This window comes from Streptomyces sp. NPDC045701, from assembly GCF_056432045.1.
This window is the reverse complement of record NZ_JBWKJV010000036.1, coordinates 1-53,100: the sequence shown is the minus strand read 5'-3', so window position 1 is coordinate 53,100 and position 53,100 is coordinate 1. Positions and strand designations below refer to the sequence as shown.

Annotated in this window: 54 protein-coding genes, 5 tRNA genes, 1 other RNA gene and 2 pseudogenes; 23 read left to right on the top strand and 39 right to left on the bottom strand. The window is 72.5% G+C overall.

Annotation, left to right across the window (positions count from 1 at the left end; all coding sequences use genetic code 11):
* Window positions 1-96: 96 nt before the first annotated feature.
* From AC07DW_RS27275 to AC07DW_RS27245, 7 genes and pseudogenes are all read right to left on the bottom strand, one after another.
* Window positions 97-1,032 (bottom strand): annotated as a pseudogene (locus AC07DW_RS27275) (replication initiator); the annotation flags it as partial.
* Window positions 1,033-1,037: 5 nt separating this feature from the next.
* Complete coding sequence (locus AC07DW_RS27270) at window positions 1,038-1,220, bottom strand: hypothetical protein (protein ID WP_478860328.1); 183 nt, start codon at window positions 1,218-1,220, stop codon at window positions 1,038-1,040.
* An 89-nt stretch (window positions 1,221-1,309) separates the two neighbouring features.
* Window positions 1,310-1,591 (bottom strand): hypothetical protein, encoded by a 282-nt coding sequence (locus tag AC07DW_RS27265; RefSeq protein WP_478860327.1) that lies wholly within the window; start codon window positions 1,589-1,591, stop codon window positions 1,310-1,312.
* A gap of 14 nt (window positions 1,592-1,605) precedes the next feature.
* Window positions 1,606-1,791 carry a mobile element transfer protein gene (locus AC07DW_RS27260; RefSeq protein WP_478860326.1) on the bottom strand — a complete coding sequence of 62 codons (186 nt, stop codon included), beginning with the start codon at window positions 1,789-1,791 and terminating at the stop codon, window positions 1,606-1,608.
* A gap of 19 nt (window positions 1,792-1,810) precedes the next feature.
* Window positions 1,811-2,488 (bottom strand): DUF2637 domain-containing protein, encoded by a 678-nt coding sequence (locus AC07DW_RS27255; RefSeq protein WP_478860325.1) that lies wholly within the window; start codon window positions 2,486-2,488, stop codon window positions 1,811-1,813.
* 78 nt (window positions 2,489-2,566) lie between these two features.
* Window positions 2,567-3,913 (bottom strand): FtsK/SpoIIIE domain-containing protein, encoded by a 1,347-nt coding sequence (locus tag AC07DW_RS27250; RefSeq protein ID WP_478860324.1) that lies wholly within the window; start codon window positions 3,911-3,913, stop codon window positions 2,567-2,569.
* A 2-nt stretch (window positions 3,914-3,915) separates the two neighbouring features.
* Window positions 3,916-4,248 (bottom strand): SCO3933 family regulatory protein, encoded by a 333-nt coding sequence (locus AC07DW_RS27245; protein WP_478860323.1) that lies wholly within the window; start codon window positions 4,246-4,248, stop codon window positions 3,916-3,918.
* A 151-nt stretch (window positions 4,249-4,399) separates the two neighbouring features.
* Between AC07DW_RS27245 and AC07DW_RS27240 the strand changes: the two genes are divergently transcribed.
* The 3 genes from AC07DW_RS27240 (at window position 4,400) to AC07DW_RS27230 (ending at window position 7,041) form a co-directional block, all read left to right on the top strand.
* The gene (locus AC07DW_RS27240; RefSeq protein WP_478860322.1) at window positions 4,400-5,266 is read left to right on the top strand and encodes a GntR family transcriptional regulator; all 867 of its coding nucleotides are present in this window, start codon (window positions 4,400-4,402) and stop codon (window positions 5,264-5,266) included.
* Window positions 5,253-5,945, top strand: coding sequence for an HAD family hydrolase (locus AC07DW_RS27235; RefSeq protein WP_478860321.1), 693 nt, complete (start codon window positions 5,253-5,255; stop codon window positions 5,943-5,945). The genes AC07DW_RS27240 and AC07DW_RS27235 overlap by 14 nt, the downstream gene beginning before the upstream one ends.
* A 511-nt stretch (window positions 5,946-6,456) precedes the next feature.
* Window positions 6,457-7,041, top strand: coding sequence for a hypothetical protein (locus AC07DW_RS27230; RefSeq protein ID WP_478860320.1), 585 nt, complete (start codon window positions 6,457-6,459; stop codon window positions 7,039-7,041).
* Between the two features lie 306 nt (window positions 7,042-7,347).
* Here AC07DW_RS27230 and AC07DW_RS27225 read toward each other — a convergent pair.
* Window positions 7,348-7,604: pseudogene (locus AC07DW_RS27225) on the bottom strand (GNAT family N-acetyltransferase); the annotation flags it as partial.
* A gap of 305 nt (window positions 7,605-7,909) precedes the next feature.
* Between AC07DW_RS27225 and AC07DW_RS27220 the strand changes: the two are divergent.
* From AC07DW_RS27220 to AC07DW_RS27185, 8 genes are read left to right on the top strand one after another with little or no spacing between them, the layout of a single operon-like run.
* The gene (locus AC07DW_RS27220; protein WP_478860334.1) at window positions 7,910-8,776 is read left to right on the top strand and encodes a DUF2797 domain-containing protein; all 867 of its coding nucleotides are present in this window, start codon (window positions 7,910-7,912) and stop codon (window positions 8,774-8,776) included.
* Window positions 8,777-8,832: 56 nt separating this feature from the next.
* Complete coding sequence (locus AC07DW_RS27215) at window positions 8,833-9,168, top strand: antibiotic biosynthesis monooxygenase family protein (protein WP_478860319.1); 336 nt, start codon at window positions 8,833-8,835, stop codon at window positions 9,166-9,168.
* A complete protein-coding gene (locus AC07DW_RS27210) occupies window positions 9,155-10,087 on the top strand; it encodes an amidohydrolase family protein (RefSeq protein ID WP_478860318.1) in 933 nt (310 codons plus the stop codon). Before AC07DW_RS27215 ends, AC07DW_RS27210 begins: the two co-directional genes overlap by 14 nt.
* Before the next feature lie 10 nt (window positions 10,088-10,097).
* Window positions 10,098-10,835, top strand: coding sequence for a response regulator transcription factor (locus AC07DW_RS27205; protein ID WP_478860317.1), 738 nt, complete (start codon window positions 10,098-10,100; stop codon window positions 10,833-10,835).
* Window positions 10,832-11,464 (top strand): hypothetical protein, encoded by a 633-nt coding sequence (locus AC07DW_RS27200; RefSeq protein WP_478860316.1) that lies wholly within the window; start codon window positions 10,832-10,834, stop codon window positions 11,462-11,464. Before AC07DW_RS27205 ends, AC07DW_RS27200 begins: the two co-directional genes overlap by 4 nt.
* Window positions 11,434-11,805 carry a mannosyltransferase YkcB-related protein gene (locus AC07DW_RS27195; protein ID WP_478860315.1) on the top strand — a complete coding sequence of 124 codons (372 nt, stop codon included), beginning with the start codon at window positions 11,434-11,436 and terminating at the stop codon, window positions 11,803-11,805. Before AC07DW_RS27200 ends, AC07DW_RS27195 begins: the two co-directional genes overlap by 31 nt.
* Before the next feature lie 60 nt (window positions 11,806-11,865).
* Entirely contained in the window at window positions 11,866-13,386 is a 1,521-nt protein-coding gene (locus AC07DW_RS27190; RefSeq protein WP_478860314.1) for an MFS transporter, read from the top strand.
* A 29-nt stretch (window positions 13,387-13,415) separates the two neighbouring features.
* On the top strand, window positions 13,416-14,162 hold the full coding sequence (locus AC07DW_RS27185) for a TetR/AcrR family transcriptional regulator (protein ID WP_478860313.1): 747 nt from the start codon (window positions 13,416-13,418) through the stop codon (window positions 14,160-14,162).
* A 74-nt stretch (window positions 14,163-14,236) separates the two neighbouring features.
* Here AC07DW_RS27185 and AC07DW_RS27180 read toward each other — a convergent pair whose 3' ends face one another.
* The 3 genes from AC07DW_RS27180 to AC07DW_RS27170 form a co-directional block, all read right to left on the bottom strand.
* Window positions 14,237-15,055, bottom strand: coding sequence for a YceI family protein (locus AC07DW_RS27180; RefSeq protein WP_478860312.1), 819 nt, complete (start codon window positions 15,053-15,055; stop codon window positions 14,237-14,239).
* 109 nt (window positions 15,056-15,164) lie between these two features.
* Entirely contained in the window at window positions 15,165-17,567 is a 2,403-nt protein-coding gene (locus AC07DW_RS27175) for an MFS transporter (protein WP_478860333.1), read from the bottom strand.
* 95 nt (window positions 17,568-17,662) lie between these two features.
* A complete protein-coding gene (locus AC07DW_RS27170) occupies window positions 17,663-18,118 on the bottom strand; it encodes a MarR family winged helix-turn-helix transcriptional regulator (protein ID WP_478860311.1) in 456 nt (151 codons plus the stop codon).
* Window positions 18,119-18,264: 146 nt separating this feature from the next.
* On the opposite strand from AC07DW_RS27170, the gene AC07DW_RS27165 reads away from it, so the two are divergent.
* Complete coding sequence (locus AC07DW_RS27165) at window positions 18,265-18,465, top strand: hypothetical protein (RefSeq protein ID WP_478860310.1); 201 nt, start codon at window positions 18,265-18,267, stop codon at window positions 18,463-18,465.
* A gap of 280 nt (window positions 18,466-18,745) precedes the next feature.
* On the opposite strand, the gene AC07DW_RS27160 is transcribed toward AC07DW_RS27165, so the two are convergent.
* The 8 genes from AC07DW_RS27160 to AC07DW_RS27125 all read right to left on the bottom strand — a co-directional run bounded on the left by AC07DW_RS27160 (window position 18,746) and on the right by AC07DW_RS27125 (window position 23,185).
* Window positions 18,746-19,669, bottom strand: coding sequence for an RNA polymerase sigma factor SigF (locus AC07DW_RS27160; protein WP_478860309.1), 924 nt, complete (start codon window positions 19,667-19,669; stop codon window positions 18,746-18,748).
* Window positions 19,670-19,902: 233 nt separating this feature from the next.
* Window positions 19,903-20,742: an RNA polymerase sigma factor SigF gene (locus tag AC07DW_RS27155; RefSeq protein WP_199831293.1), complete on the bottom strand. Its 840-nt coding sequence runs from the start codon at window positions 20,740-20,742 to the stop codon at window positions 19,903-19,905.
* A 193-nt stretch (window positions 20,743-20,935) separates the two neighbouring features.
* On the bottom strand, window positions 20,936-21,229 hold the full coding sequence (locus AC07DW_RS27150) for a Dabb family protein (RefSeq protein ID WP_478860308.1): 294 nt from the start codon (window positions 21,227-21,229) through the stop codon (window positions 20,936-20,938).
* Window positions 21,230-21,238: 9 nt separating this feature from the next.
* The gene (locus AC07DW_RS27145; protein ID WP_478860307.1) at window positions 21,239-21,403 is read right to left on the bottom strand and encodes a hypothetical protein; all 165 of its coding nucleotides are present in this window, start codon (window positions 21,401-21,403) and stop codon (window positions 21,239-21,241) included.
* A 214-nt stretch (window positions 21,404-21,617) separates the two neighbouring features.
* Window positions 21,618-21,702, bottom strand: a tRNA-Ser gene (locus AC07DW_RS27140).
* 45 nt (window positions 21,703-21,747) lie between these two features.
* Window positions 21,748-22,176, bottom strand: coding sequence for a tRNA adenosine(34) deaminase TadA (tadA, locus tag AC07DW_RS27135; RefSeq protein ID WP_478860306.1), 429 nt, complete (start codon window positions 22,174-22,176; stop codon window positions 21,748-21,750).
* 65 nt (window positions 22,177-22,241) lie between these two features.
* Window positions 22,242-22,775 carry a tRNA adenosine deaminase-associated protein gene (locus AC07DW_RS27130; protein WP_478860305.1) on the bottom strand — a complete coding sequence of 178 codons (534 nt, stop codon included), beginning with the start codon at window positions 22,773-22,775 and terminating at the stop codon, window positions 22,242-22,244.
* A gap of 206 nt (window positions 22,776-22,981) precedes the next feature.
* Window positions 22,982-23,185, bottom strand: a complete 204-nt coding sequence (locus tag AC07DW_RS27125) for a hypothetical protein (protein ID WP_478860332.1) — start codon at window positions 23,183-23,185, stop codon at window positions 22,982-22,984.
* A gap of 83 nt (window positions 23,186-23,268) precedes the next feature.
* Between AC07DW_RS27125 and upp the strand changes: the two genes are divergently transcribed.
* On the top strand, window positions 23,269-23,904 hold the full coding sequence (upp, locus tag AC07DW_RS27120; protein WP_351824145.1) for a uracil phosphoribosyltransferase: 636 nt from the start codon (window positions 23,269-23,271) through the stop codon (window positions 23,902-23,904).
* A gap of 16 nt (window positions 23,905-23,920) precedes the next feature.
* Here upp and AC07DW_RS27115 read toward each other — a convergent pair whose 3' ends face one another.
* From AC07DW_RS27115 to AC07DW_RS27095, 5 genes are all read right to left on the bottom strand, one after another.
* Window positions 23,921-24,550, bottom strand: coding sequence for a LytR C-terminal domain-containing protein (locus AC07DW_RS27115; protein WP_478860304.1), 630 nt, complete (start codon window positions 24,548-24,550; stop codon window positions 23,921-23,923).
* Window positions 24,551-24,657: 107 nt separating this feature from the next.
* Window positions 24,658-24,954 (bottom strand): type II toxin-antitoxin system VapB family antitoxin, encoded by a 297-nt coding sequence (locus tag AC07DW_RS27110; RefSeq protein ID WP_003999914.1) that lies wholly within the window; start codon window positions 24,952-24,954, stop codon window positions 24,658-24,660.
* 307 nt (window positions 24,955-25,261) lie between these two features.
* On the bottom strand, window positions 25,262-26,806 hold the full coding sequence (locus AC07DW_RS27105) for a M28 family metallopeptidase (RefSeq protein ID WP_478860331.1): 1,545 nt from the start codon (window positions 26,804-26,806) through the stop codon (window positions 25,262-25,264).
* Window positions 26,807-26,944: 138 nt separating this feature from the next.
* Window positions 26,945-27,604, bottom strand: a complete 660-nt coding sequence (locus AC07DW_RS27100) for an HhH-GPD-type base excision DNA repair protein (protein WP_478860303.1) — start codon at window positions 27,602-27,604, stop codon at window positions 26,945-26,947.
* 125 nt (window positions 27,605-27,729) lie between these two features.
* A complete protein-coding gene (locus tag AC07DW_RS27095; protein WP_478860302.1) occupies window positions 27,730-28,149 on the bottom strand; it encodes a YciI family protein in 420 nt (139 codons plus the stop codon).
* A 290-nt stretch (window positions 28,150-28,439) separates the two neighbouring features.
* Between AC07DW_RS27095 and AC07DW_RS27090 the strand changes: the two genes are divergently transcribed.
* Together AC07DW_RS27090 and AC07DW_RS27085 are read left to right on the top strand one after the other, a co-directional pair.
* Window positions 28,440-28,829, top strand: coding sequence for a hypothetical protein (locus AC07DW_RS27090; protein ID WP_478860301.1), 390 nt, complete (start codon window positions 28,440-28,442; stop codon window positions 28,827-28,829).
* Between the two features lie 118 nt (window positions 28,830-28,947).
* The gene (locus AC07DW_RS27085; protein WP_478860300.1) at window positions 28,948-32,232 is read left to right on the top strand and encodes an AfsR/SARP family transcriptional regulator; all 3,285 of its coding nucleotides are present in this window, start codon (window positions 28,948-28,950) and stop codon (window positions 32,230-32,232) included.
* Window positions 32,233-32,276: 44 nt separating this feature from the next.
* On the opposite strand, the gene AC07DW_RS27080 is transcribed toward AC07DW_RS27085, so the two are convergent.
* The 6 genes from AC07DW_RS27080 to AC07DW_RS27055 all read right to left on the bottom strand — a co-directional run bounded on the left by AC07DW_RS27080 (window position 32,277) and on the right by AC07DW_RS27055 (window position 38,328).
* A complete protein-coding gene (locus AC07DW_RS27080; RefSeq protein ID WP_478860299.1) occupies window positions 32,277-32,471 on the bottom strand; it encodes a hypothetical protein in 195 nt (64 codons plus the stop codon).
* Between the two features lie 156 nt (window positions 32,472-32,627).
* Entirely contained in the window at window positions 32,628-33,974 is a 1,347-nt protein-coding gene (locus AC07DW_RS27075) for an MFS transporter (RefSeq protein WP_478860298.1), read from the bottom strand.
* A 137-nt stretch (window positions 33,975-34,111) separates the two neighbouring features.
* Window positions 34,112-35,398, bottom strand: coding sequence for a hypothetical protein (locus AC07DW_RS27070; protein WP_478860297.1), 1,287 nt, complete (start codon window positions 35,396-35,398; stop codon window positions 34,112-34,114).
* Between the two features lie 140 nt (window positions 35,399-35,538).
* Window positions 35,539-35,883, bottom strand: coding sequence for a hypothetical protein (locus tag AC07DW_RS27065; RefSeq protein WP_478860296.1), 345 nt, complete (start codon window positions 35,881-35,883; stop codon window positions 35,539-35,541).
* A 182-nt stretch (window positions 35,884-36,065) separates the two neighbouring features.
* A complete protein-coding gene (locus AC07DW_RS27060) occupies window positions 36,066-36,974 on the bottom strand; it encodes a LysR family transcriptional regulator (RefSeq protein ID WP_478860295.1) in 909 nt (302 codons plus the stop codon).
* A 97-nt stretch (window positions 36,975-37,071) separates the two neighbouring features.
* Window positions 37,072-38,328, bottom strand: coding sequence for an ATP-grasp domain-containing protein (locus tag AC07DW_RS27055; protein ID WP_478860294.1), 1,257 nt, complete (start codon window positions 38,326-38,328; stop codon window positions 37,072-37,074).
* A 106-nt stretch (window positions 38,329-38,434) separates the two neighbouring features.
* On the opposite strand from AC07DW_RS27055, the gene AC07DW_RS27050 reads away from it, so the two are divergent.
* On the top strand, window positions 38,435-38,911 hold the full coding sequence (locus AC07DW_RS27050; RefSeq protein ID WP_478860293.1) for a tetratricopeptide repeat protein: 477 nt from the start codon (window positions 38,435-38,437) through the stop codon (window positions 38,909-38,911).
* A gap of 101 nt (window positions 38,912-39,012) precedes the next feature.
* Here AC07DW_RS27050 and AC07DW_RS27045 read toward each other — a convergent pair.
* Window positions 39,013-39,100: transfer RNA gene (locus tag AC07DW_RS27045), tRNA-Ser, on the bottom strand.
* Between the two features lie 118 nt (window positions 39,101-39,218).
* Between AC07DW_RS27045 and ffs the strand changes: the two genes are divergently transcribed.
* The 6 genes from ffs to AC07DW_RS27015 all read left to right on the top strand — a co-directional run bounded on the left by ffs (window position 39,219) and on the right by AC07DW_RS27015 (window position 48,033).
* Window positions 39,219-39,317: signal recognition particle sRNA small type (ffs, locus tag AC07DW_RS27040), an RNA gene on the top strand.
* A gap of 61 nt (window positions 39,318-39,378) precedes the next feature.
* Window positions 39,379-41,634, top strand: coding sequence for a DNA polymerase III subunit gamma and tau (locus AC07DW_RS27035; RefSeq protein WP_478860292.1), 2,256 nt, complete (start codon window positions 39,379-39,381; stop codon window positions 41,632-41,634).
* Between the two features lie 61 nt (window positions 41,635-41,695).
* On the top strand, window positions 41,696-42,946 hold the full coding sequence (gene purD / locus AC07DW_RS27030) for a phosphoribosylamine--glycine ligase (protein ID WP_478860291.1): 1,251 nt from the start codon (window positions 41,696-41,698) through the stop codon (window positions 42,944-42,946).
* 291 nt (window positions 42,947-43,237) lie between these two features.
* The gene (locus tag AC07DW_RS27025; protein WP_478860290.1) at window positions 43,238-45,145 is read left to right on the top strand and encodes a hypothetical protein; all 1,908 of its coding nucleotides are present in this window, start codon (window positions 43,238-43,240) and stop codon (window positions 45,143-45,145) included.
* A 145-nt stretch (window positions 45,146-45,290) separates the two neighbouring features.
* On the top strand, window positions 45,291-46,751 hold the full coding sequence (locus AC07DW_RS27020) for a N,N-dimethylformamidase beta subunit family domain-containing protein (RefSeq protein WP_478860289.1): 1,461 nt from the start codon (window positions 45,291-45,293) through the stop codon (window positions 46,749-46,751).
* Window positions 46,752-47,133: 382 nt separating this feature from the next.
* A complete protein-coding gene (locus tag AC07DW_RS27015) occupies window positions 47,134-48,033 on the top strand; it encodes a phosphoribosylaminoimidazolesuccinocarboxamide synthase (protein WP_478860288.1) in 900 nt (299 codons plus the stop codon).
* A gap of 45 nt (window positions 48,034-48,078) precedes the next feature.
* On the opposite strand, the gene AC07DW_RS27010 is transcribed toward AC07DW_RS27015, so the two are convergent.
* The 8 genes from AC07DW_RS27010 to AC07DW_RS26975 all read right to left on the bottom strand — a co-directional run bounded on the left by AC07DW_RS27010 (window position 48,079) and on the right by AC07DW_RS26975 (window position 52,652).
* Window positions 48,079-48,151 (bottom strand) — tRNA-Gly (locus AC07DW_RS27010).
* 21 nt (window positions 48,152-48,172) lie between these two features.
* Window positions 48,173-48,787: a response regulator gene (locus AC07DW_RS27005; protein ID WP_478860287.1), complete on the bottom strand. Its 615-nt coding sequence runs from the start codon at window positions 48,785-48,787 to the stop codon at window positions 48,173-48,175.
* Window positions 48,784-50,055 (bottom strand): sensor histidine kinase, encoded by a 1,272-nt coding sequence (locus AC07DW_RS27000; protein ID WP_478860286.1) that lies wholly within the window; start codon window positions 50,053-50,055, stop codon window positions 48,784-48,786. The genes AC07DW_RS27005 and AC07DW_RS27000 overlap by 4 nt, the downstream gene beginning before the upstream one ends.
* Before the next feature lie 21 nt (window positions 50,056-50,076).
* Entirely contained in the window at window positions 50,077-50,835 is a 759-nt protein-coding gene (locus AC07DW_RS26995) for an ABC transporter permease (protein WP_478860330.1), read from the bottom strand.
* Between the two features lie 13 nt (window positions 50,836-50,848).
* The gene (locus AC07DW_RS26990) at window positions 50,849-51,757 is read right to left on the bottom strand and encodes an ABC transporter ATP-binding protein (RefSeq protein WP_478860285.1); all 909 of its coding nucleotides are present in this window, start codon (window positions 51,755-51,757) and stop codon (window positions 50,849-50,851) included.
* A 175-nt stretch (window positions 51,758-51,932) separates the two neighbouring features.
* Window positions 51,933-52,005 (bottom strand) — tRNA-Gly (locus AC07DW_RS26985).
* A gap of 84 nt (window positions 52,006-52,089) precedes the next feature.
* Window positions 52,090-52,161: transfer RNA gene (locus AC07DW_RS26980), tRNA-Gly, on the bottom strand.
* A 143-nt stretch (window positions 52,162-52,304) separates the two neighbouring features.
* A complete protein-coding gene (locus AC07DW_RS26975; RefSeq protein WP_478860284.1) occupies window positions 52,305-52,652 on the bottom strand; it encodes a histone-like nucleoid-structuring protein Lsr2 in 348 nt (115 codons plus the stop codon).
* A 338-nt stretch (window positions 52,653-52,990) separates the two neighbouring features.
* Here AC07DW_RS26975 and AC07DW_RS26970 point away from each other — a divergent pair.
* The coding region (locus tag AC07DW_RS26970) for a phosphoribosylformylglycinamidine synthase subunit PurS (RefSeq protein WP_478860329.1) at window positions 52,991-53,100 on the top strand (110 nt) is incomplete at its 3' end.

The following is a 53,100-nucleotide window of genomic DNA, read 5'->3' as shown; positions in this document are numbered from 1 at the left end:
CAGCCAGCAGCCCCATCAGCCCACGAAGACCCGCACCAGCCGCCTGTCCCGGCTCCTCTACCGACTCGCGGCTTGACAGCCAACCCACTCGAATTAGGCAACGGAGTCGTACTTGGCGACGTAGGCGGCAACCGCCTGTTCCGTCAGCTCCTCGCCATGGCCGAAGGCCCCGATGGGTTGCACGTCGAGCTGGTCGCCCCACCGCAGCACCAGGTCTTGGTCGACGCCGTGCTCCGGGGCGGCGGAAACGGTGACCTCGACGCGTGCGGCGGCGGCCCGGATTGCGTCGGTCAGCAGGTCGAGAGTGGCCCAGGCCGGGGGCGGAGTGTCGGGTCCTTCAGGGCCGTCGAAGCGGATGACGGCGTGAAAGTGCACGGCGCCTCGCTTCTGGTACTCGGCGACCTTGCCGAACGAGACTCGGGACTGCTCGCGGGCGGCCTTCTGCGTGAGGCCGGCACGGCGGGCGACTTCGCGGCGCAGGTAGATCGTGAAGTACCGCCACAGTTCGGAGGCGTGGTTGTTCCACAGCACCGCGCCCGCATAGTCGTACGTTTCCGGGTCGAGTGGCGTGCCGAGTTCGGGCGCGTCTTCCGGGTGCGGCGTGCCGCAGCGGCAGGGGCGGGTGCCGGGGCGGTTGTGGACCGGGGCGGTGAGGGTGGCGAAGACGCGGGGGTGGTCGCGGATCGTGTCGGGGGTGCCCTTGTCGGGGGCGCCGACGAGTCCGGCGCGGATCAGGTGGTAGGTGTCCCCGGCGTAGGTCCAGGCGCAGGCGGGGCAGCGGGAGGCTCGCCGGTTGCCGCAGGCGACGCGAAGGACGCCGCCGGGCTCGTTGTCGGTGGTGTACGCGTGGAGCACGGTCTTGGTGGCGGGGTCGATGAGCTTGGTGCCGCCGGACAGGCGGATGGGTGCGGCGCATCCTCCGGTGCGGCGGATCTGTTCGGTGAGGCGGTCGAAGCCGGGGGCCCCGGCCACCCGGAGCAGGTCGCTCAGGGTGGCCGGGTCCAGGCCCGCCGCGGTGGCGGTGTCCGTCAAGGCGGTCACTTCCCGGCGCGGGCGAGGACCGCGGGGGCGGTGCGGGTGCCGGTGCCCTCGCAGGCCGGGCAGGTGGCGGGAAGGGTGCGGCGCCGCCCGCCCGGCGTGGTGGCGCCGTTGGTGACGTGGACGACGGGGAAGCCGTCGCAGTGGGAGCAGACGCGCGGGGTCAGGTGCTGGGGCATCATGGGTTCTCCCTTTCGGGTCCGTGGATCTGGGATGGGTCCAGGCGCCCGGGGCGGCGGAAGTTTGGCGACCGAGGCCGCCCCGGGGCCGTTCAGTGCTTGTGCATGTCCTTGATGAGCAGCCGCAGGACGACCGTCACGACGGCGACGGACACGCCGGTGATGGCGACGGCGAGGAGCATCGAGACGAGGACGGCGCCGACGACCAGGACCACCGCTCCGCCACCGGCCGCGAGGGCGAGCGTGCTGCCGGGCGTGAGCTGAACTGTCGTGCGGGCGGGGGCGACCGGCGCCGGGGGCTGGGGTGCCGGAACGGGGGTGGTGTGGTGGACCGGGGTGTAGGTGACCGAGGGCGGGTACTTGGGGGTGAACATGGGGTGTGCTCCTCTCAGGCTTTGCAGCGGTGGGTGCGGGCGGCGAGCTCGGCGGCGGCGCGGGTGAGGTAGTCGGCGGAGAAGTCGCAGCCGGGGGCAGTGCATACGGCGGTGTGCTTGGTGCGACCCCGGCCGTCGTGGTGGCTGCCGACGCGCACCGGGCCGATGCAGATGACGTTGTGGAAGCGGTTCGGTCGCAAAGGTGGGTCTCCGTTCGGGTCAGGTGAGTTGGTGGGCGATGGAGTCCGCCAGCGCGGCCGGGACGCCGAGCCGGGCGCGGAGGGTTACCGCGTCGATCGGTGCGCCGGTCTGGGCACGATGGGCGTCCGCGATCTTCCGGGCGTGGTCGAGCAGTGCGGGAGGAACGGGAGCGGCGGGCGCCATCGAGGCGGGCTGCGGTGGTGCTTCGTGCGGGGCGGGGTTGGCCGGCGGCAGCTCGGGCGCACGTTCCGGTACGCGTTCCACAGTCAGGTCCGACACGGGTTCCGGACTGGGCTCTTCAGCTGGGGCCTGCTCCGGTTCGGGCTTTGGGGCTGGTGTGGGTGCGTGAGCGAGGAGCGTGCCGCCAAGGAAGGCGAGTGCGGGCCATCCGGCGACGAGGATGCGCAGCCAGGACGGGACGTCCCGCATGTCGAGCATTCCGGCGGTAGCGACGTTGGCGCCGAGCGATGCGATGAGGGCGATGGCGAACCAGAGCCAAGCGTCGCGGTTGCCTGCGTCCGAACGCATCCGGCGCCAGGCGGCGACCAGCAGCAGGTCGACGCTCACCGGGTAGGCCCACGCCTTCCAGCCGTCCTGCCCGGCCGCTTGCGCCAGGTCGTGCAGGTGGGAGAAGGACAGGGCCCCGGCGATGACGGCCTGGATGATTACGGCGTCGAGGCGGAGGGTGCGGAGCACGGGTCACCTCCTTTCGGGCATGGGTCGGGTAGGGACCTGGCGTGAGACGGTCACGCCGACCGAGGGGAAGGGGCTTCGTCAGTCCGTTGCCGGAATCGGCTTGAGGAGCGGCATGGGCTGGGCGGGTTCGGCTTCGGTGCAGATCACCGGCCGGTATGGGGCGAGGCTGGGAAGGTCCGGCGTCAGGTGCGCGAACTCGGCGCAGATCGCTGCGGCTTCGACTGCGCTCAGCTCGGGGGTGCGGATGCGGGACCAGCCACCGGAGGAGTCACCGGCTACTGCGACGCCGGGCCGGTCGGGCGGGATCGTGGTCACGGCCACCACGGCGTCCGGGGCGATGTCGCCCAGGCCCATGTCGGCGGTCTGCTTGTCGTTGACCCGGTGCACCACCCGGCCGGTGAGCTGGGCGCGCAGCGTCGTGGCGCCCTTGCCCAGCTCGGAGCCGAACCGCTGCCCGCAGATCTCCAGATAGATGCCGGCGGCGCGGGCCATCTGCCCGAGGCGGATCATCTGCATGACCATCCGGTCCCGGCGTTCCTCGTCCTTCTTCCCGGTCACGAGGAACAGCTCCGCGACCTCGTCCACCAGGACCACGACCGGCACGGGACGCACCTTCTCGCAAAGCGCCCAGATGTCGGCGGCGCCGTGCTCGCTGAGCAGGTCGAAACGGTCTTCCATCTCGCCCACCAGCGCGTCCAGGACCTCGGAGGCTTCCTGGGGCGTGACCGCGAGCGCAGACAGCCGGGGCGCGTAGCCGCGCTGCTCGACACCCCGCTTGCAGTCGATCCCGACCAGGGCGACATCGAGCCGGGCAAGCCCGGCGATCAGGTTGCGCTGGTACATGGACTTGCCCGACTGGTTGGCGCCGAGCGTCAGCGCGTGCGGCACCTTCAGGTAGTCCCGCACGAACGCGGTACCGTCCTCCCGAAGAGCCACCGGAACCGTCATCAGCCCGGAGACCACGCGCCGCGGCATCCTCACCCGCCGCAGCACGTCGTAGCCAGTCATCCGCAGCTCGACGAACCCCGGCTTGGTCTCCACCACGTTGACCGAGTGGACGCCCCAGGCGTGCCGCAGCCGCTCGGAGGCCGCGACCACATCGGCAGGCTCAAGACCGGCTGGCAGACGGAGCGTGACCCGCATCCCGGTCGCCGAGCCCCGCACCCGCCGGATTTTCGGCGGCACGGGCTGGACGTCACTGCGGCGGGCGACAGTGCGGACCATGAACGCCCGCAGGCGAGACGGCTGGACCGTCAGCCCGCACACGTCCATCGTGGAGCGGTACGACATCGCGAACCGCACCTGCGTGACCGGCAGTCCGACCAGCGACCAGAACAACCGAGGCGCGCGGGCCTTCGCATATCCGAGGCCACCGGCACCGGCCAGCGGGAGGCCGACCTCCCATAACGTGGACAGATCCGTCATGGTCAGGTTCCGACCGGCGTGACGGCGACGGCGCGGAACGAGATGCCGTGCCGGGTCTGGCCGTTGAACGTGTTCTCCCAGTCCCGGGCCTTGAGCCCGATCACCGACACCGGCATCCCCGGCGCCAGCCCCTCCGGAAGCCCGGTCTCCGGAACGGTCACCTGGTAGAGGTTGCCCTCACCCTCGTCCGAGATCAGCAGACCCACCGTGGACAGTCCGGCACCGGTCTCCCGGTCCACAGCGCGCTCACCGGTCTGCTTGCTCACGAGCTTCGGCACGGGGGCCGTGGCGACGAACACCACGGCGGTCGACGTGTCCACCTTGAACGACGGCATGGTTTCTCCTTCGAGACAGCAGGATGGGACCAGATGACCAACTTGGCTAACCCGGTTGGTCACATCTCGAAGGTAGGAGACATGGCTAGCCATGTCAACAACATGACTGGCATGACTGTCCTGTCTGCGGGGCGTCGCCTACCATCAACCCATGACCTTCGTCCCCGAGCCCTTGGACCCAGACGACGACCGCGCCCCGTATGAGCAGGTGGCAAGCAGTCTTGGAGCTGCCATCCGGACGAGGCGGCTGGCCCCTGGGGAAAAGCTCCCCTCACACAAGGAACTGACGGAGCTTTACGGCTTCGCCCGGGCGACGATTCAGCGTGCGCTGCGCGACCTCGAAGACGAAGGACTCGTGGTGTCCCGCAAGGGGAGCGGGGTCTACGTCCGCAATCGGACCGAAAGGCCGGCGGGGCTCCGGCCGTACGTCGAGCAGGCTTTCGCGAAGGACCACGTGACCATCGACTTCGCCGGGTTTTCCAGCGAGACCCTGCATGGCGCGCTTCAGGAGCCGCTCGACAAGATTCGGATCGGCCGACTCACCCCGTCGAGCATCACCATGCGGATACTCGTACCGGACATGACTGTGCCGCAGGCCGCGCCTGTACGCATGAAGGACGGAGCCGACGACAAGCGGCTCCGCGACCGCATGCGCGACATCATGGTCAGCTACACCCGCAGCATCCGGGATGCCATCGCCGAGCTTCAGCACCTGGGCCTGGTCGCGGAGGCCCGGATCAGTGTCCGCGTGCACAGTGGTACGCAGTTTTTCAAGCTCTACGTGATCAACGGCGAAGACGCGTTCTTCGGGTACTACCCGATTCGCCCCAACAAGGTCGTGGCCCAGGGCGAGACGATCGAGATCTTCGACTTGGTGGGCAAGGACACCACGCTGTTCCACCACTCGATCAATGACGGCGAGTCGTCCAGCGGAGCCCAGCAGGTTCAGCAGGCCCGCATGTGGTTCGACAGCGTCTGGGAGACCATCGGAAGGGACTTCGACCTTGACGCACGATGACCAGCTCTCCGACATCTTGGCGCCCGCACGCGTGATCTTCTTCGACTTCGACGGGCCCGTGTGTGACGTTTTCGCCGGGCTGCCCGCTCCCCAGGTCGCCAAGCAACTCACCGCGCTGCTGTCCGCCGGGGACCAGGTGGCGGGCGCCATGGCTGCCGAGACCGATGACCCGATCGAGGTGCTGCGCATCGCCTATGAGGCGGACGCCGAGCTTGGCCACAGGGTCGAGCAAGCTCTGACGGCATCCGAGGTCGAAGCCGTGACGGTGGCCGGTCCCCCGACGCCGGGGGCGGAAGAGGCTCTAGGCGCCGCAGTCTCCTCGGGGCGTGCTGTAGCGGTGGTGAGCAACAACTCTGCCGAGTGCGTCCAGCACTTCCTGGAGGCGCACGGGTTGGGGGAGTACGTCGCGAAGATCGTCGGCCGACCGTCCGGGCATCCACATCTGATGAAGCCCAACCCGTTCCCGCTCATCGCGGCGGCCGAGCAGATGCACATGGACGTCACGAACTGCACCCTGATCGGTGACTCGCTCACGGACGTCCAGGCCGCTCATGCAGCGGGTACGACGGTGATCGCCTACGCCAACAAGCCCCACAAGGCCGACCTCTTCGCCGAAGCGCAAGCCGACGCCATCACCGAGGACATGCACGCCATCGCCGACGCACTCACCACGGCGTAGCCGAGGTTCAGCGGGGACCTGTTACAGGTTTCTCTACCTCATCAAGCACCCGGCTGCGCTCCGCTCCGCCGGGCGGGCTTCCCGGCTCCGCTCCGCGCGACGCTCCTGCCTTCGGCCCGCTCCGCGCGCGCTGCGCCGACGCCCGCCCCTTCGGCTGGTAGGCCCGAAGGGCATGAGCCGAGCCCCCACCGCCCGCGGTTCCCTCACCGCCACCGACATGCCTCCGGCGGGGGCGCTCCGACTCCGGGATGGCGGGGGCTCCGTAAGCGGGTGCCGGCCGTGGGTGGCTGGGGCGGGGAACTCCCATCCCGTCTGCCATCGACCCAGGACAAGCCGAGCAGACACGGCACCGGGCGTCCAGGTCGTTCGTACAGTGGCGCGCTCCACCTGGACGCCCGGCACCGCGCCCGCTCCACATACGTGTGGGTCGACGGCAGACGGGATGGGAGTTGGGGTGAGTGGTGGGTTGAGGCCGGTGGCCGGAGGGACCGACACGTTCACGTATCCCTCGTTGCTGAACCGCCGCATCCTGGATGCTTACCGCATGGATCAAGGAGTAGCGGCACTCATAGCCGGGCTCGCAGGCACGATAGGTGCCCTTGGCGGAGCTGTGGCAGGAGCAGTTGGTGCCGTTCGAGGCGCCAGGGTCGGCGCGGAGACGACGGCTGAAGCCACGCGCCAGCAGGTCAGGGACCAAGCATCGGCGGAACACAGTCACTGGCTTCGACAGCAGCGACAGGCTGCCTACAGCGCATTCATCGCGGCGAACCAAGTCGCTGAACGAGCTGCCAAGGTCGCAATGGATTCAGGCGTGCCAAGACGCAATGCGATCGAAGGCCTTGATGAAGCAATTGATTCTCTGAACGACGTTTCCAGTCAGGTCTGCGTGCTAGGGCCGGAGCCCATGATCGCGTTGTCTGCCCACGTGTTCCGCACGCTCTTTATTCTCCGGGCGGCGCTCGACTCGTACGACCACGCCGCACAGTTCACGCAAGAGCACCAAGACCGAGTTGACGAATGCTGGGATGAGTTCGTCGAAGCTGGCCGCCTATTCCAGGAGAAGGCCCGCAGAGTCCTGGTCGGTGAGAGTGAGTAGCGGTACAGCACTGAAGTACCGCAACCTCAGTATCCGATGGTGTCCGGTGCCGTCCCCCAGAAGCCTGGTGGCAGCCGAAATGGTCGTCGCTGACCAGCCTGGCTAGAGCTACGGATCAGAAGGTTGCAGGTTCGAATCCTGCCGAGTGCACAGAGTCGAAAGGCCCCCGGGGAAATCCGGGGGCCTTTCGCGTTGCCGGGCGGAACGCCAGCAAGTACAGCAACCCCAGGCGTCTCGGAGTCGGGGGATCCGCTGTGCCACTTTCGGGTGCGCTTCGACGTTGCACGCGGGTCACAGACCCCGTGGTTACGCCGGCGCGGTGTGGGCGAAGCCGAGGCAGGTCAGTCCTTCGGCCTGGCACAGCCGGTCGGAGGGGCCGCCGGCCTCGGTCTGAAGGAGCTGGTAGGCAGCGCCGTGGACCTGGCCCCAGTGCATCGCGGCCCGCCAGAGGATACGACCCAGGCCCTGTTTCCGGCTTTCGGGCAGGACGGCGAAGTACTGGGGCATGAGCTGGGGGCGCCCGATCGCGTCGGGGTGACCTCCATGGGGCCGATCGCGCCCAGTGTCGGTCAGTGGGGGTTGTCGTCCCCGGCGTCGCAGGAGCACTCCGCGCTCTCCACGATCACGTCGTCCTGGACGGCGGTGAGCGACGCGGTCGCGACGGGCGGTGCCGCGCGGGGTCATGTGGACGATCGCGGCGAAGGCCACCCGGAGGACGGCCCGGACGGTGCCGATGACTTCGATCCACAGGGCTGCGGACAGTAGGCGCATCATCGGCGGTGGCGCCCGGCCGCGCGGGCGTTCCGGGCGGAAAGGGGAAGGGGCCGCGGGGTACGGTGCGGCGGTGGCGGGTTGGCGATGTGCGGGGATGCGGTGGACGGGCGGGGGGCCCGTGCTGGTGTGGGAGGGCGGGCGGGGGAGTTCGCCGGCGTACGGGCGGGAGATCGGGTTCCGGGCGGTGGGGGAGCGCCGGTGCCTCGGGGCGCGGGGGAATCCGTGTCCGGTGGCGGCCGTCGTGGGCGGGCGCGGTACCGGGGGGCGGTGCGCCGAGTGCGCGCGGCTGGACCGGGCCCGGTCCGTGGCGGCGGACACGGCGGCGGACGACCCCCGGACGTACCGCGTGTACCTGGCCTGGTTCGGCGCCGGCATGGTCAAGGTGGGGATCACGGCGGAGGAGCGGGGGGACGCCCGGCTGCTGGAGCAGGGAGCCGTCGCGTACGGCTGGCTGGGGCGCGGGCCGCTGATGGCGGCGCGGCGGACCGAGGAGGTGCTCGGTACGGCGCTGGGGGTGCCCGACCGGATCCCGTACACGGCGAAGCGCGCCGCGCGCGTGGCGCTGCCCGGCGTGGCGGAGCGGGCGGCGGAGGTGGCGGAGCTGTACCGGCGGGCCGTGGGGGTGCCGGGGTGGGCGGAGACCCTGGAGCCGGTGGGGCTGCGGGTGGTCGACCACGCGGAGGTGTTCGGGCTGGAGCGGGTCGGCCGGATCGACGGGGTGGTGACCGAGCTGGTGGACGGCGGGTGCGTGCGCGGGACGCTCACCGCCGCGGCCGGGCCGGACCTGCACCTGGAGGACCCCGACGGGCGGGCGCTGGTGCTCGACACGCGGCTGCTCACCGGGTGGGAGCTCGTGGCGGCCGGAAGCGCGGCCGGAAGCGCCGCCGGGAGCGCCTCCGGGACGACCGTGCCCGTGGCAGTCCCGCCGCCGGCGCCGGGGTTGCAGGACGGGCTCTTCTGACCGGGCGGCCGGGAGGACCTGGACACCGCCCCCTGCCCCGGCGGAGGGTGAGGCGCATGAGCGATCAACTCGTCGGCGGCATCGATCCGCCGTACTACACCGTCGTGTTCACCTCGGCGCGGACCGAGGACGACCACGCGTACGCGGAGACCGCGCGGCGCATGGAGGAGCTGGTGCGGGAGGTCCCCGGCTTCCTCGGATACGAGTCGGCCCGTACGCCCGGCGGCATCGGCATCACCGTCGGGTACTTCAGGGACGAGGAGGCCATCGCCGCCTGGCGGGCGAACGCCGAGCACCAGGACGCGATGCGGCGCGGGCGCGCGGACTGGTACGACCGGTACAGCGTGCACGTCGGCAGGGTGGAGCGGAGCTACGGCTTTGAGCGCCGGTGACGAGGCGGAGCGGATCAGGGCGTTCTGGGGGCGGCTCGGGCTGCCCGGGCTCGTCGACGTGCACACGCACTTCATGCCGGAGCGCGTGCTGCGGAAGGTGTGGGCGTACTTCGACGCCGTCGGGCCGCTGACCGGGACGCCGTGGCCCATCACCTACCGGGAGGAGGAGGACCGGCGGGTCGGGCTGCTGCGGGAGTTCGGGGTGGTGCGCTTCACGTCGATGGTCTATCCGCACAAGGCCGGGATGGCCGAGTGGCTCAACGGGTGGGCGGCCGGTTTCGCCGGGCGGGTCGAGGGGTGCCTGCGGACGGCGACGCTGTTCCCGGAGGAGGGCGTGGAGCGGTACGTCGGCGAGGCGGTCGACGGGGGCGCGCGGGTCTTCAAGGCGCACCTCCAGGTAGGCGCGTACGACCCGAACGACCCGCAGCTGGACGGCGCGTGGGGGCTGCTGGCCGAGGCCGGCGTACCGGTCGTGATCCACTGCGGTTCGGGGCCCGTGCCGGGCAGGCACACCGGGCCCGGGCCGGTGGCGCGGCTGCTCGCCCGGCACCCGCGGCTGCGGCTGGTCGTCGCGCACATGGGGCTGCCGGAGTACGCCGACTTCCTCGGTCTGGCCGAGCGGTACGAGGAGGTGCGGCTCGACACGACGATGGCGTTCACGGACTTCAGCGAGCGCATGGCGCCCTTCCCGGCGGGGGAGCGGGGCCGGCTGCGGGAGCTCGGGGACCGGATCCTGCTGGGCAGCGACTTCCCCAACATCCCCTACGGGTACCTCCACCAGCTCCGGGCGCTGGAGCGGCTGGAGCTGGGGGACGACTGGCTGCGGGCGGTCTGCCACGACAACGGGGCCAGGCTGTTCCCGGAGCTTTCTCAGGAGATTCACAGGAAGGGGAAAGACTCCTCTCAGCGGCCCGGGTGACCGTCGGAGCATGACCGTCTCCTCGCCCCAGGGGCGCACCGACCTGCTCAGGCCCGACGGGAGCGCCGTCCGGGTGCTCGTCGTGGACGACGAGGACCCGCTCGCCGAGCTGCTGTCCATGGCCCTGCGGTACGAGGGGTGGGAGGTCCACAGCGCGGGTGACGGGGCCGGCGCGGTGCGCTCGGCGCGCCGCTTCCGGCCGGACGCCGTCGTGCTGGACGTGATGCTGCCCGACATGGACGGGCTGGCGGTGCTCGGCCGGCTGCGGCGGGAACTGCCCGACGTGCCCGTGCTGTTCCTCACCGCGAGGGACGCGGTGGAGGACCGGATCGCGGGGCTGACGGCGGGCGGCGACGACTACGTCACCAAGCCGTTCAGCCTGGAGGAGGTGGTGGCACGGCTGCGCGGGCTGATCCGGCGGTCCGGGGCCGCGCCGGGGCGGGAGGCGTCGCTGCTGGCGGTGGGCGACCTGGTGCTCGACGAGGACAGCCGCGAGGTGTCCCGGGGCGGGCACGCGATCCACCTGACCGCCACGGAGTTCGAGCTGCTGCGGTTCCTGATGCGCAACCCGCGCCGGGTGCTCAGCAAGGCGCAGATCCTCGACCGGGTGTGGAGCTACGACTTCGGCGGCCGGGCCAACGTGGTCGAGCTGTACATCTCGTACCTGCGGAAGAAGATCGACGCGGGCCGCCCGCCGATGATCCACACCCGGAGGGGCGCGGGTTACCTGATCAAGCCGGGCGAGTGACGCGCCGCCGCTCGCTGCGGACGCGGCTGGTCGTCTCGGCGGTGGCGCTGATCGCGGTCGTCGCGGCCGTGATCGGTACAGTGGCAACCATCGCGCCGCGGTCGCGCCTGGTCGGCCAGAAGGACGAGCAACTCGTGGAGGCGGTGCGGCGGGCGCAGGGCGACCGGTGGGGCGACCTGGGGTTCGTCCCCGCGCCGGGGCAGGACCTCGGCACGGTCGGGGGGCGCGTGGACGCGCCGGGCGCCGCGCTCGGCCCGTCCGGCCGCCTGGTGGGCGAGCGGCCCGGCGACCCGCCCGCCGCCCTCGACGCCGCGCAGGCCGCCGCGCTGTCGGCCGCCCCCCGCGACGGCCGCGTCCACACCGTCTCCCTGCCCGGCCCCGGCGACTACCGGGTGCCGGCGTCTCCGGACCGGACGCTGGTGCTGGGCTTCCCGCTCGGCGCGGCACCGGGCGGCACCCGACCCGACGGTGGCGGGGCCCCGGGCCAGGGCCAGAACCCGGTTCCGCGCCAGGGCCAGAACCCGGTTCCGCGCCAGGGCCAGAACCCGGCTCCGGGCGGCCGGGGCGAGGGCCCCTGGGGCCCGGCGGAGGGGGCGGCATGGGCGGGCTGCCGGACGGCGCCGACGTGAGCTCCGCCGTCGAGGCCCGGCTCGGCCGGGACGCCGGCGCCTACACCTGGGTCGCCGCCGCCATCGGCTCCCAGAACGCGGCGAGCCGTCAACTCGCCACCGAGAGGCCGGTCACGGCCATCGGTGGCTTCAACGGCAGCGACCCGTCCCCCACTCTCGCGCGCTTCCAGCGGTACGTGGCGGACGGCCGGATCCACCACTTCGTCGCGGGCGGTCCGGGCGGCGGCTCGGAGATCGCGAGCGGGGTCGCGGCCACGTACACGAAGGTCACCGTGGACGGCGTCACGCTCTACGACCTGACGGATCCGGTGGCGTCGGGGAAAAAGCGTTATACGGCGTAAGGCAAACCCTTGTACGGTGTAAGGGACCCAGTCCCGTACACCGCGCAAGGAGCTTCCCCCATGACGGCGACCACCGCCGGGAGCGGACAGAAGTCCCCCGCCGCCACGAGCGGCGGCGGCCACCCGCAGCGCTGGCTGATCCTCGGCGTGATCTGCCTCGCCCAGCTCACCGTGCTGCTCGACAACACCGTCCTCAGCGTCGCGATCCCCTCCCTCACCGAGGAGCTCGACGCCTCCACCGCCGACATCCAGTGGATGATCAACGCCTACTCCCTCGTCCAGTCCGGGCTGCTGCTCACCGCCGGCAACGCCGCCGACCGCTACGGCCGCAGGAAGATGCTGCTCGCCGGCCTCGCGCTGTTCGGCATCGGCTCCCTGGCCGCCGGACTCGCCCAGACGTCCGCCCAGTTGATCGCCGCACGCGCGGGCATGGGGATCGGCGGCGCGCTGCTGATGACCACCACGCTCGCGGTCGTCGTCCAGGTCTTCGACGACACCGAGCGCGTCAAGGCCATCGCCCTGTGGTCGACGGTCAGCTCACTGGGCTTCGCGGCCGGGCCGCTGCTCGGCGGCTTCATGCTCGACCACTTCTGGTGGGGCGCCATCTTCCTGGTCAACATCCCGGTCGCGCTCATCGGCCTCGTCGCCGTCGCCGCCCTCGTACCGGAGTCCAAGTACAAGCAGGGCGACCGGCCCGACCTCCTGGGCGCCGTCCTGTCCACGACCGGCATGACGGCGGTGGTGTACGCGATCATCTCCGGGCCCGACCACGGCTGGACCTCCGGCCGGGTGCTCGGCCCGGCGGCCCTCGGCGCGGCCGTCCTCGGTGCCTTCGCCCTGTGGGAGCTGCGCACCCCGCACCCCATGCTCGACATGCACTTCTTCCGCAACCAGCGCTTCGTCGGCGCCGTCGCGGGCGCCATCCTGGTCGCCTTCGGCATGACCGGCTCGCTGTTCCTGCTCACCCAGCACCTCCAGTTCGTGCTGGGGTACGGGCCGCTCGACGCGGGCCTGCGCACCGCGCCGCTCGCCCTCACCGTCGTCGTGCTGAACCTGACCGGGGTCGGCGCGCGGCTGCTGCCCCGGCTCGGTACGCCCTGGACCATCGCCATCGGCATGGCCCTGGTCGCCGCCGGGCTCGCCGCCATCGCCGTCCTGGGCGGGGCGCACGGGTACGGCGGCATGCTGCTCGGGCTGGTCGTCATGGGCGCGGGCGTCGCGCTCTCCATGCCCGCCATGGCCAACGCCATCATGAGCGCGATCCCGCCGGAGAAGGCCGGCGTGGGCGCCGGGATCAACGGCACCCTCGCGGAGTTCGGCAACGGGCTCGGCGTCGCCGTCCTCGGCGCCGTGCTCAACTCCCGCTTCGCCGCGCTGGTCTCCGTGCCGGCCGCCTCCCTGCCCGCCGCGCTGGCGGCGGCCGGCGGGCCCGCCGAGAAGGCCCGGATCTCCGACGCGTTCGCCACCGGCCTGGAGACCAGTCAGCTGGTCGGCGCGGTCGCGGTCCTGGCGGGCGGCCTGCTGGCGGCGGTGCTGCTGCGGCGGGCCGAGCGCACCGGCGCGGCCCCCGCCGGGGCATAGCATCGGGCCAGGAACGAGGAGGAAAGCCCATGGTGTCGGCGCGACGGACGAGCGTGTGGCTGGAGGGCAAGTCGCCCCGGGCGCGGAAGTCCGACCAGCCGTCCGGGCTCGACCGCGAGAGGATCACCGAGGCGGCGGTCCGGCTGCTCGACTCCGAGGGCCTGGCCGGGTTCTCGATGCGCAAGCTCGCGGCCGGGCTGGACGTCACCGCGATGTCGGTCTACTGGTACGTCGACACCAAGGACGACCTCCTGGAGCTGGCGCTCGACCGGGTGATGGGCGAACTCGCCCTCCCGGACGCGGGGCCCGGCGCGGACTGGCGCGAGCGGCTCCGGAAGCTGGCCACCTCGTACCGGGCGCTGTTCGTCGCCCACCCCTGGGCCGCCTCGCTGGTCGGCCGGTTCCTCAACATCGGCCCCCACTCCATGGAGTTCTCCCGCACGGTCCAGCACGTGATCGCCGAGACCGGGCTGCCGCTGCGCCTCCAGACCGGGGCGCTGGCGTCGGTGTTCCAGTTCGTCTACGGCTTCGGCACCATCGAGGGCCAGTTCCGGCAGCGGTGCGAGGAGGCCGGGATGACCCAGGACGAGTACTTCCGGCACGCCATGGGCGCCTTCCGCGACCAGCCCGCGTACGGCAAGGACTTCGAGCGGGCCGAGCGGATGATGGAGGCCCGGGGCGGGGACACCGTGGGGGAGATGCGGGACCGGGACTTCCGGTTCGCGCTGGACGTGCAGATCGCGGGCATCGAGGCGATGGTCGCCCGGGGCGCCTGACGCGCGGGGCCCGGCCCTGCGGCCGGGGGAGCCCGGGTGCGCGCGGGCCCGGCGCCGCGGTGGACGCGCGGGGCTCAGCCCTGCGGCAGCATGTCGCCCTGCACCGCCTGGATGTCCAGCTCCACCCGCAGGGTCGTGCCGATCGCCGAGATCCCCGCCTGGACGACCTGGTTGTAGTTCATGGCGAAGTCCTCCCGGTGCAGCTGCGCCGTCGCCCGGAAGGCCGCCCGTACCCCGCCCCACGGGTCCGGACCCGTGCCCAGGTACGTGAGGTCCAGGCCGACGTCCCGGACGACACCGTGGAGGGACAGCGCCCCGTGCACGGTCCAGCGGTCGGGGCCCGCCGGGGTCAGCCCGTGACCGCGGTAGGTGATCTCCGGGTAGGCGTCCACGTCCAGGAAGTCGGGCGACTTCAGGTGCTTGTCCCGCAGCGCGTTGCCCGTGTCGATGGACGCGGCCGATATCACCGCGTCCACCCGGGAGGCGGTGAGGTCCGGCGAGATCTCGATCCGGCCGCCGAAGTCGGTGAACCGGCCGTGCACGCTGGAGATGCCCAGGTGCTGGGCGACCGCGCCCACCGACGAGTGCGCCGGGTCCAGCGTCCAGACGCCCGGCGGGGGCAGTTCCACACCGCCCGCCCGCGCCAGGACCACCGTGCCGACCTCGGCCCGGCCGCTCGCCGTCACCAGCGCGGTGGACGCCGCCGGGGCGTACCCGACCGCCGTCACGATCACCGTGTACGGGCCGGGGGCCAGGGGCGTGTCCGCGACGACGGCGCCCTCGGTGTCGGCCTCGGCCCGCAGCACCTGCGCGCCGGTCATGTCGGTCACGGTCACCACGGCGTGCTGGACGGCCCAGCCGTCGCGGGTGCGTACCTGTGCGTGAAGTCCCATTCCCGTCTCTCTCCTCGTACAGAAAAAAGGGGCGGCAGGCCGTCCCCTGCCTGCCGCCCCGCCCGGCCGTGCCTCCGCTCGACGCGCGGCCGGGGTCCTTGGGTCCCGACTACTCGCCGGGGTGCGCGAGCTCGATGTCGTGGCCGTCGACTCCGCGTCCGGCCACCGTCAGGGCGCCCGCCACCGGCGGGTAGCCGGTCGCGATGACCGTGTACTCGCCCGCGTCCAGGTCGGCGAACCCGTAGGCGCCGTCCTCACCGGTGGTCGCCGTCGCGACGACGTTCCCGGCCGCGTCGACCAGCGTCACCCGCGCGTCCGCCAGCGGACGGCGGTCCGCCCCGGCGCGCACCGTGCCCTGGAGCCGGGCGCCGGCCCGGAGGAGCGCCTCCACCCGGGTGACGCCCTGGCCGCCGATGTCGACCGGCAGGGCGAGCGGACGGTGGCCCTCGGCGTTCACCGCGACGGTCACCGTGCCCGGCACCAGCTCGGCGAAGGCGAACGTGCCGTCCTGGGTGGACGTACCGGTGGCGAGGACGTCACCGCGCACATCCGTGACGATCACCATCGCGCCCTCGACGGGCTTCCCGCCCTCGGCGCTCCGGACGGTGCCGACCAGCCCGCTGGTACCGGACAGGAGGATGTCGTACGCCAGCGCCCCCTCGCCCACCACGACGGTGGACGCCTGCGGCTGGAAGCCGTCGGCCGAGGCGATCAGCACGTAGGAGCCCTGCCCCGGCGCGTCCAGCGCGTACCGGCCGTCTGCCTGCGCGACCGCGCGGCCCAGCTGGCGCCCGCCGAGGGAGATCAGCGTGACGGCGGCACGGGCGACCGGGGCGCCCTCGGCGGTGCGGACGATGCCGTGGACGGCGGTGCCGCCGCCGGCCGGCACGGCGGCCGGCGCGTCGGCGGTGGCCGCCGGGGACGCGGACGCCTCCGGGGCGGCGGCCGCGGCCGCGGCCGCGACGGCTGCCGTCGCCGCGTCCGGCGTCGCGCCGGGCTCGGACTCCGGCTTGGCGTGGCTCTTCAACGCGACCTCCTTGATGAACAGCGTCACGAGGAAGGCGATCAGGGCGAAGGGCGCGGAGTAGAGGAAGACGTCGGCCACACCGTGCCCGTACGCCGTCTCCATGACCGTGCGGAGCGGGACGGGCAGCGCGTCGAGGTCGGGGATGCCTCCGCCGCCCGTGCCGCCGTGGCCCAGGGCCGCGCCCTGCGGACCGAGGTCGGCGAGGCCGTCCTGGACGTAGCGGGTGACCCGGTTGGCCATGACCGCGCCCAGCGCCGAGACGCCGATGGCACCGCCGAGGGACCGGAAGAAGGTGACGACGGACGAGGCGGCACCGAGGTCGGAGGGGGCGACCTGGTTCTGGGTGCACAGCACGAGGTTCTGCATCATCATGCCGAGGCCCAGGCCCAGGACGGCCATGAAGACCGCGATGTGCCAGTACTCCGTGTCGTACCGGATCGTGCCCAGCAGGCCGAGGCCCGCCGTGACCAGCGCGCCACCGGCGACCAGCCACGCCTTCCAGCGGCCCGTCTTGGTGATGATCTGGCCGCTGACCGTCGAGGACAGGAACAGCCCGCCGATCATCGGAATGGTCATGACGCCGGACATCGTCGGCGACTTGTCGCGGGCGAGCTGGAAGTACTGGCTGAAGAAGACGGTGCCCGCGAACATGGCCACACCGACGAAGAGCGAAGCGAGCGAGGCCAGCGTGATCGTACGGTTGCGGAAGAGCCGCAGCGGGATGATCGGCTCGCTCGCCCGGGACTCGACCAGCAGGAACAGCGCACCGAGGACGACGGAGCCGCTGACCATGGTGTACGTCTGCCACGACGCCCAGTCGTACTTGTCACCGGCGAAGGTGACCCACACCAGCAGCAGCGAGACCGCCGCGCTGATGAAGAACGCGCCCGACCAGTCGACCTTCACCTGGCGCTTGACGACCGGCAGCTTCAGCGTCTTCTGGAGCACGATCAGCGCGATGACGGCGAAGGGCACGCCGACGTAGAAGCACCAGCGCCAGCCCAGCCAGTCGGTGTCGGTGATGACGCCGCCGAGCAGCGGGCCGCCGACGGTGGCGACGGCGAACGTGGCGCCGAGGTAGCCGCTGTACCGGCCGCGCTCGCGCGGGGAGATCATCGCGGCCATGACGATCTGCGCGAGGGCCGACAGGCCGCCGACGCCGACGCCCTGGACCACGCGGCAGGCGATGAGCATGCCGGCGTTCTGGGAGAGGCCGGCGACGACCGACCCCAGCACGTAGATGACCAGGGATATCTGGACCAGCAGCTTCTTGGAGAAGAGGTCCGAGAGTTTGCCCCACAGCGGGGTGGTCGCCGTCATCGCGAGCAGCGAGGCGGTCACGACCCAGGTGTAGGCGCTCTGGCCGCCGCCGAGATCGGAGATGATCTCGGGAAGGGCGTTGGAGACGATCGTCGAGGACAGGATGGCGACGAACATCCCGAGCAGCAGCCCGGAAAGCGCCTCCATGATCTGCCGGTGCGTCATCGGCGCGCCGTCGTCACGGGTCTTGGCGTGGCCGCCCCGCACACCGGCCGGTGTGGTCGTAGCCATGAAGTTCCTTTGCTTACGTATCGACGTACTTACGCGGGTGTACGGGTGGCGTGCGCCCGGCAGTCCCCGAAGGAGTCCCGGAGCCGGGCGAGCAGTGCGGTCAGTCGGCCGACGTCGTCGTCGGACCAGTCCTTGAGGGTGCGGGCGAACATGTCCGTGGTCCGACGGCCGAGGTCGTCGAGCATGTCCTGGCCCGCGGGGGTCAGCCGCAGGATGCGTGAGCGCCGGTCGTCCGGGTCGGGCAGCCGCTCGATCCAGCCCCGGTCCACGACGTGCGCGACATGGCGGCTGGTGACCGACATGTCGACGGCGAGCAGCTCGGCGAGGCGACTCATCCGCATGCCGCCGTGGTGGGCGACGAGGGACAGCACCGCCGCCGAGCCGCCGGGGCACTCGGCGGGCAGGGCCCGGGTGAGCCCCCGCTTGACGGCGCCGATGGCGCTCAGCTGCCTCGCCAGTTCCTCGTACTGACTCCGCTCGGCCATGGGCACCCCCACATCTTGTTGCTTAGGGCAACCATAGAAGCCGTTGGTTGCTACAGGCAAACTAAAAACGGGCGAAGGCGCCTAAAGTCCTGGCAAAGGCAGGCGAGGGTTGGGCGGTGGGGTCAGGTTCGCTAGGGTCCTGCCCCATGGCACACAACCCCCAGGGCCCCGACGGCAACTACGATCCGGCGGGCAGCACGCAGATGTTCCGCGCCTTCGTCGACGAGGGCACGCCGCGGCGGCCGCAGCAGGCGGCGGCCCAGTCCGGCCCCCGGGTCGGCCTGATCGCCGGCGTCGTCGCGGTCGTCGTGATCGTCGCCGCGGTCGCCTGGCTCGCGCTCGGCTGACCCCCGGCCGGGGCCCCGGCCCGGTTTCTCGTCCGGGGCCCCGCCCCGGGTCTCGACGCGCGGGCCCGGCGGTAGCCGTACGTCGCCGTCCGCGCCGGACCGGCGGCCGAGCGGTGCCGCCGCGGCCCGGTACGGCGCACGGCCCGGTACGGCGCACGGCCCGGCGCGCGGTCGGGCGCTCCGTGTGTACGGCGGAGCGCCGTCCCCGGCGCGCCGGGCCGACGGAACGGTTCGTCGCGCCCGTACGGCCGACGTACCGTCAATCGCGCATGGGGGCGGGTCAGTCGGAGATGAGGCCCTCGCGCAGCTGTGCGAGCGTCCGGGTCAGCAGGCGCGAGACGTGCATCTGCGAGATGCCGACCTCCTCGCCGATCTGCGACTGCGTCATGTTGGCGAAGAACCGCAGCATGATGATCTGCCGCTCGCGGGGCGGGAGTTTGGCGAGGAGCGGCTTGAGCGACTCGCGGTACTCGACGCCCTCCAGGGCGGTGTCCTCGTACCCGAGCCGGTCCGCCAGCGAGCCCTCGCCGCCGTCGTCCTCGGGGGAGGGCGAGTCGAGCGACGACGCCGTGTAGGCGTTGCCCACCGCGAGGCCGTCGACCACGTCGTCCTCCGACACGCCCAGTACGGCGGCGAGTTCGGGCACGGTCGGGGACCGGTCGAGCTTCTGCGCCAGCTCGTCGCTCGCCTTGGTGAGCGCCAGGCGCAGCTCCTGGAGCCGGCGCGGCACGCGCACCGACCACGAGGTGTCGCGGAAGAACCGCTTGATCTCCCCGACGACCGTCGGCATCGCGAACGTCGGGAACTCCACGCCGCGTTCGCAGTCGAAGCGGTCGATCGCCTTGATCAGGCCGATGGTGCCGACCTGGACGATGTCCTCCATCGGCTCGTTGCGCGAGCGGAAGCGGGCGGCGGCGTACCGCACGAGCGGCAGGTTCAGCTCGATGAGCGTGTCGCGGACGTACGTGCGCTCCGGACCCTCCACGCCTTCGGCGTCCAGGGCGGCGAGCCGCAGGAACAGCGAGCGGGACAGAGTGCGGGTGTCGATGGCGTCGGACGTCGACACCGTGTCCGGAGCCGCCGCGGGGCCGATCTGCGCGGGTACGGGAACCGGCGCCGGCACGGACTCCGGCACGGCTACGGGCACGGACGCCGGCACGGGCGTGAGCGTGAGCACCTTCGAGCTGCCCTGTTCTGCGGACATGCCACCCCCTTGAGGTCGCGGACGGTCGCGTGGGCCGCGACCATCGGAGGAACGCAGCCTCCACCTGAATACCGGAGCCGAGACTGCGGCAAACGCGGTTCCAGCAGAATGTCACATGTCGGCAACGCGCTGTAGTGACTTGTCGACAAGAATGCGGCAAGTATGCCCAGGAAGCTGTGGGTGTGGGGCTTTTGGGCCCCCGCTTCTGGGCTGAAAGGGTCTACCCGATCAGGTTACGCATCGATTCGATTTGCGGATCTCAGTCGGGCAAAACTGCGGGCCAGGAGCCGTGACACGTGCATCTGCGAGACGCCCAGTTCCTGACTGATCTGGGACTGCGTCAGGTTGCTGTAGTACCGCAGCATCAGGATCCGCTGCTCCCGCTCGGGCAACTGGACGAGGAGGTGGCGGACCAGGTCGCGGTGCTCGACCCCGGCCAGCGCCGGGTCCTCGTAGCCGAGCCGGTCGAGGAGGCCCGGCATGCCGTCGCCCTCCTGGGCCGCCTCCAGGGAGGTGGCGTGGTACGAGCGGCCGGCCTCGATGCAGGACAGCACCTCGTCCTCGGAGATCTTCAGCCGCTCGGCGATCTCGGCGGTCGTCGGGGATCTGCCGTGAGCGGTCGTCAGGTCCTCCGTCGCACCGTTGACCTGCACCCACAGTTCGTGCAGCCGGCGCGGTACGTGGACGGTCCGCACGTTGTCCCGGAAGTACCGCTTGATCTCCCCGACGACGGTCGGCATCGCGAACGTCGGGAACTGCACCCCGCGGTCCGGGTCGAACCGGTCGATCGCGTTGATCAGGCCGATCGTGCCGACCTGGACGACGTCCTCCATCGGTTCGTTGCGGGACCGGAAGCGGGCGGCGGCGTACCGCACCAGCGGGAGGTTCGCCTCGATCAGCGCCCCACGCACCCGGGTGTGTTCCGGGGTGCCGGGTTCCAGCGTCTTGAGCTGGCCGAACAGCACCTGGGTGAGCGCACGGGTGTCGGCGGCCCGCCCCTGTGCCGCGGTGCGGGCCTCCGGTTCGTTCTGGGGCGGCACCTGTTGAGGCGTCGTACTGGCCGGCACGTTCACGCCACCCCTTCACGATCGGTCTCGCGGTCAATAACGGTCAACTCATCCGTCAAAAGCGGTCATAGCATCACAAGACATGTCCACTGTGTGCAAGCACCTGATAACGTCGTGTTGTCGCCGTACAGCGCGAAAAACCCCGCACCGTAGGGTGCGGGGCTCACGTTCCGTCAGGCGCCGGGTGCCGGCGTACGGCTCAGAACTCGTAGTCGGCGATCACCCATGTGGCGAACTCGCGCCACTGTCCGGCGGCGGCCTGATGGGCGGGGTGCTCGATGTAGCGCTTCAGCGCGTCCTTGTCGGCCACCGCCGAGTTGATGGCGAAGTCGTACGCGATGTCCCGGTCGGTGATGTTCCAGGCGCATTCCCAGAACTCCAGCTCCGGGACGATCCCGCCCAGCTCCTCGAACGCCTTCACGGCCTCGGTGACGCGCGGCTCGTCGCGCCGCACCCCGTCGGCGAGCTTGAAGAGGACCAGGTGGCGGATCACGGCGGACTCCTAGTTGACGAGCTCGGTCATGAAGTCGCCGACGCCCTGCGCGGCGCTCGAAATGCCCTCGAACCCTACCCCCACGAGGTCGGCGGCGCGCTGGGGTGAGTTGATGATCGTGTACAGCACGAAGACGACGACCACGTACAGCGTGATCTTCCTTGCCTGCACCATCGACGCGGTCTCCCCGTCTCCCCTGTGATCCCCTCGGCGGTCGGGTGAGTCTAACCGAGCGTCCAAGAGTCAAGGTCCCGTCATACCGGGCCCTTTGCCGGTCCCCGCGAGGGCCCCCGGGGCGGTGCCTCCCGCTCGCGCCGCGCTCGGGATGCCGCGCCCGGCACGCGCGAAGGGCCCCGACGCCGAGGCGTCGGGGCCCTTCACACAAGAGCGGTAGCGGAGGGATTTGAACCCTCGGTGACTTGCGCCACACTCGCTTTCGAGGCGAGCTCCTTCGGCCGCTCGGACACGCTACCGAGAGAGAGCTTAGCCCAAGGGGGCCGCTACGAAGAAATCCGTTGTCAGCGGTCGCGGAAGAAACGGGTGAGGAGGTCCGCGCACTCCTCCGCCAGCACTCCCTGGACGACCTCCGGCCGGTGGTTGAGCCGCCGGTCCCGTACGAGGTCCCACAGCGAGCCGACGGCGCCCGCCTTCTCGTCCAGCGCCCCGAACACCAACCGGTCCACCCGGGACTGGACCAGGGCGCCCGCGCACATCACGCACGGCTCCAGCGTGACCACCAGCGTGCAGCCCGTCAGCCGCCACTCCCCGTGAGCCTCGGCGGCCCGGCGCAGCGCCAGCACCTCGGCGTGCGCGGTCGGGTCGCCCGTCACCTCGCGCTCGTTGTGACCGGTGGCGAGCACCGCGCCGTCCGGGGACAGGACGACCGCGCCGACCGGCACGTCGCCGGCCCGCGCGGCCCGCCCGGCCTCCTCCAGCGCGCGGCGCATCGGGGCCCGCCACGGCTCCCGGACGGGATCGGTCGCGGTGGGCGGGGGTGTCGTGGCCGGACGCACTAGCGGACGGCCTCCAGCACCTCCGCGGCGCCGAGCGCGTCCGCGATCTCGGACAGCGCGTCGGTGTCGAGCGCCATCAGTTCCCTCTCGGACAGGCCGAGGTCGGCCAGGATCAGCCGGTCGCCGACCGGCTCCGCGGGCACCACCTCGGCCGCCACCACCGATTCCTCCTCCTCGTCGTCGTCCTCGTCCGGCTCCCCGTCCTCGGTGCCGTCGAGGTCCAGCGCGTCCAGGTCGGGGCCGTCGTCCTCCTGGTCGTCGCCCAGCAGCTCCTTGGTGAGGATCTCCCCGTACGAGGAGCGGGCGGCGGCCGCTCCGTCGGAGACGTAGATGCGAGGGTCGTCCTCACCCTCCACGCGGACGATGCCGAACCATGTGTCCTCCTGCTCGATGAAGACGATCACTGTGTCGTCGTCCACCGAGGCATCACGGGCCAGCTCGGTCAGATCCGACAAGGTCTCCACATCGTCGAGCTCTGTGTCGCTCGCTTCCCACCCGTCTTCGGTGCGCGCGAGCAGTGCGGCGAAGTACACCGTGACTCTCCCACTGATCAGAGGTGTGACGATCGGGCGGCACGCTCCTGAATGCCCCGCCCACTCGGCATCGTGGCAGATACAAGGCCCTCAGGAGAGGTGTTCCGCTCTTGCGTCGTGCACCAGTCTGAGCCCGGCACCCGGTCCGTGTCACCAGCGGCCCGCCGCCCGGCCCCCGGCGGATCCCCGCCCGCGCCCCCGGCCGCTCACCAGCGGAACGTGCGCATGCGCATCTGCTGGCGCATCCTCGCGGCCCTCGCCCGGCGCGGCTGGACGCGGTCGCGCAGCGCCTTCGCCTCGTTCAGCTCCCGCAGGAACTGGGCGCGCCGCCGCCTGCGCTCGGCATCGCTCTCCAGACGGTCCTGCGCCCGGCCGTCCTGCTTCCGCTCCGGCTCTTCCGGCTCCGGCATCGCGACCACCCCCAGGCTGGGTCCGTCCACCCCACCTTCCCTCAGCGGCGGGGGTTGATGCCAGTGCGGCTACTGTTGAGGACATGCGGATCCACGTCGTCGACCACCCGCTGGTGGCGCACAAACTCACCACGCTGCGCGACAGGCGCACCGACTCCCCGACCTTCCGGCGGCTCGCCGACGAGCTGGTCACCCTGCTCGCGTACGAGGCCACCCGGGACGTGCGCACCGAGCAGGTCGACATCGAGACCCCGGTGACCCGGACGACCGGCGTGAAGCTGTCGAGCCCCAAGCCGCTCGTGGTGCCGATCCTGCGGGCCGGCCTGGGCATGCTCGACGGCATGGTGCGGCTGCTGCCGACCGCCGAGGTGGGCTTCCTGGGGATGATCCGCAACGAGGAGACGCTCGAGGCGTCCACGTACGCCACGCGCATGCCGGAGGACCTCTCCGGGCGCCAGGTGTACGTCCTGGACCCGATGCTGGCCACGGGCGGCACGCTGGTCGCCGCGATCCAGGAGCTGATCAAGCGCGGCGCGGACGACGTGACGGCGGTCGTGCTGCTGGCGGCGCCCGAGGGCGTCGAGGTCATGGAGCGCGAGCTGGCGGGTACGCCGGTGACGGTCGTGACGGCCTCGGTCGACGAGCGCCTCAACGAGCACGGTTACATCGTGCCGGGTCTGGGCGACGCGGGCGACCGGATGTACGGAACGGCCGACTAGCGGTTCGCGGTACCGCTCAGCACTTCCCGGAGGGCGCGGGCGCGGGCTTGGCCAGGGCGGCCAGGGCCGCGGTCGCGTCCTTCGGCGGTGCGAGGGTCTTGAAGGCGGTGCCGATGATCAGGTCCACGTCCGCCGTCGCGCGGGCGTCCATCTTGAGCGTGGCGCCCTTGAGCTGCGTGCTCAGCACGGGGAACGCGTTCTCCCGGGCCCCGGTGGCGCCCAGCAGCATGCCGGGGCCGGGGACCTTCTTGTCGTAGGCGGCCGGGGCGTTGCCCACCTTGCCGATGGCGAAGCCGCGCTTCTTCAGCTCGTCGGCGGTCGACTTGGCGAGGCCCGCCCGGGGGGTCGCGTTGTAGACGTTCACCGTGATCTGCGCCGGCCTGAGCGGTACGTGGACCGGGGTGACCGGGTTCTTCCGCGGCTTGCAGCCGGGGCCCGCCGCGGTGCGCGCCCGGATGTCGCCCGAGCCGCCGCCGAAGACGTCGATGAGCTGCAGCGTCCCCCAGCCGGCCAGGCCGAGGGCGACCACTGCGGCGAGGGCCGTGACGACGATCCGGCCGCGTCGTCGGGGGCGGCGCATGCGCGGGTAGGCATTACCCGTGATGCGGTACTTTCCGCCCATACCGGGGGGAGTGAGCATGCTCATGAGCGCAGCGTAATGCGGCCCGGTGACTATGCCTACTAAAGGATCAGCGGATGGGGCCGGACGGGTGGTAAAGGGCCCGAAAGGCTGACGTCGCCGGGTGGGTCCGCTCAGTCCAGCTCGAGCACGCGGGCGTGGAGCACCTGGCGCTGCTGAAGGGCCGCGCGCACGGCGCGGTGCAGTCCGTCCTCGAGGTAGAGGTCGCCCTGCCACTTCACGACGTGCGCGAAGAGGTCGCCGTAGAACGTCGAGTCCTCGGCGAGGAGCGTCTCCAGATCCAGCTGGCCCTTGGTGGTCACGAGCTGATCGAGGCGGACCGGGCGCGGCGCGACATCCGCCCACTGCCGGGTGCTTTCCCGGCCGTGGTCGGGATACGGCCGCCCGTTACCGATGCGCTTGAAGATCACACGGAAAGCCTACCGGGCGAGCGGCTCCTGGCGCAGCCACGCGACGCCGGTGCGCTGCGATTGGATTTTCCGCGAACCGGGACAGGTGGGGGTGCGGCGGTGGTGCCGGTCGGCGGGCGGGGCCGGCCGGGGGGCCGGTGCGGGCCGGGTGTGACGGGTCACGCGGGGAGGGGCGGGGCGGCGCCCCGGTGGGTCACCGGGGCGGGGCGCGCGTACGGGCGGAGCGCGGGACGGCGCGCCACGGGGGTGACCCGTGGCGCGCCGTCCCGGGCGTGTTGCCCGGCCTGCCCGTGTCCTGCCGGGGGCCCTACTCGGTCACGTCGTGGTCGTGGCCGTCGTGCAGGCCGCCGCCGCTGCCCGCGTCGCCGTCCGTGGGGACGGTGACGACCGGCTTGCGCAGCGAGCTGAGGTCGTGGGCGTAGACGCCCACGGCGTTGGCGATGACGTCGATGTTGGCGTCGAACGCCGTCATGTTGATGTTCTTGATGTCGTCGCACTTGGCGTGGTAGCACGCGTCGTACGCGGCTCCGGCCGTGCCGCCGAACTTCTCCGCCTGCTTCGCGGTCTTGAGGCCCTCGGCGCCGGTGAACGTGCCACCGGACGGGATGCCGACCTCGATGAACGGGCCGTAGTCCGAGCGGCCGGTGAAGTCGGTGCCCTCGTGCGGGCGGCCCTGCTTGTCCATGAACTCGTTGATGTCGCGCTCGATCTGCGCCGAGCCGGCCGGACCGGCGGGCGCGCCGACGGCGTCGGAGTCGTCGCCGTCGTACACGAACAGTCCGTAGTTCGGCGACGCGATCATGTCGAAGTTCAGGTAGAGCTTGAGCTCCTTGCGGTCCAGCTCGCTGAGGTTCGCGACGTAGTGCTCGGAGCCGAGCAGGCCGTTCTCCTCCGCGGACCACCAGGCGAAGCGCACCTTGTTGGTGGGCTTCTCCTTGGACTTGGCGAGGTCCAGGGCGACTTCCAGCAGACCGGCGGAGCCGGAGCCGTTGTCGTTGATGCCGGGGCCGGCCGTCACCGAGTCGAGGTGCGCGCCGAGCATCACGGTGTTGGCGGCGTTGCCGCGCGCGGTCTCCGCGATGACGTTGTTGGTGGTCCGCTTCTCCTGAAGCTGGCGGATCTCGAAGTTGACCTCGACCGGGCCCTTGGCCAGGTCGGCCACGAACTTCTCGCCGTCGGCCTGCGATATGCCACCGGTCGGGATCTTGCCGGCCGCCGGGTCGCCCAGGGTGCCGCCGAGGGAGCCGGGGACGTTGTTGTAGACGATGGCGCCGATCGCGCCCGCCGCGGCGGCCTGGGCCTGCTTGTCGGCGAAGGTGCAGCCGCCGCGCTTGATGAGGGCGATCTTGCCGGTGAAGGTGCCGGACGCGTAGTCGGCGGCCTCGCAGCCGGGCGTCGTGTCGGCGGCGGGGGCCGGGACGGCGGCGAGGCCGGCCCTCACCCCGCCGACCGGGGTCGACTTGGTGTACGTCATCGCCCCGATGGTGACGTCCCGCGGCGACGGCGAGACGACCGAGAGCTTCTCCGCCTGGGTCTGGGTGTAGATGAACTCGAACTTCTGGTACGAGACCTGGTAGCCGGCCTTCTTCAACTGCTGATACACGTACGCGGCCGAGGCGTCGTGTCCGAGCGAGCCGGCCGCCCGGTGGCCGTCGGCCGAGTCGGCTATCTGCTGGAACTTCTCCAGGTGCTTGTAGGCGTCCTTGCCGGACGCCTCCCGCACCAGCTTCTTGGACAGCTTGGCGGCGTCCTTGGCCGCTTCGGCGCCGGGGTCGTGCCGGCCGGCGGAAGCGGGGGAGGCGGAAGCCAGCAGGAGCGGGGTCGCGAGTGCGGCTGCGGCCAGGGTGGCCACGGCTCTGCGGTGGGATGCGTTCACAGAGGTCCTTCCCGGTGCGAACGAGGTTTAAGGGAAGCTAGCGATCTCCCACGCTCCTGTGAACAGATGTGCCGTAACTCACGTGATATTCCGTACGATTGGCAACGGAACATGTCACTCCGCCGCCGAAGATCCTGCGTCGGTGGCCGATTCGGCGTCCTGGGCGGTCTTGGCGCTCCTGGCCGGTTCGGCGCTCTTGGCGGCCTTGGCGGCGCGCTTGGCCTCCTGTTTGTACGCGCGGACCTTGGCGAGCGACTCCGGTCCGGTGATGTCGGCGGCCGAGCGGTACGCGCCCTCCTCGCCGTACGCGCCCGCCGCCTCCCGCCAGCCCTCGGGCCGTACGCCGTACCGCTTGCCCAGCAGTGCCAGGAAGATCTGCGCCTTCTGCCTGCCGAACCCGGGCAGGGCGAGCAGCCGGTCCAGCAGCTCCGCGCCGGAGGCGGCGTCCGACCAGACGGAGCTCGCGTCACCGCCGTACTCGTCCACCAGGTACCGGCACAGCTGCTGCACCCGCCTGGCCATCGAGCCGGGGTAGCGGTGCACCGCCGGCTTCGCGGACAGGAGGGCGACGAAGGCCTCCGGGTCGTACGCCGCGATCTCGTGCGCGTCCAGATCGTCGGCGTCCATGCGCCGCGCGATCGTGTACGGGCCGGAGAACGCCCACTCCATGGGGACCTGCTGGTCCAGGAGCATGCCGACGAGCGCGGCCAGCGGGCTGCGGCCGAGCAGCTCGTCGGCCTCCGGTTGCTGGGCGAGGTGGATCGTGGTCGTCATGGTTCGATGATCGCGCCGGTCCCGGCGGGCCGCACGGCGGAGCCGCCGGGCCGGCCGGTCGCCGGTGCCGGCGGGGCCGCCGGTGCCCGCCGGCCCCGCGCCGCATCCGGGCCGAGCGCGCCGGCTCAGGTGGTGAGTTCCTCGCCGCTCTCCGCGATGGGCCGGATGACGACCGGGTACTCGGGCGCGCCCTCGGGCTGCGGGCAGCGGGCGACGCGCGCCGCGATCTCGGTGACGCGCTCCAGGCTCGCGCAGTCGAGCACCCAGTACCCGGCCAGCAGCCGCTCGGTCTGCCCGTACGGGTCGTCCGTGACGACCGGCCGGCCGTCCTCGCCGAGGCTGACGAACCGGGTCTTCCGGGGTTCGGCGAGGCCCTGGCCGTCGACCAGCTCACCGTTCTCGGCGAGCTCGTCGTTGACCTCCCGCATGAAGGCGAACATCGTCTCGATGTCCTCCTCGGTCCAGGCGGGACTGTCCCTGGAGGGCCTGCCGGTCATCGCGTCGTAGTCCGCCTGGGTGCCCTGCACCATCATCAGGTACTTCATGACGCCGCTCCTCACGGTCGCTGCCTCGACCAGCGCGGGCGTCCGTCCGGCGCCCCGTCCACCGGCCTCTTCCAGCGTCGTGGAGGAACGCCCGGTCCCGGGCGGGCGACTGGGCCCGTTGGCCGCATCCGTCGCCCGCCCGTGAGCCGGTGCGCACCCGATCGAGGGAAGCCACCCTCCCCACCCGGGAATCCGGTCATACGATCACCGCGGTTTCCCGAACCTTCCGACCGGACCAGAGGGCCGCCGCGAAGATCCGCCGTCTGTTCGCGACCGTCGCCGTCGCCGCCGTGACCGCGTACGCCGTACTGATCACCGTCACTCCGGCGTTCGCCCACACCGCTCCGGCGGCCCGCCGGCCGCAGGCCCCGCCCCCGGGCCGGCCGGCGGCGGACGACGTCGCCACCCCCTCCCCGATGGAGCCGGAGTACGGCTTCGACGTCGTCGCCGGGGCTCCCCTCGCCGTCCCGACCGCCACCCGGGCGGCCTCCCCGGCCCCTCCCGGAGCGCGGGGCTCGGCCTCGGCCCGGCCGGCCGGCTCCGCCGCGGGCACCCTCGCCGACACGGGCCCCGCCTCCGCCCTGCCCGCCGCCGCCCTCGCCGGCGCGGCGGCGGCCGCGGGAACCGGCGCGCTCGTCGCCGTACGCGCCGGACGGCGGACGGCGGACGGCGGGGCGTGACCCCGGAGGCCGGCTCCCCGTCCCCGCCCGCGGCTCATTTCCGCTGATCAGGCTGGCAGAAGCCATTGCTCTGGAGGGCCGCGAGACTAGGATCGCCGCACCAGGAAAGGGGGCGCGCGTGGGTTTCGGGGCAGGAGTGCGGTTTCACGTCCTCGGCACGGTGGAGGCCTGGTGCGCCGGGGAGCGGCTGCGACTCGGCGGCGTGATCCAGGAGCGCATCCTCGGCACCCTTCTCCTGGAGCACGGCAGGGTCGTTCCCGTCGCACGGCTCGTCGAGGCGGCCTGGGACGAGGCGCCGCCTTCCAGCGCGGGGCACCAGGTGCGCAAGGCGGTGTCCGATCTGCGCCGGCGCATTCCGGGTGGCGCGGGGGTCATCGTCACGGACGGGCCGGGGTACCGCGTCGAGGGATCCGGGTACGAACTGGACCTGGCCGAGTTCGCCGACGCGCTGCGCGCGGCACGGGAGGCGGTCACGCTCGGCGGACACCAGGAGGCCGCCGACACCCTGGGCCGGGCGCTGGCGCTGTGGCGGGGGCCGGTCATGGCGGGGCGCGGCGGCAGGGTGATCGAGGCGGCGGCGGCCGTCTGGGAAGAACGCCGACTGGCGGCGGCCGAGCAGTACTACGCACTGCGCCTCGGCCTGGGGGAGGCCGATGAACTGGTCGGCGATCTGCGTGGGCTCGTGTCGCAGCACCCGCTGCGGGAGGCCCTGCGCGGGCACCTGATGCTCGCCCTGTACCGGGCGGGGCGGGGCGCGGAGGCCCTGGAGGAGTTCCGCGCGGGGCGGGCGCTGCTCGCGGAGGAACTGGGCATCGACCCCGGGTCGCGGCTGGTGGCGCTGCACGAGCGGATGCTGCGGGAGGACCCGGCGCTCGCCGCGCCCGACCGGACCGCCGATCCCGCCGTAGCGGTACGCGTGCCCGTACGCGCACCGGGCACTCCGGCGGCGGGCACGGGCGGCGGCACGGGCCCGGACGCGGCGGGTTTGGGGGAGTCTCCGGGGCCCGCGGATCCGGACACGGACGGCGGGCCCGTGCGGGAGGTGGCGGCCCCGGACGGCGGGCGCGGCGGGACGGGCGCCGGAGCAGCGCCCTTCGCCGCTCCCGACCCGGCGCACGGGCAGGGCATCCGCGCACTCCCGTACGACCTGCCCGACTTCACCGGCCGCGACGAGGAACTGGAGTCGCTGCTCGCCCACGCCCGCCGTCCCGGCGGCGAGTCGACGCGCGTCATCGCGATCGACGGAATGGGCGGCTCCGGGAAGACGGCGCTCGCCGTGCACGCCGCCCACCGGCTCGCGCCGTACTACCCCGACGGCCAGCTCCACATCGACCTGCGCGGCTTCACCCCCGGCGAGAGCCCGTTCGAGCCGGGTGCGGCCCTGGAGAGTCTGCTGCGGGGGCTGGGCCCCTCCGACCTGCCCCTCCCGGACGGCGTGCAGGAGCGTGCCCGGGTGTGGCGGGCGGCGCTGGCGGGCAAGCGGGTCCTGGTCCTGCTGGACAACGCCGCCGACACCGCGCAGGTGCTGCCGCTGCTACCCGCGTCCCCGGGCTGCCTGGTGCTGGTCACCAGCCGGGCCCGGCTGGTGGACCTCGACGGCGCCGAATGGTTCTCCATCGGCATGCTGGCGCCCGGGGACAGCGCGGCGCTCCTCGCCGAGACCCTCGGCGCCGCGCGTACGGCCGCCGAACCGGAGGCGGTGGCCGAACTGGCCGAGCTGTGTGCCGGGCTGCCCCTCGCACTGCGCATCGCGGCGGCCCGGTTGCGCAACCGGCCCCGGTGGACGGTGCGCCACCTGGTCGAGCGGCTCCGGCACGAGACGCGGCGGCTGGACGAGCTGAGCGCCGGGCAGCGCAGCGTCACGGCCGCGCTGGAACTGTCGTACCAGTCACTGGGGGCCCGGCAGCGGGCCGTGTTCCAGCTCCTGGGACAGCACCCCGGCGCCGAGATCGACATCTGGTCGGCGGCGGCGCTGGCGGGTACACCGGCCCGTGAAGTGGAGGACGTACTGGAACACCTGCTGGACGTCCACCTCCTCCAACAGCACACGGAGGAGCTGTACAGCTTCCACGACCTGGTGCGCAGCTTCGCCCGGTCGCTCCGGGTCCACGGGAGCGAAGGGAGCGGCGGAGCGGGCGGAGCCGGTCAGGCGGACGGGAACGGTCAGACGGGCGGGAACGGGGACGGGGACGGAGACGGTGTCGGCGTCGTGGCCGAGCGCCTCCTGCCGTACTACCTGGCCGCGACGGAGGCCGCGTGCGAGGTGCTGTACCCCGACCGGCTGCGGTACGCGACGGGTGCCACCGTGCCGACGGAGCTGCCCCCGTTCCCCGGCGCCCACGAGGCGCTGGCCTGGTTCGACCGGGAGCGGCACGCGATCCGGCTCGCCCTGGACCGGGCCGGAGACGTCGCGGACCAGCGGTGTGTCCTGCACCTCTCCCGGAACCTCGCCTTCTACTTCTACACGCGCAGCCGAGTCGAGGAGCAGGCGGCGCAGGGCGTCGCCGCCGTCCGCGCCGCGCGCCGCCTGGGCGACCCGACGCTGGTGAGCCTGAGTCTGAACAACCTGGCCGTGGCCCACTGGAGGCTCGGCCGGTTCACCGACGGTGTGGCCGCCGCCTCCGAGGCGCTGGAGATCTCCCGGCGGTCCGGCGACCGGCAGCACGAGGCCATCAGCGTCGGCAGGCTGGGCCTGCTGCACAGCGCGCTCGGGGACGTCGACACCGCGCTGCGCCACCTGGAACGGGCGGTGGTGCTGCGCAAGGAGAGCGGGGACGAGGTCGGCGAGGCCGAGAGCTGGACCAACCTCAGCCCCGTCTACCGCTGGCTCGGCCGATTCCCCGAGGCCACGGGGGCGGCACGACGGGCGGTGCTCATCAACCGGCGGATCGGCTCGTACGACAACGAGAAGATGGCCCTGATCGAACTGGCGGCCACCAGCCTCGCCACCGGTGACGTCCGGGAGGCGCTCGGCACCCTCGAACGGGCCCTGGCGCTCGGTGACGAGACCCGCAGGTCGGAGAACCACGCCCTGGCGCTGGCGTTCGCGGCGGAGGCCCGGCAGTTCCTCGGCGACGGAGTGCGCGCCCTGACGGACGCGGACCGGGCCCTGGACGTCGTCGCCCGCTCCGGGGCGAGGCTCAGGTCCGCCGAGGTCGAGAACATCGTGGGCCGGGTCCACCGCCGGAGCGGCGACCCGGCCGGGGCCCTGCGACTGCACACGAGCGCCCTGCGGCGCTGCACGGAACTCGGCTACCGGGTGGAGGCCGCCTGCGCCCTGGCGGGTCTGGCCCGCGCCGCCGAGGAGGCGGGGGACGCCCGGGCGGCGCAGGAGCACCGCCGCGAGGCCGACGCGCTCTTCGACGACCTGGGCGTACCGGCCACCCACCGCGCCTGGGCCTGACGAGTCCCCGGCCGGCCGGGGCGGGGCCGGGCCCCCGCGGCGGTTCAGGCCCTGGGGGGGACCCCCGTGATGACGACGGGCACGCCGGGCTTGGGGGTCGACGGCCCCTCGTCACCCGCGACCACCGTGGTCGTGCCGCCGGGCGCCCGGCCCGTGTGCGCCGCCGTGGCCGCGCCCCCCAGCGCGATCGCGAACACCATGGCGAGTACTCCGGTCACCCTGGCCACCCTGCTGTGCATGTCCCACCCCTTGGATCAGTCCGTCCGGTTGCTCTTGGTCCTTCCGATACTGGTGGTGGGGGTTCCCGAAGCCGTCCCCTTCCCTTCCCCCGTCTTCTCGGGGGACGGTACCGAGCGGCCGCCCGTACGTCAGGAGGGCCGCTCGGGAAAGGCCGGTCAGGAAGGGGTCGGCGCGGTCGCCCGCTCCTTCTCCTCCCGCGGGCCCGCCGTACCGCCGGCCGCCGCCGTGCCGTGGTCCTGCGCACCGCCGTCCGCGTCCGGCCCGTCGGGGCGCGGTGCCCGCAGGTCGACCCACCGCACGGTGGCCAGCGTCAGCAGGACGGGGAGTACGCCGCCGAGCACGAACAGCCAGACCATGAAGTCGCGGTCCGGGCTCAGGCCGGCCAGCACCGCCGACAGCGGGACGAGCGCCAGGGAGCCCAGCCAGTCGATGCTGATGACCCGGCCCCGGACGGCACTGGGCACGGAGGTCTGCACCAGCGTGGACCAGTACACGTTGCCGACGGTCGAGAAGAAGCCGTACATGGCGCCCAGTGGCAGCAGCATCCAGAAGGACGGTACGAACACCATCAGCGCGAGCGGGGCGGCACCGGCCGTCCAGGCGAGCAGCATCCGGCGCGGGTAGTCACGGGGCGGCTTGCGCGAGGCGAGCACCAGCGATCCGACCACCGCGGCGATACCGGTGACCGCGATGAGCGTGCCGTAATCACGGGCGTCGCCACCCAGGTCGTTGTGGATGACGAACGGCAGCAGGATCTGTCGCGGCCCCGACTGGAGGAGCAGGACCACGCCGGACCAGACGATCAGGACCCACAGCCAGCGCTCGCCGAACAGGTAGCGCAGCGCCTCGCGGTACGGGACACCGTCCGCCTCGGCCGTCGCGTCCCCTTCCTCGGCGGCGCCGGCCGACCGGGGCACCACGATCATCGCCACGCACATGGCCGCGGCACCGAAGCTGACCGCGTTCAGCACGATGATGCTGAGCGCGTCGATCAGCGAGATGAGCAGCCCGCCGACCGCCGGGCCGACCATGCGGACGGCCAGGGACCGGACGACCGACTCCATCGCGTTGGCCGCGTGCAGGTCGTCCTTCGGCACCAGGTCGGGGGTGAAGGCGTCCGACGCCGGGCCGCTGATCGCCGCGGCGGCGCCCAGGACGAAGGCCGCGCCGACCAGCTGCCAGATCTGCAGACTGCCCGTCAGGTGGACGACCGCGAGTGCGGCGAGCACGGTGAAGGCGGCCGCGTACGACCAGCCGATGACCAGCTTGCGCGGGTACCGGTCGGCGAGCGCGCCCCCGACCAGCACGCAGGAGATGAGGCCGACGGACTCGGCGCCCACCACCATCGCCAGGTCGGAGCTGTTGCCGCCCAGCTCCATCGCGACCCACGGCAGGGCGACCAGCCAGACGCCGTCCCCGAGCATGCTGATGACGAAGGAGATGAAGAGCAGGCGGTAGTTCCGGTGCCGCAAGGGCGCCAGTGACGTGGACAGGGACAGCATCGGATTCCCAACTCCGGTAGGGCGGGGGGCGAGGACGGGGCAACGCGTGGCGCCGTGGACGCGGCCGGCGTCGTCGCGGCGGCCGCGCTCACGGTCGTGGGAGGGGGAAGGAGGACCGGCCCGGGCAGGGGCCGGGGTCAGGAGGCGGCGGAGACCTTCCTGCGCAGGGCGACCCGGATCTCCTTGCCGTCCCGGCCTTTGATCATCATCACGGACGGTGTGGAGTGGGTGACCGGCATCTCCCGCAACTGCTTCTGGTCGGCGACCCTTGCCTCGTAGTACTCGCGGCCCGCCGGCACGGTGTTTGCCCGCAGGGACGGGATCGGGCGCTTGGGGACCGGCCAGTCGATGACGTCGTTGCCCGGCTGGTACTCGCTCCCGTCCTCGGGCAGGAGGGTGCGCGGCCGGTTGATCGTGTAGACGTTCTCCAGGTGCTCGAAGGCGTGGCCGACTCCCGGCGGGATCAGCAGGTAGCGCTCGGGGTCGGGGAAGAACCGGTAGGCGACGTCGGCCCCGTACGTCGGCGAGTCCACCCGCGTGTCGATGAGGTGGAGGGTGACCTCCTGGTCGCGGGGCCCGGCGAAGGTCAGCCGGTCCTCCTGGCCCAGGTGGATCCCGTACGCGTCGTGGGTGTAGCCGGTCTCGCCGTGGTCGATGAAGTAGAGCGGGTGCCGGTCCAGGAGGGCGGAGAAGCCGGACTCAGGGCCGGAGGAGATCACCGGGTGCCGCACCCATCCGACGCCGAACACCTCGGCCAGGGGATCCCAGTTCTTCCGCTCGTCGCGCTGGAGGAGCCGGCGCAGTTCCACACGGCGGACCGTGCCGTCGGCCAGCCGCACGTCGCGCGTGACGGGGTACTCGTACGCCACCTTGGGGATCATGGCGCGCTGCTGGGCGGCGACCATGTCGTACCAGAGTTCGCTCGCCGGGTGGGAGTTGGGCTTGTAGAGCGGCAGGTCCTCGTCGGCGACGTCCAGCGGGAGGTTGATGATGTCCGCGTCGGGCTGCCAGTCGAGGGTGCCGTGCACCCATTCCTCCGGATCGGGCAGGAAGAGCTCGTACGAGTTGATGGTGTTGACGTACTCCAGGCCGTCGAACGTGTGGGCCACGCCCGGCGGGATGTAAAGCGCCCGGGCGGAACCGGGGGCCCAGGTGTGCTCCTCCCTGACACCGGCCGTCGGGGAGCCCTCGCGGCAGTCGATGAAGTGTCCGGTGACCGTTCCGGTGCTCGGACCGAGGAAGGTCAGGACGTCCGCCTGGCCGAGGTGGATACCGTAATGTCCATAGCTGAATTTGGTTTCGCCGTGGAATACGAGAGTCGCCGGCCGCAGCGTCGGAAAGGGGACGACATAGGAATCGTTCCCGTTCTCGATCCGCCAGTTTTCCTGCCAGCGCAGTCCATCAATGGAGAACGACCCGTTCACAATGTCCCTCTTTCTTTCGTCGTGTCGGCCGGTGGTGGGGCGGTGGCCGGAAAGGGCCGGAGGGGGCCCGTTGGGCGGTTCCGGGGCGGCCCGGTCCCGGACGCCGAGGTCCGGGACGGGGCCGTGCCGCCCCTGCCGTGTCAGGCGAGGATCTCGACCTCGTAGCCCGCCGCCTCGGCGGCGGCGCGCAGGTCCTCGATGGACGTGGTCGGGAGCTCGTCGAAGATCTCCGCGACGGCCGCCTGCTTGATGCCGGCCAGCGAGGCGGAGAGGCGAGCGGCCTGGTCGGCGCCCTCGAACTTGGTGAACGCCAGGTTCGTCAGCAGCGACTGCAGGGCCTCGTCGCCGGAGGCGGCGGCGTCGCGGAGCTTCGCCATGGTCTCGTCGTCCACGCCGCTCCAGTCGGCGTCGAACTGGGCACCGGAGGCGTACAGGCCGGTCAGCATCTGGTGGGCCTCGGTGGTGGTGATCGCCTTGTCGTTCATGGTCGACTCCTTTTTCGCCGAGCACGGTCACGGTATTTCCGCTGTGAGGGGCGGTCCGTGTTGATGATGTGATTTCATCAGCCGGTGGGATGCCGGTCAATGAATTCCTCATCGGCTTACGGCAATCCAGAATTCGGACATTCCGATGGGTCGGCTTCCGGTGCCGGGAAAGTCCTGGTGGTTCATGCCGCGGCGGTTTCCTGGTCCTCGGCGAGGACAGCGCGGGCCTGTTCGGCGAAGAGCCGCATTTCCCGGGTCGGGGAGGTACGGGGACGCCGGACGAGCTGGGTGAACACCTCGAAGGGCGGCGTCCAGGCCAGAGCGACGAGCGCGCCGGACTCCACGTCCTCCCGAACGGCGACGGCGGGCAGCAGCCCCACCCCGAGACCGGCCGCGGCCCACCGCTTGGTCGACTCGACCGTCCCGGACTCCAGCAGCGGCACGGGAGCGCCCGGCCGGCCGCGCGACTCCGTCTCCAGCAGCCGCCGGTGGCCGCGCCCCGACTCCGGAGCCAGCACCGGCACATCCCGCAGGTCCGCCGAGCCGACCCGCGCCCGCCCCGCCAGCGGGTGGCCCGGACCGGTGACCGCGACGAGCGGCTCGGGACCGAGGACCTCGCTGTCCACTCCGCGGTGCCGCGTCTCCGCCGACATCAGCAGGCCGATGTCGACCGTGCCCTGCCGCAGCGCGTGCAGTACCTCGGCCCCGGAGCCCGGTCTGAGCACCAACTGGAGCCCGGGGTAACGGTGGTGGAAGTACTCCAGGACGGGTGGCAGCCGGTAGGTGGCGAGGGTCTCCATGGTGCCGATGACCAGTTGCCCGGACGGCTCGGGCGGACCGGCCGTCGCGCCGCGCGCCTCGTCGGCGAGGGACAGCAGGCGTTCGGCGTAGGGAAGCAGACGCCGGCCGGCCGGGGTGAGCCGGACCTGCCGGCCGGAGAGCCGCTCGAACAGCTCCACCCCCAGCGAGTTCTCCAGACCTCTGATCTGTCCGGTGACGCTGGACTGCGCGTAGTTGAGTTCGGCCGCCGCCCGGCTGAAGCTGAGCAGCGTGGCGGCCCTCTGGAAGGTCGTGAGCTGGCGAATGTCCACCTGTGGTCCGTCCTCCGGTTCGTTGCGTCCTGCTGACTTCCCTGGTCGGCGTCGGTTGTGTTCCACGGGCCCGTACGCCTTCACGGACCCGTACGCGTCACGCGGTGCGTGCCGCTTCCGGTCGCGTCCCGTACGGCGCCCCCAACAGCCGCCGCGCGGTGGCCAGACGCCGGGCCGCCTCCTGCGGCCCGTCACCCACGACGACCACCCGCGCGCAGGACCCGGGGGTTGTACGTGAGTTCGGGGGCCGGCTCCGTACGTTCACGGCGCGGACGTACGGCAGGGCGTGGAGCGCGTCGGTCGCGGGGGTGCCGGGCGGGCGGTCGGCGGGGAGCCTGACGAAGCCGGCCATGGCGGTGCGGCGGAGGGTGGGCGGGGCCAGGAGCCCGCCGGTGAGCGCACGGAACGACTCCGTCTCCAGGTCGGTGCCGCGGGCCAGCTCCACGAGCAGGGGGATGCCGTCCCCGCCGAGGCCCGCGCGGGCGGCCAGGACGCGGGTCCCGTGCGGTGTCCGCACCACCGTGGTGTGCGTGGGGCCGTTCTCGAATCCGGCGAGGTCCAGCAGCGCGCACACCGCCGACCGGATCTCCGCCTCGGCGCGGTCGCCGAGCGGCGCGGGATGGACGTGGGAGACCGTCTCGAAACGCGGTGGGCCCGTGGTCCGGGTGGCCGTGACACCGACGACCTGGTGCATCCCGTCGACGCTGAGGGTCTCCACGGCGTACTGCGGGCCGGGCAGGTACTCCTCGACGAGGAAGGGCCCGGGGGTGTCGCGGGCCGCCGCTTCCCGTTCCCAGTCGGCCGACCCGTACGGCCCCCGGACCAGCGTCGCGCCGCACGGGCTCGCCGCCCGGGCGGACTTGACCACGACGGGTGCTCCCCCGAACCGCGCCACGGCCCGCGGGACCGCTGCCGCGTCGGCGGCGCGCTCGGCCCGTACGCGAAGCCGGGGGTAGTCCCGCAGCAGCTCCCGCATCGCGCCCCGGTCGCCGAGCGTCCGTACCGCGTCCGCGGGGTTGGCGCCGAGCCCGAGGGCCTCGGCCTCCGCGAGGACGGAGGCCACCGCGTGCCCGCCGCCGAGGTGCATCACATGGGTCACCCGGTGCTCGTGGGCGGTACGGGCGATGAGGGCGCGCAACCCCGCCTCGTCGTCCAGGTCGGCCAGCAGCAACCGCTCGGAGTGCCGGGCCACCTCGTCGAGGTCGGCCCGCTCGCGCAGTGCCGGGTCCCACACCGACCACACGCGGCATCCGGCCGCGGCGGCCGTGCGTACGAGCCGGTCCGAGGGCAGCACCATCAGGACGCGCTCCGCGGACCGGGCGTCCGGGGGATGGTCGGACGGGTCGTCCGTCATGGGCCGGCCTCCTCGATCGACTGCGGCGAGTCTGGCGGGAGGGCTTCCCGATCCGTTCCCTCACGGTTCCGGCACCCCGGGAACCCGGTGCTGGGACGATGTGCGCATGAGCGCAACGGAAGACGACGGGCTCGAAGAGACCCGCCGCGAACTGCTGGACCTGGCCGCCCGCGACCCGGACGACGCGCGCGTGCAGTACCGCGCGGCCTGCGTCCACGACCGGCTGGGCCTGGAGGCCGAGGCGGTCCCCTTCTACGAGCGCTGCCTCGCCGGCACCGGCCTCCCCGACGAGGACCGCCGCGGCGCCCTCCTGGGCCTGGGCAGCACCTACCGGGTACTCGGCCAGTACGCCCGCGCCGTCGAGACCCTCCGCCGCGGCGTCGCGGAGTACCCGGACGACGGCGGCCTGCGGACCTTCCTGGCCATGGCGCTCCACAACACGGGCGACCACCACGAGGCCATGGGCATCCTGCTGGACCTCCTCGCCACCACGAGCCGGGACCCCTCGGTCCAGCGGTACCGCCGCGCCATCGGCCTGTACGCCAAGGACCTCGACGCCACGGCCGGGCCCCCCGCCGGCTGAACACCAAAGGGCCGGCCCCTTTTCCCTCGACCGAGACGGAAGACGACGAAGGGCCCCACCGCGAACGGTGGGGCCCTTCGACATCGTGCCCGGTGAGGCACTGGCGGAGGATACGAGATTCGAACTCGTGAGGGGTTGCCCCCAACACGCTTTCCAAGCGTGCGCCCTAGGCCACTAGGCGAATCCTCCGCCGCAAACAATACAAGACGTTGAGGAGTGCTCGCGAACCCGTTCCGCCGGCCGCCGGCCGATGGCGTCCGGAGTGACCGGGGGTGCCCCGGCGGGTCACGGCATCGGGTAGGCTGGGCGCAGCCCCTCACGTGGCGCTATCTGACTGAACTCCCCCAGGGCCGGAAGGCAGCAAGGGTAGGTCGGCTCTGGCGGGTGCGTGAGGGGCGCTTGCGTCGGGGGGCGGGGGTCCCGGTGGGCCGGGTCGATTGTCGGTGGGGCCCGATATCGTCGTAAGGGTGTCGTCCCTTGCGCTGTACCGCCGCTATCGTCCCGAGTCCTTCGCCGAGGTCATCGGGCAGGAGCATGTCACCGACCCGCTGCAGCAGGCCCTGCGGAACAACCGGGTCAATCACGCGTACCTGTTCAGCGGGCCCCGCGGGTGCGGCAAGACGACCAGCGCGAGGATCCTGGCCCGCTGCCTGAACTGTGAGCAAGGTCCCACGCCCACCCCCTGCGGGGAGTGCCAGTCGTGCCAGGACCTGGCCAGGAACGGGCCGGGTTCGATCGACGTCATCGAGATCGACGCCGCGTCCCACGGTGGCGTGGACGACGCCCGTGACCTGCGGGAGAAGGCCTTCTTCGGGCCGGCGAGCAGCCGGTACAAGATCTACATCATCGACGAGGCCCACATGGTCACCTCGGCGGGCTTCAACGCCCTGCTGAAGGTGGTCGAGGAGCCGCCGGAGCACCTGAAGTTCATCTTCGCGACGACCGAGCCCGAGAAGGTCATCGGCACCATCCGGTCGCGGACGCACCACTACCCGTTCCGGCTCGTGCCGCCCGGGACGCTCCGGGAGTACCTGGGCGAGGTGTGCGGCAAGGAGGGGATCCCCGTCGAGGACGGGGTGCTGCCGCTCGTCGTGCGGGCCGGGGCCGGGTCGGTGCGTGACTCGATGTCCGTCATGGACCAGCTGCTGGCCGGCGCCGCCGAGGACGGTGTGACGTACGCCATGGCCACGGCGCTCCTCGGGTACACGGACAGCTCGCTGCTCGACTCGGTGGTGGACGCCTTCGCCGCCGGGGACGGGGCCGCCGCGTTCGAGGTGGTCGACCGGGTCATCGAGGGCGGCAACGACCCCCGGCGGTTCGTGACCGACCTGCTGGAGCGGCTGCGCGACCTGGTCATCCTGGCCGCGGTGCCGGACGCCGCCGACAAGGGGCTCATCGACGCGCCCGCCGACGTGATCGAGCGGATGCAGGCCCAGGCGTCCGTGTTCGGCGCCGCCGAGCTCAGCCGGGCCGCCGACATCGTGAACACCGGGCTCACCGAGATGCGGGGCGCCACCTCGCCGAGGCTCCAGCTGGAGCTGATCTGCGCCCGCGTGCTGCTGCCCGCCGCGTTCACCGACGAGCGGTCGCTGCTGGCCCGGCTGGACCGGCTGGAGCGCGGCTCGGTGGTCCAGGGCGCCGCGTTCCAGGCGACGGGGCCGGGCCCCGCCATGGGGTACGTGCCCGGTCCCGAGGCCCACGCCCAGGTGCCGCCCGCCGTGCCGGGTGGCGTGCCGGGCGGCGGACCCGCCGCGGCTCGTGCGGCGGTACGGGGCCCGGGCGACGCCCCGGCTCCGGGACCCGCGCCGGCCCAGGTGCCCGCGCCCGACCCGGTGGCGGCGCCCGAGCCGGGCCCGGCGGCCGCGCCCGCCGCCGCGCAGCCCGCGCCCGCCGCGCCGCCCGCCGCTTCCCGTCCCGGCGCGTGGCCGTCCGCCGTCGCGCCCGGGGCCCAGGAGCCGGCCGGCCGGCCGGGCGCCTGGCCCTCGGCGTCGGCGCCGGGCCGTCCCGGCGGCCTGGCGCAGCCCGGGCCGTCGGTGCCCGCGCCGGCACCGGCCGCCCCGGCGCCCGCGTCCGCGTCCGCGCCCGCACCGGCCGCCGGGCCGGGGACGGCCCAGGGCGCCGCCCAGGTGCGGAACATGTGGCCGGACATCCTGGAGGCGGTCAAGAACCGCCGCCGCTTCACCTGGATCCTGCTCAGCCAGAACGCCCAGGTCGCCGGCTTCGACGGCACCACCCTCCAGCTCGGCTTCCTCAACGCCGGCGCCCGGGACAACTTCGCGAGCAGCGGCAGCGAGGACGTCCTGCGGCAGGCGCTCGCCGAGCAGTTCAACGTCCAGTGGAAGATCGAGGCGATCGTCGACCCCTCGGGCGGCTCAGCGCCCCCGCCCGCGTCCGGAGGCGGCGGCTACGGTGGCGGTGGCAGTGGCTACGGCGGCGGCGGTGGCGGCGGTGGCGGTGGAGGCCGCCCGCCCGCGCCCCAGGCCGCCCCCGGCCCCGTACAGCAGGCACCGCAGGCGCCGGCGCCCCGGCCGTCCTCCGCGGCGCCCTCCGGTTCCTCCGGGCCCGAGCCCGCGCGCGCCCCGGCGGCCCGGCAGCCGGTGAGACCCGAGGACGACATGCCGGAGGACGACGACCCCGACCTGGTCGACTCCGCGCTCTCCGGTCACGAGCTGATCGTGCGCGAGCTCGGGGCGACGGTCGTGGAGGAATACACGAACGAGTAGCGGCGGCGCCCTCGGCGGCCCGCACAAAGGCCCCACCGCCGCGCGGGCTACTCTGGCTCGCGTGAAGGTCCTCGTCATTGGCGGCGGCGCCCGCGAACACGCCCTGTGCCGCTCACTGTCCCTCGATCCCGACGTCACCGCTCTGCACTGCGCGCCCGGCAACGCCGGAATCGCGGAGGTCGCCGAGCTTCACCCGGTCGACGCCCTCGACGGCGCGGCCGTGGCCCGCCTCGCCACCGGTCTGGGGGCCGACCTGGTCGTCGTCGGACCGGAGGCACCGCTCGTCGCGGGTGTCGCCGACGCCGTCCGGTCGGCCGGCATCCCCTGCTTCGGCCCCTCCGAAGAGGCCGCGCGGCTGGAGGGCTCCAAGGCGTTCGCCAAGGACGTGATGGCCGCCGCCGGCGTCCCCACGGCCCGCTCGTACGTCTGCGCCACCCACGAAGAGATCGACGAGGCGCTCGACGCCTTCGGCGCCCCGTACGTCGTCAAGGACGACGGCCTCGCGGCCGGCAAGGGCGTCGTCGTCACCGACGACGTCGAGCAGGCCCGGGCCCACGCCCGCTCCTGCGACCGCGTGGTCATCGAGGAGTACCTGGACGGCCCCGAGGTCTCCCTCTTCGCGATCACCGACGGCACGACGGTGCTGCCGCTCACCCCCGCCCAGGACTTCAAGCGCGCGCTGGACGACGACGAAGGCCCCAACACCGGCGGCATGGGCGCCTACTCGCCGCTGCCCTGGGCCGACCCCAAGCTGGTCGACGAGGTCATGGCGAGCGTCCTCCAGCCCACCGTGGACGAACTGCGCCGGCGCGGTACGCCCTTCCAGGGCCTGCTGTACGCGGGGCTCGCGATCACCTCGCGCGGCGTGCGCGTCATCGAGTTCAACGCCCGCTTCGGCGACCCGGAGACCCAGGTGGTCCTCGCCCGTCTCCGTACCCCGCTCGCCCGGGTCCTGCTGCACGCCGCCAACGGCACCCTCGACAGCGAGCCGCCCCTGACGTGGCACGACGACGCCGCCGTCACCGTGGTCGTCGCCTCGCACAACTACCCGGGCACGCCGCGCACCGGCGACCCGATCGAGGGCCTGGACGAGGTCGCGGCGAAGGACGCGCCGCACGCGTACGTCCTGCACGCCGGGACCAGGCGGGACGGCGACGCGGTCGTGAGCGCCGGTGGCCGCGTCCTGTCCGTCACCGCGACCGGGAAGGACCTCGCCGAGGCCCGGGAACGGGCGTACGCGGCGGTCGGACGCATCCGGCTCGACGGCTCCCAGCACCGTACGGACATCGCGCGCAAGGCCGCCGGGGAGTGAGCGCCGTAGCGAAGCGGGGAGTGAACCGGGAAGTCAACCGCGCGCTTCGCTGAACCGTCCGCACCTTTACCCAAAGCCATTCCATCGAGTGACGGCTGAGCCATCCGGATGACGCCTGCCGGTGCCCCAACTAGGGTGCCGCGCAGGCGTTCCGGCACTTGGCCCACCGGCATTGCGATGTCAGTGGCGGGTGCCACAGTGGGGGAGTGACCAACACCGCCGCGAGGCAGTCCGCCGCAGGGCAGAAGGGGGTGACGTACGGCCGTGTCCGATTCCGGTACTCGTTTCGGGATGGGTGAGGAGCGGGGTGCGCGGGCGGCGTACGCCCACGCCCTGGCCGTGCTGCGGGTCCGCAGCAGGGCGCTGGCCGTGGCGTTGCTGCCGGCCGCCTTCGCCGTGGTGCTGTCGACCGGTGCCGCCACGGGCCGTCTGTCCGGCGCCGGCTGGGACGCCGCGCGCTGGGTGGTGTCGGCCCTCGCGGCGGTGGTGCTGGTGGCCTGGGCGGCGGTCGCGGTCGTGATCGCGCGGGCCAGACCGGCGCTGACACCGACGGTGGAGATACCCGAGGCGTCGGCCCCCGACCTGTACGGGATGGTGCGGGACCTGGCGGGGCGCCTGGACGTCCCGGTGCCGTCGGGCATAGCGCTGACCCCCGACTGCGACAGCTGGCTGGAGGACCGGACGCACCCGGCGCACGGCCGGCCGGCCGTACCGGGCCTGCACCGCTCGGACACCCCGCCGGTCCTGGTCATAGGGTCGCCGTTCCTGTGGTGGATGCGGGTCGCCGAGCTGCGGGCGGTGCTGGCCCCGGTCGTCGCCGGCACGGGACCGTCCGCACACCCCGACATAGCGGCCGCCCGCCGTTTCGTCCGGGGCCTGGACGCGGCGGTCGCGGTGGCGGACCGGCCGGGACTCGATCCGGTACGGCGGCTGGGCGCGCGGTTCGTCGGCGCGGTCGCGCGGGTGCTGCTGCGCGGCTGCCGGACGCACGCCGCCGAGATGGAACGGGGCGTGGCGGCGGCCGCGTCGGAGCGTGCACAGGCTGTGGACTACGGCCTGCGGATCGTCGCCCAGGAGCAGGTCGGGCTGGCGTACGCGGGCTGGGACCGGCTGCTGACGCGGGTGGCCCTGCCCGCCTGGCGCATGGGCCGCTGGCCCTCCCGGCTGGACGCGGGCGTCGTCTCGGCGCTGACCGAGCTGTCGCGGCGCGACCGGCTGGCGGAGGGCTTCACCTCCCGGCTGGGTGAGCGCCCGGCGTGCGACCTGCTCGAAGAGCCCGGGCTCGTCGACGAGGCCACCTCGCTGCTGGCCGCCCGCCTCTTCCACGGCGGACCCGCCGAGGTGGGCCCCGACTGGGCCCCGGTGGACTGGCAGCAGTACCCGGACGAGGTGGTCGACCGCAAGTGGCGTACGGAGGCGGCGCGCCTCCACCGGGCCCTCGACCGTCTCGGGGTCGACCAGGCCGCGGAGGCGACGCTCGCCCGGGTGATGGACCACCTGTCCGCGACGCGCACCGGCGAGACGCTGGCCGCCGCGATAACGGCGGAGGTGTCCCGCGAGGCCACGGCCGGGGCCTCGCTGCCCGGCGCGGAGCCGGAGGCGCCCACCGCCCCTGCGCCCGGCCCCGTCCCCGTTCCCGCCTCCGTCGACGCCGCCGCGGCCCCGGCGCAGGGGCCGGACCCGGAAGCCGGCCGGGCCCCGGACGACCCGCACACCGCGCCCGCCGCACCGGCCCCGTACGACCCGCCCGCCCCGCAGGACCCGCACACCCCGCACGCCCCGATCACCCCGCACGCCCTCCGAGATCCGGACCTCCCGCACCCGGCCGGCCCCCCGCACCCGGACCAGGGCCTCCCGCCCGCTCCGCCGCCGCTCTCCGTCCCCGGCGACCTCGACCACGCCGCCTGGAGCCCCGGCGGGGACGCCCTGCCGCTGTTCCCGCTGCAGCCGCCCCGCAGCGGACGCGAACTGCTGGCCGATCACGTGACCGCCATGGTGTGCTGCGCCGCCGTCGACACCGCCGGCGCCGCACCGGGCCTGGACTGGCTCGACGGGCCGACCCTCCTCGTGGGCGGCAAGCGCCATCCCGACCTCGCCGCCCGGGTCCTGAGCCTCATAGAGGACGCCGATCCTGAGCCACTCCGCTCCTGGCTGACGACCGTCGGCGTGCGCCCGGAGAAACCCGTGCGCCTCGTCTGAAAGCCGGAGGACCGGCGCGCCCGGAGCGGAATGCCACGATCCGTTCTCGCCGATTAACGACGAACGGTGACGGACTGCGTGCGTTATGTGATGTGCTGGAGACCGGCACTGACAGTCGCAGGGGAGTCGAGGGAGGGGCGCACCTATGGGGGCGGAGCAGATTCGGCGGTGGGAATCCGGGGCCCTCGCCCATGCCGTCACGGACCCGTTCGGCCAGGGACCGCTGCCCTGGCTCCGGGGCAGCGAGCAGTACATCGGCGACACCGGCCAGGTCGTGCCCTGGTACGCCGATCCGGCCCTCGCGCGCGGCGGCCACGGCGGACCGCGCTCCGCCGACGACGTGCGCCGCCAGATCAAGGGCTTCGCCTCCGCCGGCGCGGTCGCGCCCGGCGAGGCGATCGACTTCCACATCACGGTGGACCCACCGCAGCAGTTCTCGGTCGACATCTACCGGATCGGTCACTACGCGGGCGACGGCGCAGCCAAGATCACCACGAGCCCCCGTCTCTCCGGCATCGTCCAGCCGCCCCCGCTCACCGCCGACCGAACCGTCTCCTGCCACCACTGGTGGCTCTCCTGGCGCCTCCAGGTCCCCTCGTACTGGTCGATCGGCGCGTACGTGGCCGTGCTCACCACCGTGGACGGCTACCGCTCCCACATCCCGTTCACCGTCCGCGACAGCCACCCCGCCGACCTGCTCCTGCTCCTCCCGGACGTCACCTGGCAGGCTTACAACCTCTACCCGGAGGACGGCCGTACCGGCGCCAGCCTCTACCACGCGTGGGACGAGGAAGGCCGCCTGCTCGGCGAGGAGGACGCCGCCACCACCGTCTCCTTCGACCGCCCGTACGCCGGCGCGGGCCTGCCCCTGCACGTGGGCCACGCCTACGACTTCATCCGCTGGGCCGAGCGGTACGGCTACGACCTCGCCTACGCCGACGCCCGCGACCTGCACGCGGGCCGCATCGACCCCACCCGGTACCGGGGCCTGGTCTTCCCCGGCCACGACGAGTACTGGTCGGTGCCCATGCGGCGCACCGTGGAGCGCGCCCGCGACCAGGGCACCTCGCTGGTGTTCCTCTCCGCCAACACCATGTACTGGCAGGTCGAGCTCTCGCCGTCCGCCTCCGGTGTCCCCGACCGCCTGCTGTCCTGCCGAAAACGTCGCGGTCCCGGCAAGCCCGCCCTGTGGCGCGAGGTCGACCGCCCCGAGCAGCAGCTGCTCGGCATCCAGTACGCGGGCCGGGTCCCCGAACCGCACCCCATGGTCGTCCGCAACGCCGAGCACTGGCTCTGGGACGCGACCGGCGCCGGCGAGGGGGACGAACTGCCCGGCCTCGTCGCCGGCGAGGCCGACCGGTACTTCCCGCGCACCGCCCTCCCCGAGCACCGGCGGCGCATCCTGCTCGCCCACTCCCCCTACCGGGACGGCGACAACCAGCTGCGCCACCAGGAGACGTCCCTCTACCGGGCCCCCTCCGGCGCCCTCGTCTTCGCCTCGGGCACCTTCGCCTGGTCCCCCGCCCTGGACCGGCCGGGTCATGTCGACCTCCGTATCCAGCGCGCCACGGCCAACCTCCTGGACCGCATCTGCAAACGGGACTAGAACGCACCCAGGAGTTCCGTTCCCGGCCCCCACCCGACCCACGACGACCGCACTCCACCGCCCCACCGGGGGCCGACCCGGCCCCGCCCGAGGACACGACCCGCATCCACCGGAGAGGGTCTCGGACGGACCGGAAAAGGCTCCGGGCCCACCGGGGAGGATTCCGGGGCGCGGTCCCGGGAAGAGTTCCGGGGCACGGTCCCGGAAGAGGCCCCGGGAAGGGACTCCGGGAAAGGACTCCGGGCCGTGCCCGGGGACCGCTCCGGAAAATGCTCAGAGATCCTTCCCGACCATCCCGTGCGATCCGCGAGACCCCTGGCCAAAGCCCGGCCCCGCATGCGGGAGAATCGGAGCCGATTGGACAGAACCACGGGGAGGAACCGTGTCCGGATTCGTCGAAAAGCCCGAACCGCTTGAGGTGCCGGGCCTGGTACACCTGCACACCGGCAAGGTGCGCGACCTGTACCAGAACGAGGCGGGAGACCTCGTCATGGTCGCCAGTGACCGCATCTCCGCCTACGACTGGGTGCTGCCCACCGAGATCCCGGACAAGGGCCGCGTTCTCACGCAGCTCTCGCTCTGGTGGTTCGACCGGCTCGCCGACCTCATCCCCAACCACGTCATCTCCACCGAGCTGCCCGCCGGCGCCCCCGCCGACTGGGCGGGCCGCACCCTGATCTGCCGGTCGCTGCGCATGGTCCCGGTCGAGTGCGTGGCCCGCGGCTACCTCACCGGCTCCGGCCTGGTCGAGTACGAGGAGTCCCGTACGGTCTGCGGCCTGGCCCTTCCCGAAGGTCTCACCGACGGCTCGGAGCTCCCGGCCCCGATCTTCACCCCCGCCACCAAGGCGGCCGTGGGCGACCACGACGAGAACGTGTCGTACGAGGAGGTCGCCCGCCAGGTCGGCGCCGAGACCGCCGCCCAGCTGCGGCAGTCCACCCTCGCGATCTACTCCCGCGCCCGCGACATCGCCCGGGACCGGGGGATCATCCTGGCGGACACCAAGTTCGAGTTCGGGCTCGACGGCGACGGCCTGGTCCTCGCCGACGAGGTGCTGACGCCGGACTCCTCCCGCTTCTGGCCGGCCGACTCCTGGGAGCCGGGCCGCGCCCAGCCGTCGTACGACAAGCAGTACGTGCGCGACTGGCTGACCTCGCCGGCCTCCGGCTGGGACCGCAGGGGCGAGCAGCCGCCGCCGGCCCTGCCGCAGCAGGTCGTGGAGGCGACCCGGGCGAAGTACCTGGAGGCGTACGAGCTGCTGACCGGCAAGACCTGGCAGTAGGCACGAAGAAGCCCCCCGGCCGACCGGCCGGGGGGCTTCCATCTGAGCGGACGACGAGGCTCGAACTCGCGACCTCAACCTTGGCAAGGTTGCGCTCTACCAACTGAGCTACGTCCGCATGCGCCGTGGCGCGAGACCACTATACCCAACCTCGCTCGCGGGCGAGACGCGCCGCCGTGTGGCGGTTCTCGGCGCCCAGCTTCGAGGCGGCCGACGACAGGTAGTTCCGTACGGTCCCGGGGGACAGGGAGGCCCGCTCGGCGATCTCCGCGATCGGCGCCCCGTCCACCGCCAGCTCCAGCACCTCCGCCTCGCGGGCGGTCAGCGGCGAGTCACCGGCGGAGATGGCGTCGGCGGCCAACTCCGGGTCGACGTAGCGGTGCCCGCCGTGCACGGTACGGATGATCTCGGCGAGCCGCTGGGCGCTGACCGTCTTGGGCACGAATCCCCGCACGCCCGCCGCGAGGGCCCGCTTCAGGTGGCCGGGGCGTCCGTGGCCGGTCACGATCATGGTGCGGCAGCCGGGGAGTTCGGTGCGCAGCGATGTGGCGACCTTCACACCGTCGGCGCCCGGCATCTGCAGGTCCAGCACCGCCACGTCCGGCCGGTGCGCCCGCGCCATGGCGAGCGCCTCGGGCCCGGACGCCGCCTCGGCGACGACCACGAGGTCGTCCTCCAGCCCCAGCAGGGCGGCCAGCGCGCCCCGTATCAGGTGCTCGTCGTCGGCCAGCAGGACGCGCACGGGGGCGGTCACCGGGCCGCCCCCGTCACGGCCGTCCCGACCGGCACCCGGGCCGTCACGCGGAACCGCCCGCCGCTCACCCGGCCCGCCTCCAGCGTCCCGTCCAGCGCCGCGAGCCGTTCCCGCAGTCCGGCCAGCCCCGTCCCGGCCCCGGCGCCCGAACCGGCCCCGGCGCCCGGCCCGGCGGCCGGACCCGCACCGCCGTCCGCTCCGTCGTTCTCGACCACCAGCACCGCGCACCCCTCCTCCGCACCAACCGGCCCGGACACCGACACCGACACCGAGCACCGCCGCGCGTCCCCGTGCCGCAGCACGTTGGTGGTGCCCTCCCGTACCACCCAGGCGAGCGCCGACTGGACCGGTGCCGGCAGTTCCCCCGTCGCGGCCTCCACCGTGCAGGTGATCCCGGCCGCCGCCAACACGCTCCGCGCGCCCTCCAGTTCCGTGTGCAGGTCGGCCTCCCGGTAGCCCCGCACCACGTCCCGGACCTCCCGCTGGGACTCCTGCGCGATCCGCTGCACCTCTGCCATCTGGTCCACCGCCGCCTCCGCCTTGCCCCGCCGGGCCAGCTGCACCGCCAGCTCGCTCTTCAGCGCGATCACCGACAGGTTGCGGCCCATCACGTCGTGCAGGTCCCGCCCGAACCGCAGCCGTTCCTCGGCGACCGCGAGCCGCGCCTGAAGCTCACGCGCCGCGTCCAGCTCCCACACCGCCCGCAGCAGCCAGCTGGAGAACCCGCTGGTCGAGGCGAGGGACACGCCCGCGATCAGGACACCGACCGCGAAGCCGACCGCCTCCGCGGGCCGCAACCCGAGCCCGAGGCCGGTCCCGGCGGTGCCGACCCCCGAGGCCAGCACCAGGCCGAGCATGTGCCGGGTCTTCCTCAGGCCCAGCACCACTCCGCCGATGCCGAAGGCCAGCACCCCCACCACCATGGTGGCGACGGCCTCCACGTTCCTCTGCCCACCGAACCGGTACAGCGCCAGCGCCGCCGTGGCGAGCACGCAGGACGCCACCCCGAACACCACCATGAGCCGGCCCGGACGGGCCCGCCGCCCCACGGTCCAGTCCAGCGCCCGGGACGCCAGCACACCACCCAGTACGGAGTGCGCGGCGACCAGCAGGAACAGCCACCCGCCCAGCGGCAGCGGGGTCCGGCTCAGTACGCCCAGCCCGATCGAAGCCACTTCGAGCAGCGCGAACAGGTGGTACGACCAGCGGGTGTACAGCTCGACCTTCTCCGGGTTGCTCCGCCGGCTCCACCACCCCGTGAGCCTCATCTTCCCGCCCCCGCCCCCCTGTCAACGCCGTGGCTCCCAGCGGAACCACCGCTGCACAGCAAACACCGAGATCACCGTCCAGGCCAGCGCCGTCAGCGCCGCACCCATCGAATCACCCGCGTCGCCCCAGTCACCCAGCCAGCCGGCCCGTACGAGCGTCATCACACCGGACAGCGGCAGCAGTTCGCACACCGAGGCGACCCTCTCCGGAAGCACCTCCAGGGGGACGAACAGGCCGGAACCCATCGCCGAGACCAGGAACAGCGGCATGGTGGTGATCTGCGCGCTCTCCACGGTGCGGGTGGCCGCCGCCGTCGCCCCGGCGAGGGCGATCAGCATCACGATCCCCAGCAGCAGACCGGCAGCCAGGAGTTCCGGCCGCGCGGGTGTGCGCACATCGAGCAGGACCACGCCGGCCCCCACGATCAGCGCGCTCTGCGCCACCGCGAGCACGACCGCCGGCAGCGCGGTGCCTGCGAGGATCTCCCGGTCGGAGGCCTCCCCCGTCCGCAGCCGCTTCAGCACCAGCTCCTCACGCCGGGACACGTACGCGGAGACGAGGTTGAGGTAGACGACAAGGATCAGCATCATCACCACACCACCGCTGAGCGCCGCCTCCATGGCGCTCATCCCGGTCCGGTCCAGGCCCACCCGGTCGAGGGAGGACCGCAGCACCCCCACCATCAGCACCGGCATCAGCAGTGCCGTGAACAGCGCGTACCGGTTCCGTACGAGGAGCGTCAGCTCGGCCCGCCCCAGCGCGCCCATGCGCGCCGTCATCGTGGTCGCCACGTCACACACCCACCGTTTCGTTCCGCGCGATGTCGAGGAAGGCCTCTTCGAGGGAGGCCGACCGGGCGTCGAGCCCTTCGAGCCGTACGCCCGTCTCCCGGGCCCACAGCAGGAGTTCGCCGAGCGACTCCTGAAGGGTGTGGGTACGGATCTCGACGTGCCGCCCCGTGGCGGCGGCCCGCAGCGACAGCGGCAACCGCGCGGCCGGGACCCCCTCGGGCAGCACGAACCGGATGCGTGAGGGGCGCGCGGCCGTCACCTCGGCGGGCGTCCCGGCCGTCACGATCCGGCCCCCGTGCATGATCGCCAGCCGGTCGGCGAGCGCCTCGGCCTCCTCCAGGTAGTGCGTGGTCAGCAGCACGGTCGTACCGGCGTCCCGGAGCCGGCGCACCAACTCCCAGGTGTCGCGCCGCCCCTCGGCGTCCAGCCCGGTCGACGGCTCGTCCAGGAACAGCACCTCCGGGTCGCCGAGCAGTGCCAGCGCCAGGTCGAGCCGCCGCTTCTCGCCGCCGGACAGCTGCTTGACGCGCACCCTGGCCCGGCCGCCCAGGCCGACCATGTCCAGCGCCTCCCCGGCCGGCCGCGCACCGCTGGTGCAGCCGGCCCACATCCGTACGGTCTCCCTGACCGTGAGGTCGGCGGGGAAGCCGCCTTCCTGGAGCATCACGCCGATCCGCGGCCGGACGGCGGCGCGTTCGGCGTACGGGTCGTGGCCGAGCACCCGCACGGTGCCGCCGCTCGGGCGGGCGAGCCCTTCGAGCAGCTCCACGGTGGACGTCTTGCCGGCGCCGTTCGTACCGAGCAGGGCGAAGACCTCGCCGTGCGACACGGTGAAGGTGATCCCGGACACGGCCTCGAATCCCCCGGCATAGCTGCGCCGTACGTCCTCCGCCTCAATCACTTGGGTCATGCCTCAAGGCTTCCGCCGGCCAACGCGCGCGGGCAGGTCGCGGTGTCACCGCATGTCGATGACAAATGTCATCGGTGCGCCGGACGGCCCCCCGGCACCGGTAACAGGTCGCTCAACTCGTCGGAACGGAAACGCCGAAGGCCCCGGTCGTGATGACCGGGGCCTTCGTTCTCTGAGCGGACGACGAGATTCGAACTCGCGACCCTCACCTTGGCAAGGTGATGCTCTACCAACTGAGCCACGTCCGCATTGCTGCCGCTCGGCTTTCACCGGGCGGTGCGAACACCACTGTACCTGATCCATTCCATCGGAGTGGACGGTACGTGATGCAGAGCGGGTGACAGGGATCGCACACTGCGCCTTCCCCCTGGAAGGGGGATGTTCTACTACTGAACTACACCCGCACGCTGCGTGAGGTTCGGGCCTTTCGGCCTTGCCCCTCGGCGTGATCCAAACTCTAGCGGATCACCCGGGGTGTTGCGCAACTCGGCGGTGCGAGGTCCGTCCGGGCGGCCCGGACGGGCGGCCCGGACGAGCCGGGGGATCGTCAGCTCGCGTCGCGGAACGCCTCGTAGACCCGCTTCGGGATCCGGCCGCGCGCGGGGACGTCCATGTTGTGGGACTGCGCCCAGGCGCGGACCGCCGCCGGGTCGGGTTCGAGCGAGGTGTGCTTGTACGAGGAGCGCGGGCGCCCCGGCCCCCCGCCGCTGCCGCCGGCGGCGGACTGTCTGCGGGCGGCCGCCAGGTACGGGGCGAGGGTCTTGCGCAGTTTCTTTGCATTGGCAGGATTGAGGTCGATCTCGTACGACTTACCGTCGAGGCCGAAGGTGACCGTTTCCGCCGCTTCGCCTCCGTCGATGTCGTCGAAGAGCGTCACCACTACGCGCTGCGCCACGGATATCGGTCCTTTCCACGGTGTGCCGCCCCCACCTGTCAGGCACGGCTCCTGCCCTGCCTGACGTGCGGCGATACCGGATTAACGGCTGTTGAGGTGCAATGCTGCTTTCCTCTGTATTCCTTTGTACAGCGGAACGCGCGACATTGTGAAGCCCAGCCAATTGCACCAGCGTGTCCGGCGGCAATCACCGGGGGCATTTTTTTGCGCGATTTTTCCCGCGGTTCGGCGACTGTTCCCGTCGTCATTTGTAGGGACCTCCAGATGTCTACTCGCGTAGATTTTGGAGACAGGTACGCTGAGGGAACCGCCCACGCAACACACCACCGGGAGTGCCAGTGGCACGCGTCGTAGTCGACGTCATGCTCAAGCCGGAGATCCTCGACCCGCAGGGACAGGCGGTGCAGCGTGCACTGCCTCGCCTGGGTTTCGGGGGGATCGCCGACGT

Bases quoted from the DNA above. Each gene is read 5' to 3' on its own strand.
- AC07DW_RS27270 (WP_478860328.1), bottom strand. From the start codon at position 1,220: ATGATGCCCCAGCACCTGACCCCGCGCGTCTGCTCCCACTGCGACGGC.
- AC07DW_RS27265 (WP_478860327.1), bottom strand. From the start codon at position 1,591: ATGTTCACCCCCAAGTACCCGCCCTCGGTCACCTACACCCCGGTCCAC.
- AC07DW_RS27250 (WP_478860324.1), bottom strand. From the start codon at position 3,913: ATGACGGATCTGTCCACGTTATGGGAGGTCGGCCTCCCGCTGGCCGGT.
- AC07DW_RS27245 (WP_478860323.1), bottom strand. From the start codon at position 4,248: ATGCCGTCGTTCAAGGTGGACACGTCGACCGCCGTGGTGTTCGTCGCC.
- AC07DW_RS27240 (WP_478860322.1), top strand. From the start codon at position 4,400: ATGACCTTCGTCCCCGAGCCCTTGGACCCAGACGACGACCGCGCCCCG.
- AC07DW_RS27220 (WP_478860334.1), top strand. From the start codon at position 7,910: ATGCGGTGGACGGGCGGGGGGCCCGTGCTGGTGTGGGAGGGCGGGCGG.
- AC07DW_RS27215 (WP_478860319.1), top strand. From the start codon at position 8,833: ATGAGCGATCAACTCGTCGGCGGCATCGATCCGCCGTACTACACCGTC.
- AC07DW_RS27205 (WP_478860317.1), top strand. From the start codon at position 10,098: ATGACCGTCTCCTCGCCCCAGGGGCGCACCGACCTGCTCAGGCCCGAC.
- AC07DW_RS27195 (WP_478860315.1), top strand. From the start codon at position 11,434: ATGGGCGGGCTGCCGGACGGCGCCGACGTGAGCTCCGCCGTCGAGGCC.
- AC07DW_RS27190 (WP_478860314.1), top strand. From the start codon at position 11,866: ATGACGGCGACCACCGCCGGGAGCGGACAGAAGTCCCCCGCCGCCACG.
- AC07DW_RS27185 (WP_478860313.1), top strand. From the start codon at position 13,416: ATGGTGTCGGCGCGACGGACGAGCGTGTGGCTGGAGGGCAAGTCGCCC.
- AC07DW_RS27180 (WP_478860312.1), bottom strand. From the start codon at position 15,055: ATGGGACTTCACGCACAGGTACGCACCCGCGACGGCTGGGCCGTCCAG.
- AC07DW_RS27175 (WP_478860333.1), bottom strand. From the start codon at position 17,567: ATGACGCACCGGCAGATCATGGAGGCGCTTTCCGGGCTGCTGCTCGGG.
- AC07DW_RS27170 (WP_478860311.1), bottom strand. From the start codon at position 18,118: ATGGCCGAGCGGAGTCAGTACGAGGAACTGGCGAGGCAGCTGAGCGCC.
- AC07DW_RS27165 (WP_478860310.1), top strand. From the start codon at position 18,265: ATGGCACACAACCCCCAGGGCCCCGACGGCAACTACGATCCGGCGGGC.
- AC07DW_RS27160 (WP_478860309.1), bottom strand. From the start codon at position 19,669: ATGTCCGCAGAACAGGGCAGCTCGAAGGTGCTCACGCTCACGCCCGTG.
- AC07DW_RS27145 (WP_478860307.1), bottom strand. From the start codon at position 21,403: ATGGTGCAGGCAAGGAAGATCACGCTGTACGTGGTCGTCGTCTTCGTG.
- tadA (WP_478860306.1), bottom strand. From the start codon at position 22,176: ATGCGCCGCGCGCTGGAGGAGGCCGGGCGGGCCGCGCGGGCCGGCGAC.
- AC07DW_RS27125 (WP_478860332.1), bottom strand. From the start codon at position 23,185: ATGCCGGAGCCGGAAGAGCCGGAGCGGAAGCAGGACGGCCGGGCGCAG.
- upp (WP_351824145.1), top strand. From the start codon at position 23,269: ATGCGGATCCACGTCGTCGACCACCCGCTGGTGGCGCACAAACTCACC.
- AC07DW_RS27115 (WP_478860304.1), bottom strand. From the start codon at position 24,550: ATGAGCATGCTCACTCCCCCCGGTATGGGCGGAAAGTACCGCATCACG.
- AC07DW_RS27100 (WP_478860303.1), bottom strand. From the start codon at position 27,604: ATGACGACCACGATCCACCTCGCCCAGCAACCGGAGGCCGACGAGCTG.
- AC07DW_RS27095 (WP_478860302.1), bottom strand. From the start codon at position 28,149: ATGAAGTACCTGATGATGGTGCAGGGCACCCAGGCGGACTACGACGCG.
- AC07DW_RS27080 (WP_478860299.1), bottom strand. From the start codon at position 32,471: ATGCACAGCAGGGTGGCCAGGGTGACCGGAGTACTCGCCATGGTGTTC.
- AC07DW_RS27075 (WP_478860298.1), bottom strand. From the start codon at position 33,974: ATGCTGTCCCTGTCCACGTCACTGGCGCCCTTGCGGCACCGGAACTAC.
- AC07DW_RS27065 (WP_478860296.1), bottom strand. From the start codon at position 35,883: ATGAACGACAAGGCGATCACCACCACCGAGGCCCACCAGATGCTGACC.
- AC07DW_RS27055 (WP_478860294.1), bottom strand. From the start codon at position 38,328: ATGACGGACGACCCGTCCGACCATCCCCCGGACGCCCGGTCCGCGGAG.
- AC07DW_RS27050 (WP_478860293.1), top strand. From the start codon at position 38,435: ATGAGCGCAACGGAAGACGACGGGCTCGAAGAGACCCGCCGCGAACTG.
- AC07DW_RS27025 (WP_478860290.1), top strand. From the start codon at position 43,238: ATGGGTGAGGAGCGGGGTGCGCGGGCGGCGTACGCCCACGCCCTGGCC.
- AC07DW_RS27020 (WP_478860289.1), top strand. From the start codon at position 45,291: ATGGGGGCGGAGCAGATTCGGCGGTGGGAATCCGGGGCCCTCGCCCAT.
- AC07DW_RS27000 (WP_478860286.1), bottom strand. From the start codon at position 50,055: ATGAGGCTCACGGGGTGGTGGAGCCGGCGGAGCAACCCGGAGAAGGTC.
- AC07DW_RS26995 (WP_478860330.1), bottom strand. From the start codon at position 50,835: ATGACGGCGCGCATGGGCGCGCTGGGGCGGGCCGAGCTGACGCTCCTC.
- AC07DW_RS26990 (WP_478860285.1), bottom strand. From the start codon at position 51,757: ATGACCCAAGTGATTGAGGCGGAGGACGTACGGCGCAGCTATGCCGGG.